The sequence below is a fragment of the Anaerococcus sp. Marseille-P3625 genome (genome assembly GCF_900232825.1).
Taxonomy (GTDB): domain Bacteria; phylum Bacillota; class Clostridia; order Tissierellales; family Peptoniphilaceae; genus Anaerococcus.
This window is the reverse complement of sequence record NZ_OCTP01000011.1, coordinates 339,786-397,456: the sequence shown is the minus strand read 5'-3', so window position 1 is coordinate 397,456 and position 57,671 is coordinate 339,786. Positions and strand designations below refer to the sequence as shown.

60 protein-coding genes and 1 tRNA gene (2 of these 61 cut by a window edge) are annotated in these 57,671 nt (G+C 31.5%); 52 read left to right on the top strand and 9 right to left on the bottom strand.

The features are described from left to right. The 13 genes from CS884_RS07240 to CS884_RS07185 all read left to right on the top strand — a co-directional run. On the top strand, positions 1-3,640 hold the 3' portion of the coding sequence (locus CS884_RS07240) for a MucBP domain-containing protein (protein WP_180753309.1). 3,380 nt of this gene lie to the left of the window's left edge; 3,640 of the gene's 7,020 nt are visible here — the last part of the coding sequence; the start codon falls outside the window, past its left edge; the stop codon is at positions 3,638-3,640. 184 nt (positions 3,641-3,824) lie between these two features. Continuing rightward, positions 3,825-3,980: an IS3 family transposase gene (locus CS884_RS10910; protein ID WP_143434421.1), complete on the top strand. Its 156-nt coding sequence runs from the start codon at positions 3,825-3,827 to the stop codon at positions 3,978-3,980. Between the two features lie 144 nt (positions 3,981-4,124). Then, positions 4,125-5,138, top strand: a complete 1,014-nt coding sequence (gene argF, locus CS884_RS07235) for an ornithine carbamoyltransferase (protein WP_099321215.1) — start codon at positions 4,125-4,127, stop codon at positions 5,136-5,138. A gap of 363 nt (positions 5,139-5,501) precedes the next feature. Further along, complete coding sequence (locus CS884_RS07230) at positions 5,502-6,476, top strand: ABC transporter substrate-binding protein (RefSeq protein ID WP_099321214.1); 975 nt, start codon at positions 5,502-5,504, stop codon at positions 6,474-6,476. Between the two features lie 10 nt (positions 6,477-6,486). Beyond that, positions 6,487-7,362, top strand: coding sequence for an ABC transporter permease (locus CS884_RS07225; protein ID WP_099321213.1), 876 nt, complete (start codon positions 6,487-6,489; stop codon positions 7,360-7,362). After that, positions 7,349-8,104 (top strand): ABC transporter ATP-binding protein, encoded by a 756-nt coding sequence (locus CS884_RS07220; protein ID WP_099321212.1) that lies wholly within the window; start codon positions 7,349-7,351, stop codon positions 8,102-8,104. Before CS884_RS07225 ends, CS884_RS07220 begins: the two co-directional genes overlap by 14 nt. Before the next feature lie 174 nt (positions 8,105-8,278). After that, positions 8,279-8,572, top strand: a complete 294-nt coding sequence (gene citD, locus CS884_RS07215) for a citrate lyase acyl carrier protein (RefSeq protein WP_099321211.1) — start codon at positions 8,279-8,281, stop codon at positions 8,570-8,572. Further along, a complete protein-coding gene (locus tag CS884_RS07210) occupies positions 8,569-9,462 on the top strand; it encodes an aldolase/citrate lyase family protein (RefSeq protein ID WP_099321210.1) in 894 nt (297 codons plus the stop codon). Before citD ends, CS884_RS07210 begins: the two co-directional genes overlap by 4 nt. Beyond that, on the top strand, positions 9,459-11,003 hold the full coding sequence (citF, locus tag CS884_RS07205; protein ID WP_099321209.1) for a citrate lyase subunit alpha: 1,545 nt from the start codon (positions 9,459-9,461) through the stop codon (positions 11,001-11,003). The genes CS884_RS07210 and citF overlap by 4 nt, the downstream gene beginning before the upstream one ends. A gap of 21 nt (positions 11,004-11,024) precedes the next feature. Further along, a complete protein-coding gene (locus CS884_RS07200) occupies positions 11,025-12,377 on the top strand; it encodes a CitMHS family transporter (RefSeq protein WP_099321208.1) in 1,353 nt (450 codons plus the stop codon). 51 nt (positions 12,378-12,428) lie between these two features. Continuing rightward, positions 12,429-13,136, top strand: coding sequence for a GntR family transcriptional regulator (locus CS884_RS07195; protein ID WP_099321207.1), 708 nt, complete (start codon positions 12,429-12,431; stop codon positions 13,134-13,136). Further along, a complete protein-coding gene (citX, locus tag CS884_RS07190) occupies positions 13,120-13,656 on the top strand; it encodes a citrate lyase holo-[acyl-carrier protein] synthase (RefSeq protein WP_099321206.1) in 537 nt (178 codons plus the stop codon). The genes CS884_RS07195 and citX overlap by 17 nt, the downstream gene beginning before the upstream one ends. Next, positions 13,656-14,660: a hypothetical protein gene (locus CS884_RS07185; RefSeq protein ID WP_099321205.1), complete on the top strand. Its 1,005-nt coding sequence runs from the start codon at positions 13,656-13,658 to the stop codon at positions 14,658-14,660. Before citX ends, CS884_RS07185 begins: the two co-directional genes overlap by 1 nt. 143 nt (positions 14,661-14,803) lie before the next feature. Here the strand turns inward: CS884_RS07185 and citC are convergent, their stop codons facing one another. From citC to CS884_RS07170, 3 genes are all read right to left on the bottom strand, one after another. Beyond that, a complete protein-coding gene (gene citC / locus CS884_RS07180; protein WP_099321204.1) occupies positions 14,804-15,802 on the bottom strand; it encodes a [citrate (pro-3S)-lyase] ligase in 999 nt (332 codons plus the stop codon). Continuing rightward, positions 15,795-16,559, bottom strand: coding sequence for a triphosphoribosyl-dephospho-CoA synthase (locus tag CS884_RS07175; RefSeq protein ID WP_099321203.1), 765 nt, complete (start codon positions 16,557-16,559; stop codon positions 15,795-15,797). The genes citC and CS884_RS07175 overlap by 8 nt, the downstream gene beginning before the upstream one ends. A 132-nt stretch (positions 16,560-16,691) precedes the next feature. Continuing rightward, positions 16,692-16,768: transfer RNA gene (locus tag CS884_RS07170), tRNA-Pro, on the bottom strand. A 200-nt stretch (positions 16,769-16,968) separates the two neighbouring features. Here CS884_RS07170 and CS884_RS07165 point away from each other — a divergent pair. From CS884_RS07165 to CS884_RS07150, 4 genes are all read left to right on the top strand, one after another. Next, complete coding sequence (locus tag CS884_RS07165) at positions 16,969-18,120, top strand: NADP-dependent malic enzyme (RefSeq protein ID WP_099321202.1); 1,152 nt, start codon at positions 16,969-16,971, stop codon at positions 18,118-18,120. Positions 18,121-18,240: 120 nt separating this feature from the next. Continuing rightward, positions 18,241-19,032 (top strand): MBL fold metallo-hydrolase, encoded by a 792-nt coding sequence (locus CS884_RS07160; protein ID WP_099321201.1) that lies wholly within the window; start codon positions 18,241-18,243, stop codon positions 19,030-19,032. Positions 19,033-19,041: 9 nt separating this feature from the next. Next, positions 19,042-19,854: an ATP-binding protein gene (locus CS884_RS07155; RefSeq protein WP_099321200.1), complete on the top strand. Its 813-nt coding sequence runs from the start codon at positions 19,042-19,044 to the stop codon at positions 19,852-19,854. After that, complete coding sequence (locus CS884_RS07150; protein ID WP_374220159.1) at positions 19,847-20,731, top strand: undecaprenyl-diphosphate phosphatase; 885 nt, start codon at positions 19,847-19,849, stop codon at positions 20,729-20,731. The genes CS884_RS07155 and CS884_RS07150 overlap by 8 nt, the downstream gene beginning before the upstream one ends. Positions 20,732-20,782: 51 nt before the next feature. On the opposite strand, the gene gltS is transcribed toward CS884_RS07150, so the two are convergent. Then, a complete protein-coding gene (gene gltS / locus CS884_RS07145; RefSeq protein WP_099321198.1) occupies positions 20,783-21,958 on the bottom strand; it encodes a sodium/glutamate symporter in 1,176 nt (391 codons plus the stop codon). A 117-nt stretch (positions 21,959-22,075) separates the two neighbouring features. Between gltS and CS884_RS07140 the strand changes: the two genes are divergently transcribed. The 14 genes from CS884_RS07140 to CS884_RS07075 all read left to right on the top strand — a co-directional run bounded on the left by CS884_RS07140 (position 22,076) and on the right by CS884_RS07075 (position 32,384). Continuing rightward, a complete protein-coding gene (locus CS884_RS07140) occupies positions 22,076-23,236 on the top strand; it encodes a glycosyltransferase (protein WP_099321197.1) in 1,161 nt (386 codons plus the stop codon). Further along, on the top strand, positions 23,226-24,011 hold the full coding sequence (locus tag CS884_RS07135; RefSeq protein ID WP_099321196.1) for a glycosyltransferase family A protein: 786 nt from the start codon (positions 23,226-23,228) through the stop codon (positions 24,009-24,011). Before CS884_RS07140 ends, CS884_RS07135 begins: the two co-directional genes overlap by 11 nt. Next, entirely contained in the window at positions 24,001-24,783 is a 783-nt protein-coding gene (locus CS884_RS07130; protein WP_099321195.1) for a chain-length determining protein, read from the top strand. The genes CS884_RS07135 and CS884_RS07130 overlap by 11 nt, the downstream gene beginning before the upstream one ends. Continuing rightward, entirely contained in the window at positions 24,776-25,441 is a 666-nt protein-coding gene (locus tag CS884_RS07125; RefSeq protein WP_099321194.1) for an AAA family ATPase, read from the top strand. The genes CS884_RS07130 and CS884_RS07125 overlap by 8 nt, the downstream gene beginning before the upstream one ends. Next, positions 25,434-25,868, top strand: a complete 435-nt coding sequence (locus tag CS884_RS07120) for an SH3 domain-containing protein (RefSeq protein WP_180753308.1) — start codon at positions 25,434-25,436, stop codon at positions 25,866-25,868. Before CS884_RS07125 ends, CS884_RS07120 begins: the two co-directional genes overlap by 8 nt. A gap of 21 nt (positions 25,869-25,889) precedes the next feature. Continuing rightward, the gene (locus CS884_RS07115) at positions 25,890-26,219 is read left to right on the top strand and encodes a hypothetical protein (protein WP_099321192.1); all 330 of its coding nucleotides are present in this window, start codon (positions 25,890-25,892) and stop codon (positions 26,217-26,219) included. A gap of 221 nt (positions 26,220-26,440) precedes the next feature. Then, positions 26,441-28,315 (top strand): PTS sugar transporter subunit IIA, encoded by a 1,875-nt coding sequence (locus CS884_RS07110; RefSeq protein ID WP_099321191.1) that lies wholly within the window; start codon positions 26,441-26,443, stop codon positions 28,313-28,315. Further along, positions 28,315-28,746: a PTS sugar transporter subunit IIA gene (locus tag CS884_RS07105; protein WP_099321190.1), complete on the top strand. Its 432-nt coding sequence runs from the start codon at positions 28,315-28,317 to the stop codon at positions 28,744-28,746. The genes CS884_RS07110 and CS884_RS07105 overlap by 1 nt, the downstream gene beginning before the upstream one ends. Before the next feature lie 7 nt (positions 28,747-28,753). Beyond that, positions 28,754-29,038, top strand: coding sequence for a PTS sugar transporter subunit IIB (locus tag CS884_RS07100; protein ID WP_099321189.1), 285 nt, complete (start codon positions 28,754-28,756; stop codon positions 29,036-29,038). Next, positions 29,035-30,270 (top strand): PTS ascorbate transporter subunit IIC, encoded by a 1,236-nt coding sequence (locus CS884_RS07095; RefSeq protein WP_099321188.1) that lies wholly within the window; start codon positions 29,035-29,037, stop codon positions 30,268-30,270. The genes CS884_RS07100 and CS884_RS07095 overlap by 4 nt, the downstream gene beginning before the upstream one ends. A 9-nt stretch (positions 30,271-30,279) precedes the next feature. Beyond that, positions 30,280-31,023, top strand: a complete 744-nt coding sequence (locus tag CS884_RS07090) for an SIS domain-containing protein (RefSeq protein ID WP_099321187.1) — start codon at positions 30,280-30,282, stop codon at positions 31,021-31,023. Positions 31,024-31,160: 137 nt separating this feature from the next. Continuing rightward, positions 31,161-31,625: a GyrI-like domain-containing protein gene (locus CS884_RS07085; RefSeq protein ID WP_099321186.1), complete on the top strand. Its 465-nt coding sequence runs from the start codon at positions 31,161-31,163 to the stop codon at positions 31,623-31,625. Positions 31,626-31,634: 9 nt separating this feature from the next. Then, the gene (locus CS884_RS07080; RefSeq protein WP_099321185.1) at positions 31,635-31,841 is read left to right on the top strand and encodes a hypothetical protein; all 207 of its coding nucleotides are present in this window, start codon (positions 31,635-31,637) and stop codon (positions 31,839-31,841) included. 45 nt (positions 31,842-31,886) lie between these two features. Next, positions 31,887-32,384 (top strand): hypothetical protein, encoded by a 498-nt coding sequence (locus tag CS884_RS07075; protein ID WP_099321184.1) that lies wholly within the window; start codon positions 31,887-31,889, stop codon positions 32,382-32,384. A 64-nt stretch (positions 32,385-32,448) separates the two neighbouring features. Here the strand turns inward: CS884_RS07075 and CS884_RS07070 are convergent, their stop codons facing one another. From CS884_RS07070 to CS884_RS07060, 3 genes are read right to left on the bottom strand one after another with little or no spacing between them, the layout of a single operon-like run. Then, positions 32,449-33,462 carry a low specificity L-threonine aldolase gene (locus CS884_RS07070; RefSeq protein WP_099321183.1) on the bottom strand — a complete coding sequence of 338 codons (1,014 nt, stop codon included), beginning with the start codon at positions 33,460-33,462 and terminating at the stop codon, positions 32,449-32,451. Continuing rightward, positions 33,463-35,280 carry an acyltransferase family protein gene (locus tag CS884_RS07065; RefSeq protein ID WP_099321182.1) on the bottom strand — a complete coding sequence of 606 codons (1,818 nt, stop codon included), beginning with the start codon at positions 35,278-35,280 and terminating at the stop codon, positions 33,463-33,465. It lies immediately after the preceding gene. Further along, positions 35,261-35,647 (bottom strand): hypothetical protein, encoded by a 387-nt coding sequence (locus tag CS884_RS07060; protein ID WP_099321181.1) that lies wholly within the window; start codon positions 35,645-35,647, stop codon positions 35,261-35,263. Before CS884_RS07060 ends, CS884_RS07065 begins: the two co-directional genes overlap by 20 nt. 380 nt (positions 35,648-36,027) lie before the next feature. On the opposite strand from CS884_RS07060, the gene CS884_RS07055 reads away from it, so the two are divergent. From CS884_RS07055 to CS884_RS07030, 6 genes are all read left to right on the top strand, one after another. Further along, entirely contained in the window at positions 36,028-36,249 is a 222-nt protein-coding gene (locus CS884_RS07055; protein ID WP_099321180.1) for a FeoA family protein, read from the top strand. Continuing rightward, positions 36,249-36,476, top strand: a complete 228-nt coding sequence (locus tag CS884_RS07050; protein WP_099321179.1) for a FeoA family protein — start codon at positions 36,249-36,251, stop codon at positions 36,474-36,476. The genes CS884_RS07055 and CS884_RS07050 overlap by 1 nt, the downstream gene beginning before the upstream one ends. After that, positions 36,473-38,623, top strand: a complete 2,151-nt coding sequence (gene feoB, locus CS884_RS07045) for a ferrous iron transport protein B (RefSeq protein WP_099321178.1) — start codon at positions 36,473-36,475, stop codon at positions 38,621-38,623. The genes CS884_RS07050 and feoB overlap by 4 nt, the downstream gene beginning before the upstream one ends. 14 nt (positions 38,624-38,637) lie before the next feature. Continuing rightward, on the top strand, positions 38,638-38,784 hold the full coding sequence (locus tag CS884_RS07040; RefSeq protein ID WP_099321177.1) for a FeoB-associated Cys-rich membrane protein: 147 nt from the start codon (positions 38,638-38,640) through the stop codon (positions 38,782-38,784). Positions 38,785-38,936: 152 nt separating this feature from the next. Next, positions 38,937-39,365, top strand: a complete 429-nt coding sequence (locus tag CS884_RS07035) for a flavodoxin (protein ID WP_099321176.1) — start codon at positions 38,937-38,939, stop codon at positions 39,363-39,365. Next, positions 39,366-39,914, top strand: coding sequence for a DUF3793 family protein (locus tag CS884_RS07030; protein WP_099321175.1), 549 nt, complete (start codon positions 39,366-39,368; stop codon positions 39,912-39,914). It abuts the gene before it with no gap. A gap of 154 nt (positions 39,915-40,068) precedes the next feature. Here CS884_RS07030 and tyrS read toward each other — a convergent pair whose 3' ends face one another. After that, positions 40,069-41,319, bottom strand: coding sequence for a tyrosine--tRNA ligase (gene tyrS / locus CS884_RS07025; RefSeq protein WP_099321174.1), 1,251 nt, complete (start codon positions 41,317-41,319; stop codon positions 40,069-40,071). A gap of 260 nt (positions 41,320-41,579) precedes the next feature. Between tyrS and metG the strand changes: the two genes are divergently transcribed. The 9 genes from metG to CS884_RS06980 all read left to right on the top strand — a co-directional run bounded on the left by metG (position 41,580) and on the right by CS884_RS06980 (position 51,133). Beyond that, positions 41,580-43,526 (top strand): methionine--tRNA ligase, encoded by a 1,947-nt coding sequence (gene metG, locus CS884_RS07020; protein ID WP_099321173.1) that lies wholly within the window; start codon positions 41,580-41,582, stop codon positions 43,524-43,526. Then, positions 43,526-44,287, top strand: coding sequence for a TatD family hydrolase (locus tag CS884_RS07015; protein ID WP_099321172.1), 762 nt, complete (start codon positions 43,526-43,528; stop codon positions 44,285-44,287). The genes metG and CS884_RS07015 overlap by 1 nt, the downstream gene beginning before the upstream one ends. Next, the gene (gene rnmV / locus CS884_RS07010) at positions 44,284-44,814 is read left to right on the top strand and encodes a ribonuclease M5 (protein WP_099321171.1); all 531 of its coding nucleotides are present in this window, start codon (positions 44,284-44,286) and stop codon (positions 44,812-44,814) included. The genes CS884_RS07015 and rnmV overlap by 4 nt, the downstream gene beginning before the upstream one ends. Continuing rightward, on the top strand, positions 44,811-45,644 hold the full coding sequence (gene rsmA / locus CS884_RS07005; RefSeq protein WP_099321170.1) for a 16S rRNA (adenine(1518)-N(6)/adenine(1519)-N(6))-dimethyltransferase RsmA: 834 nt from the start codon (positions 44,811-44,813) through the stop codon (positions 45,642-45,644). Before rnmV ends, rsmA begins: the two co-directional genes overlap by 4 nt. Before the next feature lie 45 nt (positions 45,645-45,689). Then, a complete protein-coding gene (locus tag CS884_RS07000) occupies positions 45,690-45,920 on the top strand; it encodes a glutaredoxin family protein (protein ID WP_099321169.1) in 231 nt (76 codons plus the stop codon). A 114-nt stretch (positions 45,921-46,034) separates the two neighbouring features. Then, positions 46,035-47,219 (top strand): threonine ammonia-lyase, encoded by a 1,185-nt coding sequence (ilvA, locus tag CS884_RS06995; RefSeq protein ID WP_099321168.1) that lies wholly within the window; start codon positions 46,035-46,037, stop codon positions 47,217-47,219. Beyond that, positions 47,216-48,643: a UDP-N-acetylmuramoyl-L-alanyl-D-glutamate--2,6-diaminopimelate ligase gene (locus CS884_RS06990; protein ID WP_099321167.1), complete on the top strand. Its 1,428-nt coding sequence runs from the start codon at positions 47,216-47,218 to the stop codon at positions 48,641-48,643. Before ilvA ends, CS884_RS06990 begins: the two co-directional genes overlap by 4 nt. Further along, positions 48,640-49,848: an aminoacetone oxidase family FAD-binding enzyme gene (locus tag CS884_RS06985; RefSeq protein WP_099321166.1), complete on the top strand. Its 1,209-nt coding sequence runs from the start codon at positions 48,640-48,642 to the stop codon at positions 49,846-49,848. The genes CS884_RS06990 and CS884_RS06985 overlap by 4 nt, the downstream gene beginning before the upstream one ends. After that, on the top strand, positions 49,841-51,133 hold the full coding sequence (locus CS884_RS06980) for an NAD(P)H-dependent oxidoreductase (protein WP_099321165.1): 1,293 nt from the start codon (positions 49,841-49,843) through the stop codon (positions 51,131-51,133). The genes CS884_RS06985 and CS884_RS06980 overlap by 8 nt, the downstream gene beginning before the upstream one ends. 53 nt (positions 51,134-51,186) lie before the next feature. Here the strand turns inward: CS884_RS06980 and CS884_RS06975 are convergent, their stop codons facing one another. Further along, the gene (locus CS884_RS06975; RefSeq protein WP_099321164.1) at positions 51,187-52,362 is read right to left on the bottom strand and encodes an NAD(P)/FAD-dependent oxidoreductase; all 1,176 of its coding nucleotides are present in this window, start codon (positions 52,360-52,362) and stop codon (positions 51,187-51,189) included. A gap of 94 nt (positions 52,363-52,456) precedes the next feature. Here CS884_RS06975 and CS884_RS06970 point away from each other — a divergent pair, with 94 nt between their 5' ends. The 6 genes from CS884_RS06970 to CS884_RS06945 form a co-directional block, all read left to right on the top strand. Then, on the top strand, positions 52,457-52,957 hold the full coding sequence (locus CS884_RS06970; protein ID WP_099321163.1) for a GNAT family N-acetyltransferase: 501 nt from the start codon (positions 52,457-52,459) through the stop codon (positions 52,955-52,957). Then, on the top strand, positions 52,954-55,524 hold the full coding sequence (locus CS884_RS06965; protein ID WP_099321162.1) for an ATP-dependent DNA helicase: 2,571 nt from the start codon (positions 52,954-52,956) through the stop codon (positions 55,522-55,524). The genes CS884_RS06970 and CS884_RS06965 overlap by 4 nt, the downstream gene beginning before the upstream one ends. Positions 55,525-55,564: 40 nt before the next feature. Then, positions 55,565-55,891 (top strand): PadR family transcriptional regulator, encoded by a 327-nt coding sequence (locus CS884_RS06960; protein WP_180753307.1) that lies wholly within the window; start codon positions 55,565-55,567, stop codon positions 55,889-55,891. Further along, positions 55,888-56,586 carry a 16S rRNA pseudouridine(516) synthase gene (locus CS884_RS06955; protein ID WP_099321161.1) on the top strand — a complete coding sequence of 233 codons (699 nt, stop codon included), beginning with the start codon at positions 55,888-55,890 and terminating at the stop codon, positions 56,584-56,586. The genes CS884_RS06960 and CS884_RS06955 overlap by 4 nt, the downstream gene beginning before the upstream one ends. 44 nt (positions 56,587-56,630) lie before the next feature. Next, complete coding sequence (locus CS884_RS06950; RefSeq protein WP_099321160.1) at positions 56,631-57,227, top strand: sugar transferase; 597 nt, start codon at positions 56,631-56,633, stop codon at positions 57,225-57,227. Positions 57,228-57,352: 125 nt separating this feature from the next. Then, a protein-coding gene (locus tag CS884_RS06945) for a glycerol-3-phosphate responsive antiterminator (protein WP_099321159.1) crosses the window boundary here: on the top strand, positions 57,353-57,671 show its 5' portion. Its footprint extends 251 nt past the window's final position; only the first 319 of its 570 coding nucleotides appear in the window; it begins with the start codon at positions 57,353-57,355; its stop codon lies beyond the right edge, outside the window.

Here is a 57,671-nt window from a genome sequence, read left to right as displayed (position 1 = left end):
ATTCGAAGGTTTCAAAGATCAAGATCCAGATACAAAAGAAGTAGACGCAAAAGTAAACGGAGCAGATGTAACATTCGAAGGAAAATGGAAATTCACACCAAACAAACACGAAGTAACATACGAATACGTAAGTGGAACAGAAGGTAAAGAACTACCAGAAGCATTAAAAGCAAAAGCTCCAGCAAAAGTAACAGCNGAAACTGATGATAAGGGAAATACAAAACATATCTACAAAAAGAAGACTACTCCTACACCAGCTGTAGTTACAGAATACGTTGACGAAGATGGTAAGACTATTGCTCCTAAGGAAGATGGTACAAAACCAAATAAAGAAATTGATGGATATGAATTTGTAAGAACCGAAACTGATGATAAGGGAAATACAAAACATATCTACAAAAAGAAGACTACTCCTACACCAGCTGTAGTTACAGAATACGTTGACGAAGATGGTAAGACTATTGCTCCTAAGGAAGATGGTACAAAACCAAATAAAGAAATTGATGGATATGAATTTGTAAGAACCGAAACTGATGATAAGGGAAATACAAAACATATCTACAAAAAGAAGACTACTCCTACACCAGCTGTAGTTACAGAATACGTTGACGAAGATGGTAAGACTATTGCTCCTAAGGAAGATGGTACAAAACCAAATAAAGAAATTGATGGATATGAATTTGTAAGAACCGAAACTGATGATAAGGGAAATACAAAACATATCTACAAAAAGAAGACTACTCCTACACCAGCTGTAGTTACAGAATACGTTGACGAAGATGGTAAGACTATTGCTCCTAAGGAAGATGGTACAAAACCAAATAAAGAAATTGATGGATATGAATTTGTAAGAACCGAAACTGATGATAAGGGAAATACAAAACATATCTACAAAAAGAAGACTACTCCTACACCAGCTGTAGTTACAGAATACGTTGACGAAGATGGTAAGACTATTGCTCCTAAGGAAGATGGTACAAAACCAAATAAAGAAATTGATGGATATGAATTTGTAAGAACCGAAACTGATGATAAGGGAAATACAAAACATATCTACAAAAAGAAGACTACTCCTACACCAGCTGTAGTTACAGAATACGTTGACGAAGATGGTAAGACTATTGCTCCTAAGGAAGATGGTACAAAACCAAATAAAGAAATTGATGGATATGAATTTGTAAGAACCGAAACTGATGATAAGGGAAATACAAAACATATCTACAAAAAGAAGACTACTCCTACACCAGCTGTAGTTACAGAATACGTTGACGAAGATGGTAAGACTATTGCTCCTAAGGAAGATGGTACAAAACCAAATAAAGAAATTGATGGATATGAATTTGTAAGAACCGAAACTGATGATAAGGGAAATACAAAACATATCTACAAAAAGAAGACTACTCCTACACCAGCTGTAGTTACAGAATACGTTGACGAAGATGGTAAGACTATTGCTCCTAAGGAAGATGGTACAAAACCAAATAAAGAAATTGATGGATATGAATTTGTAAGAACCGAAACTGATGATAAGGGAAATACAAAACATATCTACAAAAAGAAGACTACTCCTACACCAGCTGTAGTTACAGAATACGTTGACGAAGATGGTAAGACTATTGCTCCTAAGGAAGATGGTACAAAACCAAATAAAGAAATTGATGGATATGAATTTGTAAGAACCGAAACTGATGATAAGGGAAATACAAAACATATCTACAAAAAGAAGACTACTCCTACACCAGCTGTAGTTACAGAATACGTTGACGAAGATGGTAAGACTATTGCTCCTAAGGAAGATGGTACAAAACCAAATAAAGAAATTGATGGATATGAATTTGTAAGAACCGAAAAAGATGAACAAGGCAATACAAAACATATCTACAAGAAAAAAGTCACACCACCAGCAGAAGTAGTTACAGAATACGTTGACGAAGATGGCAAAACTATATCTGAAAAAGAAACTGGAACAAAAGACAAAAAAGATATCGACGGGTATGAATTTGTAAGAACCGAAAAAGATGAACAAGGCAATACAAAACATATCTACAAGAAGAAAACTACTACTCCTACTACAGATGTAGTAACTAAGTATGTTGATGAAGCTGGTAATCCTCTTGCTCAGGAAGAAAAAGGCAAGAAAGATAAAAAGGATATTCCTGCTTATGAGTTTGTAAAGACTTACACCGATAAAGATGGAAATACTGTTCATGTTTATAGACTAAAACAAAGTCCAACCCCATCAGTAGAAACTAGATATGTTGATGTAAATGGAAATCAACTACTTCCACCTAAGGATGGAACAAATGGTCCAGAAACTATTGAAGGTTACAACTTTATAAGTACAAGTAAAGATGGGAATGGTAATACAATTCACACTTACAGTAAAAATCCTACAGAAGGTGTACAAACAAGATATGTTGACACTGAAGGTAAGCAAATACTTGCTGATAAAGTTGGAACTTATGAACCAGCAACTATAAAAGGTTATGAATTTGTAAACACTACAACTGATGAGAATGGTAATACTACTCATATCTATAGAAAATTACCAACTCCTTCTAAAAAAGTAGTTACTAAATTCGTTGATGAAAACGGACTTGAACTTTCAGATCCTCTAACTGGTAAAAATCCAAGCAAAGCAATTCCAGGATATGAAATAGTAAGAACAGAAACAGATTCTAATGGCAACGTAATATATGTTTACAGAAAGAAAGCTAAAGAGTCTCAAAAAACAACAAAATACGTTGATGAAAATGGAAATGAAATTTCTGAGTCTACAAAGGGTAAGAACCCTAATAAGGATATAGATGGCTATGAATTTGTAAAAACTACAACTGATAAAGACGGTAATACAGTTCATATCTACAGAAGAAAAACATCAACTCCAAGTGTAAGCAAAACAACAAAATACGTTGATGAAAAAGGAAATGAAATTTCTGAGTCTACAAAGGGCAAGAACCCTAAGAAAGATATAGATGGCTATGAATTTGTAGAAACCACAACTGACAAAGACGGTAATACAGTTCATATCTACAAGAAGAAATCTTCAACATCTAAGACAAAAACTAATTTTGTTGATGAAAAAGGAAATGTTATTTCTCCAAGTGTAGATGGTAAAAATCCTAAGAAGGAAATCGAAGGCTATGAATTTGTAAAAACTGAAACAGATAAAGACGGTAATACTGTTCATATCTACAAAAAGAAATCATCAATAGATGGTAAATCTAATGTAAAATATAAATTTGAATCATCTACCCCAGGAAAAACACTGCCAAAAGAAGTTTTAGATCTTATTCCTACAGATGTAGATACAATAGAAAATGGTTCTGAATTCTCACCTACAAAACCTTCTAAATTAAAAGTCAAAGTAAAAGATGGTACTTGGATATTTGAAGGATTTGATAAAGAAAGTGCTACAACTGATAATGGCGAATTAACTTTAGTAGGAAAATGGAAATTTGTAGCAAATAAAAAATCTGATCAAAACACAAAAACTGGTCAAAGTGGTTCAAATGGAAGTAAAATAAAACAAGCTGGCAATAAAAATGTTAAGACAGGTATAGCAGATTCAACTAACCTTATACTTGTATTAATGGGTTCATCTTTTGCTTTATATAAAAGCAGAAAGAATAAATATTAAAATATTGCTAATAAGTTTTAACAAGAAACTAAAAGGAATCTTATAAATTCCCCAAAAAGAGGATATAAGATAACCTTAAAGTTGTATTTAATACCAGAGTAAGCTAAAATGCTAACTCTGGTATTTCTTTGCTCATATCTTAGCAGAATAGGTAAATTTATTCTTTATTTCATTGTAATCTATTATGAATTCTATTAATTTTATTTCGATTGCTCATACGAGTGAATTAGTTGATGAAATAGAAAAATATGTCAAATACTACAATGAAGATAGGATTAAAAAAATTAAAAGGAATCTCTCCTGTTATGAACAGACCACATTCCACAAAAAAATTATTTAGTTATTCTGTGTTTACGGGTTCAGCTTAGAAGGAGGACATTATTTTATTTTTTTCTTTAAAAATATAAAACAAGACTAGACTTTTAGTAAATATTTTATATAATAAGAGCCTTAATTATGGTATATTAATACAAAGGAGAAAGAGATGGAAATTGATTTACGAAATAGAAATTTTCTCGCTATGCAGGATTTTTCTGAAGAGGAGATTTTATATCTTATAGATTTGTCGGCAGAATTTAAGAAACTAAAAAAAGAAAAGAGACCTCACAAGTATTTGGAAGGGCAAAATTTAATCCTTCTTTTTGAAGAATCCTCCACAAGGACTAGGACCTCTTTTGAGGTAGCAGCCTTTGATCTTGGAATGGGAGTAAGCCTCATAAGTTCAAATTCAAGTAAACTTGGTGAGATAGAGACCATAGAAGATAGTATAAGCGTATTTGATCGTTACTTTGACGGAATAGTCTATAGGGGAAATAAACAAGCTATGCTTGAAAAGCTTGTTAATATGACAGAAGTTCCTATCTATAATGCTATGACTGATATAACTCATCCAAGCCAAATGATTTCAGATATGCTTACCATAAGAGAGAAGTTTGGCTATCTTAAGGGTCTTAATTTATTGTATTTGGGTTATCCAGGAGATATTATGCCTAATTCCTTATCTATCACTTGTGCTAAGCTTGGGATAAATTTCACAGCAGCAGGTCCTAGGGAATATTTTCCTAAGGAGGACTTTATTGAACTTTCCAAGCACTTTGCCGAAAAGCACGGTTCAAAGATTATCTATACAGAAGATTTAGAGGAAGCTATAAAAGATGCGGACGTTGTCTATACTGATATGTGGATCTCTTTGACAGAGATTAACCATATTCCAGTTCGTAGAATTTTGAAACTTTATCCTTATAGAGTTGATAAGAAAGTCATGGATAAGACAAAAGATAAGGCAATATTTATGCATTGTCTTCCTGCTTTTCACAATAAAAAATCAAAGCTTGCCAAGAAAGTCATTGCTAAACTTCCAAAAGATATGGATTTTGATGGGATGGAAGTCACTAATGAGGTGTTTAGGTCAAAAAAGTCTATGGTTTTTGATCAAACGGAAAATAGAATACCTGCTGTAAAGGCTATTTTGTATTCGACTTTAAGAAGCGAATGGTGAATAATATCTAAAAAAATAAATAAATTCGCATAAATATTTGACAAAAATACTAGAAGGCTGTATTATCTATTTAACGAAAAAATGTGATTACAGAAAGACAGTTTATAAGAATTATTTTAGAGAAAAGACGGTTGGTGCAAGTCTAATAAGGATTATTTACTTATTCCCTCTGTAGGCAGAATAGCTGAAAGAAGTAAGCTGTTACGGAAGCTACCGTTATCTGAAGCAAGGAGTTGATAGACTCTTGTGAGGTAATCTTTTAGATTATAAAATTAGGTGGTACCACGAATTTCACTCGTCCTAAATAGGGCGAGTTTTTTTATTGGAAAAACCTATCTATCAAAAAAATTTTGGGAGGATATTATGAAAAAAACAATCAAAAAAATGTTAGGACTAGGCCTTGTGGCTTTGTTATTAGCCTCATGTGGGAAGGCAGAAAATAAGGAGCAAGCCAAAGATGGAGCAAATAGTGGAGATAAATTAAAAATCGGCATAGTTCAAGTTGCTGATCATCCATCTCTTGATGCTGCAAGAGAAGGCTTCATAGAAAAGCTCGATAGCGAAAATATTTCCTATGAATTAATTGATCATAGGGCTAATGGAGATCTATCTCTAATAGCTCAATTTGCTACTGACCTTAATAATAAAAATGCTGATTTGATTTATACAATAGGAACTCCAGCTGCTCAAGGCGTTGCAAATACTATAAAGGATAAGCCAGTTATTTATTCAGCTGTAACTGATCCAGAAGGGGCAGGCCTTAAAGCAGATAATCTTACAGGAGTTTCTGATTATGTGGAGGCAGGAAAGCTCATCGATGACTTTTTAAAATTATATCCAGATACAAAAATTTTTGGAACCATGTATAACACTAACGAGCAAAATTCAGTAGTTCAAATCGAAGCCTTGGAAAAGGCTCTAAGCCAAAGAGGACTAAAACTTGAAAAGCTAGGAGTTTCATCAATAAACGACATTCCTCAAGCTATAGCAACTCTTAAGGGAAAAATCGATGCTATGGTTACAGTTACCGACAATGTTGTAGTAAATGCTATGCCAGTTATAAGCGAAGCCTTAATAAAGGAAAAGATTCCATCAATTGCCTATGATGAAGGAAGTGTTAAGAATGGAGCCTTAATTAGCGAGGGAGTTAATTACAAAGAACTTGGTAGCCAGGCAGGAGCTTTGGCAGCACAAATCATAAAAGAGAAAAAAAGTCCAAAAGACCTTCCTTACGAGAAGGCCACCAGCATAAAGACTCTAGTAAATAAGAAAACTGCTGAAGCTTTAGGTCTTGACCTCAATAATGAAATTTTAAAAAATGCTGAAAAAATAGAATAAGGAAGAAAAAATGACAGCTTTATTATCATCAATGGGAGCGAGCATTGAAATAGGATTGATTTTTGCAATCCTTGCCATGGGCTACATGCTTACTTACAAATTTTTAAAATACTACGACCTATCCTTGGAAGGAACCTATCCTCTGGGAGCTTTCCTTACGGCAGTTATAATCCAAAAGGGCCTTGGGCCTTATCTAGGAATCATTGGTTCAATCGTAGCTGGAGGCCTTGGAGGATGCCTTACCTACTTTTTCTACAAAAAAGTAAAGGTAGATCCTCTTCTTTCAGGAATTTTGACCCTCACCATACTCTATTCTATAAATCTTAGGGTTGGAGGAGTAAGTAATATTCCTATAGCAGGAAGCCCAAGCATCTTTGGTGATCTTCCAAAGTGGCCAATCCTTCTAGTTCTTACAATTCTAATCAAGCTTGTAATTGATTATTATCTAAGAAGTGAGGCAGGCTATCTATTAAAAATAACTGGAAATAATAGAAAACTCGTAAAGCAACTAGGGAAAAATCCCGATGGGATGATTATGATAGGCCTTATCCTATCTAATGCCCTAATAGGCCTTAGTGGAGGTCTTATGGCAAACTATCAAGGCTTTGCTGATATACAAATGGGAACTGCTATGATTGTAACAGGCCTAGCTTCAATAATCATAGGAGATACTATAATGAAATCTTCTGATAAGCTAAGAGATAGTTCAAGAGCTATAATGGGTGCAATAGTCTATAGGATAATATCAGGTCTTGCAATATACTTAGGACTAAATCCAAACGACCTAAAACTTATCACTGCTCTTATTGTTATAGTATTCATCTCCTACAACAACTACTTATCTAAAAGAAAATATAATAGGATGGTAAACAATGCTCGAGATTAAAAATATATACAAATCCTTTAACCTGGGAACAAGCGAAGAAAATTCTATCTTTAAGGATTTTTCTCTAAGTGTTGAAGAAGGAATAGCGACAACCATAATAGGACCTAATGGATGCGGTAAATCTACTCTAATGAATTTAATAACTGGGGCCCTTCCCCTTGATGGAGGACAAATTCTTGTAAATGGTGAAGATATATCAAAGCTTAGTGAAGAAAAAAGATCAAAATATATGGGAAAGGTCAACCAAGATCCCAAAGATGGGGTAGCAACCAATCTCGATATCTATGAAAATATGGCTCTTGCCCTAAAAAAGGGAGAAAGATTCGGCCTTAGATCACTGAGAAAATCTGCCGATAAAGACGAAATAATAAGAAGGCTTAAGAAGTTAAATCTAGGACTTGAAAATAAGCTTCACACTAAAACAGGTCTTTTATCAGGAGGTCAAAGACAATCCTTGGCCCTACTGATGGCGACAGCAAAAAAACCTGCTTTACTTCTTTTAGATGAGCATACAGCAGCTCTTGACCCAAAGACTAGTAGAAACATTATGGATATGACTAGAAGCTTGATAGATAAGGAAAACATAACAACCCTTCTTATATCCCACAACCTAAGAGATGTAGTGAGATATTCAGATAGGATAATTATGCTAAATAAGGGTGAAGTTGTCCTAGACCTAAGAGCAAAGGATATAACAGAAGAAGATTTAGTAAAAGCCTATAAGAAAAAATTAGGAGAATAAAGATAACCACTAGTGTGCATTGCAAGCTAGTGGTTTTTTAGTAAAACAAAATTAGATAAAATTTACATATTGCATTTATATTGTATTTAATCAATAAAGTACGTTTTTTATAGTAATTTGCTGTACAATAATAGTGACAGAGATGATGAAAACATTTTCTAGAAAGGAGAGTTTATGAAGATTCAAAACAAAGCAAATGCTGGAACCTTAGAATCTAGTGATGCAGAAGTTAGTGTTTATCCTTGTGATGAATTAAAAATTGAAGTAAAAAGTAGCGTATATGCTCAATTTGGCAGACAGATAGAAGAAACTGTAAAAGAAGTTTTGGATAAGCTTGATATTAAAGCAGGAGAAGTTGTTGTTGATGACAGGGGCGCCCTAGATTGCACAATTAGATCTAGAGTTCAAACAGCAATACTTCGCGCAAATGGTATAAAAGAGAACATTCCATGGGGGGATAAGATATGAAAAGAGAAATAAGACGATCCATGATGTTTCTAAATGCTCAAAGAGCATCTTTAGTAAAAGATCCTTACATATATGGCGCTGATTGCGTAATTTTAGACCTAGAAGATGCAGTAAGCATAAAAGAAAAAGATTCTGCTCGTGTACAATTATACAACACTTTGAAATATGTAGACTATGGTGATACCGAAATCTGGGTTAGAATCAATGCCACAGATAGTGAGTATTACAAAGAAGACATCAGAGCAGCTGTAGCTGGTGGGGCAGATGGAATAAGAATCCCAATGTGTGAAAGTCGCAAACAAGTTATTGAAGTTGAAAAATTAGTGGAAGAAGCTGAAAAAGAATTTGGAAGAGAAGTCGGCTCAACCATGCTAATGGCTGCACTTGAAACTCCACTATCTATAATCAATTGTTATGAAATTTGTAAATCTAGCAAAAGACTCATGGGAGTTGCTCTATCAGGTGGAGACTTTGCAAGAACTATGCATGCAAAAACTACAAAAACTGGCGAAGAGTATTTTCTAGCTCGTTCACAAATAGTATTATCAGCTCGTGCAGCTGGAGTAATGTGTTTTGATACAGTTTATACAGATCTTGACGATGAAGAAAATCTAAGACGTGAAACAGAAATGATAAAAAACATGGGATTTGATGGAAAATCAATCATATCTCCAAAACAAATAGACATAGTTCATGAAGTATTTACACCAAGCAAGGAAGAAATAAATAAGGCTGAAAGACTAGTTATAGGAGTAAAAGAGGCTGAAGAAGCTGGTGTAGGAGTTCTAACAGTTGACGGTAAAATGGTAGATATAGCTCATGTAGAAGGAGCAAAAAGAACACTAACAATGGCAAAAGCCGCAGGAATTTATGAAGGTGATTTAGTATGAAAAATGCAGTAAATAGAGAAATTCCAGACTATCTATTAGAAGATGGAAGCGAAATTTATAAAGGAGCTTATATAAACGATGGCAGTAAGCTTGTAAAAGTTACCCCTACAATAAAAACACAAATCAAACCAAGGGAAAGCAAGCTATTAGATAATTTAAAGGAATCTATCATAAAAACTGGCCTAAAAGATGGAGATACCATATCTTTCCACCATCACTTTAGAAATGGTGACTATGTAGCGGCTATGGTTATGGAAGCTATTCATGAACTTGGCATAAAAGATTTATTTATTTGTGCATCTTCTCTTGGAAAAGCCCATGCAAACTTTGTACCTATGATTGAAGATGGAACAATTACTGGTGTATCTACATCTGGAGTACGTGATGAGATTGGCGAGGCCATATCAGAAGGAAAACTAAAAAATCCTGCTTACATAAGAAGCCACGGCGGAAGAGTTGGGGCAATCGAATCTGGAAAAGTAAAAATAGATGTTGCTTTTATCGGTGCAAGCTCATCAGATGAATATGGCAACGCTAGTGGTATCAACGGTAAGGCAAATTGTGGTGTTTTATCCTATGCAGGAGTTGATGCAAAATTTGCTGACAAAGTTGTAGTAATCACAGATACTTTAGTTCCATTTCCAAACTATCCACATCCAATAAGTTCTGTAGATGTTGATTATGTAGTAGAAGTTGATAAGATAGGTGATCCACAAAAAATAGCATCAGGTGCCATAAGAATGACCAAAGACCCACGTGAGCTAAAAATGGCAAATTATTGTGCAAAAGTAATTGCAAACACAGAGTGGTTTAAAGATGGATTCTCATTTCAAACTGGAGCAGGCGGTGCTAGTCTTGCAGCAGCTGTAAAAATAAGACCATATCTAGAAGAAGCTGGCATTAAGATGGGCTGGGCAATGGGAGGAATCACTGGACCAATTGTAAATCTACTAAGAGATGGCTATGTAAGATATCTTGCTGACGATCAAGCCTTTGATATAGCAAGCGTAGAAAGTGTCTACACTGACCCTAATCACTTTGAAATCGACTCCGGTGAATACGCAAATCCACTAAACAAGGGTGCCTATGTAAATAAACTTGACTACGTAGTTCTTGGGGCATTAGAAGTTGACCGTGATTTTAACGTAAATGTCGTAGTAGGTTCAGATGGAACTATCCAGGGAGCACCAGGTGGACACCCTGACACAGCAGCAGGCGCTCACTGTTCAATAATTGTTGCACCACTAATCCGTGGTAGAATTGCAACAGTAAGAGAATCTTGCACATCTATTACAACTCCAGGGGAAACAGTAGATGTTATTGTAACTGATTATGGTATAGCTGTTAATCCAAGAAGAGAAGATATCTTAAAACAATTAGAAAAAACTGATCTACCACTTGTAGATATAGATTACTTGATAAAACGTGGCGAAGAAATTACCGGCAAATCTGATGAAATTCAATATGAAGATAAAGTTGTAGCAATAGTAGAATACAGAGATGGTTCTATCATTGATGTAATCAAAAAAGTTAAAAAATAATAAAAATATATAGGAGAATTAATGTTAGCAGCAGCAGGATTTATAATGATTGCACTAATCATTATATTATTACTAAAAGAAAAAATGAGCCCAGTTGCGGTTATGATCCTTATTCCAACAATTGCAGCTTTTGTCGTTGGAACTGGAATTGAGGATTTATCAACTTATGTCAAAGATGGTATGGATTCTATCAAATCTAATGCCTTTATGTTCATCTTCTCAATCTTATTTTTTGGGATTATGTCAGATGTTGGAGTATTTGATGCACTTGTTGATAAATTATCAGCTTGGGCAGCATCAAACCCTGTAAAAATCACTGTATCAACAGCAATCATTGCTATTATTGCCCACCTAGATGGTTCAGCAGCAGCAACTTTGCTAATAACAATACCAGCAATGTTACCAATCTATAAAAGACTTGGTATGAGAAGCCAAACTCTTCTTACAATAATCGCAGCTTCAATCGGTGTAATGAACTTATTACCTTGGGGAGGTCCAACAGTTCGTGCAGCCACAGTAATTGGAATGGATCCTACTGATTTGTGGAGGAGAATTATTCCAATCCAAATCCTTGGTGTAGTATTGGCACTTGGTATTGCAGTTATTCTTGGACTTCGTGAGAAAAAATATGCCATAGCAAATGTTAATTTGTCAAAGACAACAGAAGTTATCAATGTGGCAACACAATCAGCTGGATCAGTAAATGAAAAGACTGATGAAAAGAAAGAAATAGACGAAAGACTAAAAAAACTTTTACCAGTAAATATCATTTTAACTGTAGGTATTATTGCTCTACTTATGGCAAACAGCCTAATAAATCTTCCAAGTTATTATGTATTTATGCTAGGAACAGTACTCGGTATGATCATAAATTATCCAAATCTTAAGGATCAAAATGGAGTAATCAAAAAACACGCTGCAAGTGCTTTAACAATAGTTGCTACAATCATGGCAGCAGGTGTAATGGTTGGAATAATGGATGGAACTGGTATGCTTGATGCTATGGCACAAAGCATTATAAATATAATACCACATTCTATGGGTAAATTTATTCACGTAATATTTGGTATCTTGGGTGGTCCAATCGGCATGGTAGTTGGTACAGATGCTTACTTCTATGGAATACTACCTCCACTAGCTAGCGTTGGCGATGCTTTTGGCATAGCTCATGTTGATACAGCTATTGCAATGTTACTTGGTAAAAACTGTATATTATTGCTATCTCCGATGGTTCCAGCAACTTGGCTTGGTCTTGGACTATTTGATGATGAAATCACAATCAGAGGTCACATCAAAGCATCTATTGGTTGGTGCTATGGAATGAGTCTAATAATGTTAGCATTTGGATTAATGATTGGAGCAATTGCAATTTAGAAATTTTTAAAGCTCTTGCCTAAAGTGAGGGCTTGTTTTATAGGTGATATTATGAATGATAGTGAAAGCTTATATGATAATGTAAGAAGTAAAATAAAATATAATATAATAAATGGAAAATATCCAATGGGTATGAGGCTAAAAGCAAAAGAACTTGCTGATGAGCTTTATGTTTCACGAACCCCTGTGAATAAGGCTCTAAGTAGTCTCTATGAAGAGGGGCTTTTAAACTACAATAGAAATGTTGGCTATTCCGTAAGAATTATTACAATTGAAGATATTGAAGAAATTTTTAAAATAAGGCTTGCTTTGGATATAGTTGCTTTCAAAGAAGCAAGTTTAAACATGGATGAAGACGATTTTTCTTATATGAGAAGTCTTATTGACAGAGCGGATTTAGCTTCAAAAAATTGCCAGACAGATGATCTAAGGGAAGCTGCCAAAGTATTTAACCATACTATATATGAATATGCAGACATGCCAAGACTTACCATGATAATCGACAACTTAAATGATTATTTGGAAGTTCTTAGGAAATTTTCCTTTGATGGTAGAAGTGAAAACTCAAGATACCTCGTATCAGTAGAAGAACATAGTAAAATCCTTGACCTTATGCAAGCCCATAATTTCGATCAACTAGAAGATGTTATAATTAAACACTTGGAAGGATCTAGAAACTATATAATAGGTGAATCATATAAGTATCGGGACTTCATACTAATTGACGATAAGAGAAAACATAATGACAAAGAAGTATAAGTATTTTACAAAAGAAAATTCACCAAGCCTTGAAGAAGTACTTAATAATAGGGAAAAGAGAATCAGATTGATTAAGGATTTGCATAAAGAGTATCCATTTGCAAGTATTATCTGCTTTAAGTTAAATATCCCAGGCGAACAAAAGATAAACGATGCTGTATTAAAGATTTTTAATCAAGGTAAAGAGGAGATAGATTCGCTTTTAAATGATAAGATTTTAGTTAAGAAAATTAACAGAGATATAACAGGTCCTGAGTATTTCTTGGCAACGAGTGGTGATTATATAAAAATAAAAAAAGATATGGTAGATCTAGAGGAAAATTCATATTTCGGTAGACTTTATGATATTGACCTTTTCCACAATGGTGAAAATATCACAAGAGATATGCTTGGAATAGGACAAAGGAAATGTTTCTTGTGTGATAATGACGCCAAAGTTTGTGCAAGATCCAGAAAACACAGCGTTTATGAGATGATTACTTGGATTGAAACTTTGATAGATAGCTATGAGGGGGACTAATGAAAAATAGGAAAATAGAAATAGTAGATTCAACGCTAAGAGATGGTAATCACACAGTCGGAAATCAATTTAGCCTTGATGATATAGAAAAAATTGTAAAAGCTTTGGATGATACAGGAATTGACTATATAGAAGTGGGCTATGGATTTGGCATGGGTAGCTTTGCCAAAGAAGGTTTTGCTAGTGATGAAGAAATATTACAAAGAGCTATAAAATCATCTAAAAATAGCAAAATAGCTATCCTTGTCTTTCCAGATAAGGCTAAGCTTGAAACTTATGAAAAGCTATTAGACTTTGACATTGGTCTAGTAAGGCTTGCTGTTCAAGCTAGCAATGTAAAACCAGCAGAAGAATATATAAAGCTTGCCAGAAAAAAGAATATAAAAGTTGGCGGTTTTATGATGATGGCAAGTAGGTTAAATGCTAGTGAAATAGCAAATGAAGCAAAAAAACTTGCTTGCTATGGAGCTGATAATATAACAATTACTGATTCAGCAGGAGCTATGACTCCTAGCCAAGTAGTAGATGCCGTAAGAGAAGTTAAAGAAGCCACAAATCTAGAAATAGGATTTCATACTCACGATAACCTTGGACTTGCCGTTGGCAACACAATGCTTGCCATAGAAAATGGAGCAAATTTTCTAGATACAGCAATTGCAGGTCTTGGAGCAGGAGCTGGCAACACCAGAACGGAAACAATGCTAGCAGTTCTAAATAAAGAAGGATATGAGATAAAGGCCGATATGACCAAGGCTATTAATTGTGTAAAAATCTTAGCAGATATTGTAAAAGCTTACGGTCTAAATATTAAAAATATGGAAGATTTGATTTTGATAGGCTATTACGGCATATATTCAGCCTTTATGAAAAATGTAAAGGACCTTGCTGAAAAATATCAAATAAGCAAAAAAGATTTGATAGAAAATATTGCCAAAAATGCCTATGTACCAGGAGATGAAGAAAAGATAGAAATTCTTGCCAAATCATTAGCTGAAAATGTTTAAAGTATAGGAGTTTGACATTTGAAGGCGTAATTGCCAAAAATATTCTTTGTCAAAGCCTGTAAGCGTTTGATATTTGTATTTATTTACTGGGCATAAATTTAAAAACTAGAGGACTCATTTTTGCTAATGAGATCTCTAGTTTTTTATAATTTATGTTTTTTAATATAATCAAAAGTAGTCTGAGGAACCAAGTCCTTGATTTTATCAATCTTACCTTCATCTAGAAGCTTTCTGACACGAGATGCTGATATGACTTCTCCAGCGAATTTTTTTCTTGGTATTTCAACAAGCTCTGGAACATTTGGATTAGGATTTTCTTCAAAGATTACTCTCATAGTTTCATTGTAAATCCTAGTTGCTTCATCATTTGGTTCGGTGCCAACAAATCTTTTGTCAATTTCAAGAACTTTTCCTATATGGTATTTAAAAATTCTTGCATCAAGACTAGCATGGATTTTGGTGACTGATTTTTCTTCATCTATAAAATATGAAGGAAAAGTTGCTGCTGATACTAGATAAGAGTCTGTGGTGTGGATTATTATATTATCGTAGTTTTTAACACCTAGCTTTACCATTTCGTACCTATCTTTGGCAGAAAAATATGAAGCATCTTCGCTTACTACAAAAATATACAAGTAAGTAGAATGTTTTGATCCATAATCTACTAGATATTGGTGACCTAAAGTAAAAGGATTAGCATTTAAAACAATTGAGCCAATTACATCGCCATCGACTTTTCTTTGCCTTAATTTATTAAGATAAGATTTAAATCCATATCTTGATTTTTCCATGAATATTAATTCATTTCCAACTCTTTCAATTTCCTTAAAGCCTATTGAAGCAAAAGAAGTTTCATATATTGGTTTGGTGTAGACAAAAGCAGCATCATAGGAATTTTGATTAAGCTCACTTAGAAGAGTTGTCATCATTTCATTAAAAATCGCCCCTCCCTTGTAAGATGGATCTATTGCCACACATTTTATTATGTTTTTATAAATGGAGGCTGTTGCGATTAGCTTGGCATTTTCATATTTGCCAAAAGTTTTTTCGACATTTTCTTCAAAGCGTATGCCTTCTTGCTTAAGCAAAGTTTCTACATCGATTTTATCTTTTTCTAATAATTTTGGGTAAATTTTAATCATCAAAATCCTTCCTTAAATATTGCAAGGTCCTAATTGTAGTAAACAAATCGGCAACTCCACCTGATGAGATTTTATTTGCTAGATAATAATCACTTAAAATCTTTGCTTGTCTATAAAAATTTTTGTTATTATTTAATTTTAAGAGCTCACTAGCTTTTTCTTGGAGCATTTTTAATGTTTTAAGATCTGATCGTCCAAAAGTAGTTGTATCATCAGTATCTGCTATCAAATACAAAGTCAAATACAAATCACTTATATCTTTTGGGTAAATATCATCTACGATTTTGCTTAAAGATTCAAAACCACTTAGGGGATAAGATCTGATGTCATCAAGCTTATTTTTCTCCCATTTTCTAGCCTTATCCTTGGTCAAATAATCGCCAGATAGAGGCTTTGCCAAAATTTTTACATAAGAGTTTAAATCTTGCCAGTTTATCCTATCCATGTAGGCTTTAGCAAGAAACATATGTAGGAAAATTAATCCCTTGTGAGTATTTATACCACTTGTTGCTTCAAACATTTGATTTTCAACAACTTTTCCCATCTCACGAAGATGATCAAAATCACAAATTTTTGCCCAAGAAATCTCTTTCAAAGATTTTATTATTGAGTTTTTAGAAATTATAAATAAGTCATAGTCCATGTCATCGTGAGATCCCTTTGACCATAAATTGACACAGCCAAAAGAAAGTTCTCTATTTAATTCTTTGTCTATGGCTTTTGATAAAGCATCTGTGTAATTTTCAATATTTCTCATAGATATATTATAACATATGAAAATTTTATAGACTATTAAATCGATATAAAAAGCAAATAAAAAGCTAATTTATAAATTCATGAGTAAAAATTTGATGATAATTGTATTAATTAATCGTTTTTGTAAGGAATTTGGTCGGGGTGAAAGGATTTGAACCTTCGACCTCTTGTTCCCGAAACAAGTGCGCTACCAAACTGCGCTACACCCCGTCAATATTTATAATTATAGAGCTTTTTTTCTTATAAATCAAATCTATACGCTTTTTCACATAAAAATATAATTTGTTGTAATGAAATTAAGTTATTTGTGAAAAAGATTGTAATTTTTTAGCTTTAGTGTTAATATAAGCTTGTAATACTATTGGAAATTTAACAAGTAGAATATTTCTAGGAAAGTAAAGGAGTTTATTATGGACGTTTATGAAAAAGCACTAGAAAAACACAAACAATGGCAAGGAAAAATCGCCACAGAAATCAAAGCGGAAGTTAGAAATGCAGAAGATTTGACCTATGCTTATACACCAGGAGTTGCCCAACCTTGTAGAGAAATTGCAAAAGATGAAGAAAAAGCTTATGAATATACATCAAAAGCCAACACAATTGCAGTTATTTCTGATGGTTCAGCAGTTTTAGGTCTTGGTAATATTGGCGCAAAGGCAGCAATGCCAGTTATGGAAGGAAAAGCTGTCTTATTTAAAGCTTTTGGTAATGTAAATGCAGTTCCAATAGTTCTTGATACTCAAGATGCCGATGAAATAATTCAAACAGTTAAAAATATAGCACCAACTTTTGGTGGAATCAATCTTGAAGATATTTCTTCACCAAGATGTGTCTATATAGAAGATAAATTAAAAGAAATGCTTGATATTCCAGTATTTCACGATGACCAACACGGTACAGCTATTGTTACAGTTGCAGCTTTAATGAACGCATTAAAATTAGTAAATAAAAAACCAGAAGATATCAAACTTATTGTTTCTGGAGCAGGAGCAGCTGGATTTTCTTGTGCCAAATTAATAAGAGATATGGGAGTAAAAAATATCATAGTTTGCGATTCACATGGTGCAATAAGCGATACAATGTTAAGCTCTGGAAATCCTGTAAAAGCAAAAATTGCCGAAATGTTTAACCCAGAAAACTTCACAGGTTCATTAAAAGAAGCCCTAGTAGGAGCTGATGTTTTTGTTGGAGTTTCTGCTCCAAATCTATTAGATGAAGATGATATCAAAAAAATGAACAAAGATGCTATAGTTTTTGCAATGGCAAATCCAGTTCCTGAAATAGACTATGACCTAGCTAAAAAAGCTGGTGCAAGAGTAGTTGCAACAGGAAGATCAGATTATCCAAATCAAATCAATAACGTTCTCGCATTTCCTGGAATTTTCAAAGGCGCTTTAGAATCACGCGCTCCACAAATTACTGACCAAATGAAAATGGCAGCATCAAAAGCCCTAGCAGCCTTTGTAGAAGATGATGAACTAAACGAAGATTATGTAATACCATCTGCTTTTGAAGAAGGAATTGCTGATGCAGTTGCCAAAGCTGTAAAAGAACTAAAATAATTGATAAAATAATCTTTAAAAGTAAAATATAAATGAAATATAAGAGGCTCCTTACTAAGTAAGAGTCTCTTTTGTTTGTAAAATATAAAAGTTGTTTGAGAAAATTTTATTTGAGGAAAAATGGATAAATTTGCTATATTATCTTCTGGATCAAGTGGGAATTGTATTTTTTTGGAATATAAGAAAACAAAAATTCTAATTGATGCAGGATTTTCGGCTAAAAAAATTGAATATTTACTAGGTGAAATCGGTAAATCTCCAAAAGAATTAGATGCGATTTTTGTAACTCACGAGCATGCCGACCATTCAAAGGGTCTTGGAACTTTGAGCCGCAAGCATAATTTGCCGATTTTTGCCAACCAGGGGACTTGGAAAGGTCTTTTTAATAAATGTGGCAAGCTTAAAGAAGAAAATATTAGATTATTTGAATCTAACAAATTTTTAAGTTTTGGTTCAATGGATATTTATCCAATAAAAATCCACCACGACGCCAATGAGCCTGTGGGTTTTATCATTTACATAGGCAACAAAAAAATCACCATCCTAACTGACACGGGCATAGTCGATGATAAAATGGCTTACGAAATCAAAGGCTCTGACATTTATTATATGGAGGCTAATCACGATTTGGAAGCCCTAAAAAGAGGACCATATCCTTATCCGCTAAAGCTTAGAGTTATGGGAAATATGGGTCATCTATCAAATGACCAATCAGCAGAAGCCTTGGCTGATGCCCTTGAAGGGAAAAATGAAAAAGTTTTTTTGGGTCACTTATCAGAAACCAACAACACTCCCGAACTATCAAGACTAACCGTTGATAATTACCTAAGAAGTCTAGGTCTTGATACCGACAAAGATATTTTGCTAGATGTTGCAGATAGATACAAGCCTTCTGGAATAGTTGAATTATAAGGAAAATTAATGGAAATAAAAGAAATAGAAAGATCTATAATAAAAAAATATAGAAAAGAAATTTGGTCGCCTTTTATTAGAGCCATCAAGGAATTTAAGCTAATAAATGACAATGATAAAATTGCGGTTGCAATTTCTGGTGGCAAGGATTCACTTTTGCTTGCCAAAGTCATTGAAGAACTTCACAAGCACTCCAAGGTAAATTTTGATGTGGTCTATATATGCATGGATCCAGGTTATAACAAGGAAAATCGCGACAAATTAGAAGAAAATCTCAAATACTTACATATAGATGGTAAAATTTATCAGACAGATATTTTTGAAATTTCAGAGCATATCACAAAAGGCGCTTATCCTTGCTATATGTGCGCACGAATGAGAAGGGGATCCCTTTATGCCAAGGCCAAAGAATTGGGAGCAAACAAAATCGCTCTTGGTCATCATATGAATGACGTCATAGAAACCACCATGCTAAATGTCCTTTATGCAGGAAATTTCAAGACCATGAAACCAAAGCTAAGGGCGCAAAATTTTAGCGACATGGAGCTAATTCGTCCCTTTTATTATGTAAGAGAAGAGGATATAATAAAATGGCGTGATTATGTAGGACTAACTGCCCTAAATTGTGCTTGTTCAGTTACAAAATCGCAAGAAGCCTACACAAGAAAAATGATAAAAAATATGATAAGCCAAATGAAAGAATCAAATCCAGATGTTGAAAAATCAATATTAAGATCAGCAGAAAATGTAAATTGCGATATGGTCATTGGCTATCAATTAAAAGGAGTTAAACATTCATTTATGGAGGAATTTGATGATTGAATTTATAAAAGTATTGATTTTATCTATAGTTGAGGGCGTAACGGAATTTTTACCGATTTCTTCTACTGGCCATTTGATTTTGGTAAATCAATTTGTAAAATTAGAACCTCAGGAATTTTCCAATGCCTTTAATGTAATAATCCAATTGGGGGCAATTTTTTCTGTTGTGGCTTTGTATTTTAGAAGACTTAATCCTTGGGATTATGAAAAAAATTATAAGTATTTTCCAAGAAATTACAAAAATCTCAATGGCCAATCTAAAATTTATTTTAGACTTACTCATCCGGATAAAAGAACCATAGAACTTTGGAAAAGAGTTATAGTTGGAGTTTTGCCAGCAGGTATTTTGGGATTTTTATTTGACGATTTTATCGATGAGCATTTATTTAATCCTATGGTTGTAGCTTTAATGCTTCTTGTTTGGGGCTTGATTATTATTTTTGTAGAAAAAAGAAACAACAAAAGAAATGCCTTTGTCCACGATAATATAGCAAATGTCCCATACAAAACTGTTTTAATGATCGGATTTTTCCAAGCTCTTGCAATGATTCCAGGAACAAGTAGATCTGCAGCTACCATAATGGGCGCAATGATTTTGGGTCTATCAAGAGAAGCAGCAGCAGAATTTTCATTCTTCCTTGCAATTCCTACAATGCTTGGAGCAACCTTGCTAAAAGTTATTAAAAACGTCCATGGATTTACAGGATCTCAATGGTTACTAATTGCAATAGGAATGATTTTAAGCTTTGTAGTTGCCTACATTGTCATTAAGAAATTTATGGAATATATTAGCAAACACGACTTCATTCCTTTTGGAATCTATAGAATAATTCTTTCTATAATAGTATTTGGATATTTTGGAATTTTTGTAAAATAATTGAATTGACCCCCAATAGTTAGCTAAAAGCAACTATCGGAGGTCGATTTTTTATTTAAAAATATTTATAAAAAGTGTAATTACAATAGGATTTGTTAGATTAACTGCTATTGCCAAAACTATTGGAAATACAAACATAGCAACTTCGCTAGGACCTTTTTCTTCTATAATCGCATCCATATTTGCAATGGCATTTGGAGTTTGACCAAGGCCGACACCACAATGGCCTGCTACCATTACCGCTGCATCGTAGTTTTTTCCTGTTAGATTAAAGGTTACAAGGCTTGTATAAATTGCAATAAAAGCTGCTTGAGCAAGCATGATAACAATCATTGGTAGAGCAATGCCTACAATTGCACTTATATTTAGGCTTATCAAAGCAAGTGATAAAAATAGGGCAAGAGAAATATTTCCAAGTGTTTCTATATTTTCTATACCTATATCTTTTTTTCCTAAGTCATAAATATTTCTAACGATTAGTCCTGCAAATTGACAACCGACATAATATGGGAATTTTAGGCTAGTCAATGCCAAAACTTTATTTACAAAAGTTCCAAGAAAGGCACTTAGACCAATGATTACAACAGCTCTTAGCAAAGTTTTTTGATTTATCAATGAGCTTATTTTTTCGTTAAGGCTATTATTAGAAGTCAAACTTTTCAAATTATTTTTTCTAATTAATCTCTTAGCAACAGGACCTCCTACCAAAGATCCTGCCAAAAGTCCAAAAGTTGCAGCAGCTACTCCAATTTCTGTTGAATTGCTTGCTCCAAAACTTTCCATAATTTTGCCAAAACTTATGGCTGAACCAATGCCGCCGGTCATAGAAGTTGAACCCATGGCTATGCCATAAAGTGGATTAATCTTTAAGAAATATGAAAGTATAACCCCAATAAGATTTTGTAGTGGCAAAAGAATAATTATTGCAAGGGCAAGCTTTAATCCCAAAATTCCGCTTTTTTTCAAAAGTTTAAAGGAACAAGTAAGTCCTATACAAGTAAAAAATATGTTCATGAAAAAATCTTGCAAAATATCGTCAAATTTTATTTCATATGATCCGCTTTCCTTTAGGATAAAAACTATAAAACTTACTATTATCCCACCAATTACAGGCGCTGGGATAAAAAATTTCTGAAAAAATTCTATTTTATTTTTTATTAAATTGCCCAAGGAAAAAGCTATTATGGCAATTCCCAAGGTTTGTAAAATATCTAATTCTATTTGCATATAAACCTCATTATTTTTATATTTAACTATTATATAACAAAATTAAAAAAAATAACAGATAAAAATAATTGGAAAAAAGCCTTTTTTATTATATAATTATTAAGAATTGAGGGATATATGAAAATAATTTTTTATATTAGCATATTTGCATTATTTTACGCCATGATTGGCTATCCTATAACCTTATTTATCATGGATAAGCTTATAAAAAGAGAAAACGAAAGAGATTATAGCTATAAACCCTTTGTTTCAATTATTATTTCAGCTTACAATGAAGAAAAAGTTATTGAAAGAAAGCTTGAAAATATTATAGAAACAACCTATCCATATTATGAGGTAATTATTGCAAATGATGCTTCGAATGATAGAACTGTTGAAATTTGCGAGAAATTTATTAAAAATCATCCAGAATACGATATTAAAGTAAATACTGTGAAAAATCACCTAGGCAAGACCAACGCCCAAGATGAGGCGGTAGAAATTGCCAAAGGTGAAGTTTTGGTATTTTCCGATGCCAATTCTATGTTTAAGAAAGATGCCATAGATGAATTGGTAAGTTTTTTTACTGCTGATGATATAGAATATGTCTGCGGTTCGCTAATTTATGCAAAAGATGATGGAAAATCCTCTGTTGTGGCAGAAAATTCTTATTGGAATATGGAACTAAGATTAAGAAAGATAGAATCCCAAATTTCAACTATTGCTGCGGGCAATGGCGCAATCTATGCAGTAAAAAAGAAAGATTATAGACATTATGATTTGGTAAGTAGCCACGATTATGAAATGCCACTTCATGCTGGATTAAACCATAAAAGAGCCTTATACAATCCAAAAGCTGTTGCAGTTGAATATGCAGGAGCCAATAGCAAAGACGAGTATAAGAGAAAAGTTAGGATGCAAAGAAGGATTTTAACTAATTTATTTACAAATCTAAGAAGACTTAATATTTTTGAATATGGATATTTTTCTTTCTTTCATTTTAACCACAAAACACTGAGATTTTTGCAAAGCTTTTTCCATATACTTTTAATTATAAGCAATTTGTTTTTGCTTAATGATGGAGTATTTTATAGGATATTTTTCCTCTTGCAGGTGGCATTTTTCATCCTTGCTACAATTGGAAAGCTAACTGAAAGTAAAAGCAAGATTTTTTATTTTCCAATGTATTATTGTCTAATGATGTTAGCTCAAATTCATGGAGCATTTAATCAAATTACTGGCAAAAGTAAGGCAACTTGGGAAAAGGCTGAATCGACAAGGGATATTGATGAAAATTGAAGTTCTAATTTCAACTATGAATGAAAAGTCTATAGCTTGCTACAAGAGATTTAATTTAGAAACTGACGCTCTTATTATAAATCAAACTGACCATAACTCTTATGAAGAAATAAATGTGAATGATAAGAAAATCAGGATGATTTCAACTGATACAAGAGGACTTGGCCTTAGCAGGAATTTAGCAATTCTTAATAGCAAAGCTGATATACTAGTTTTTGCAGATGATGATGAAGTTTTTGAAGAAGGCTACAATAATAAGATTTTAAGCGAATTTAAAGCTTATCCTGATGTAGATTTTTTCATATTTAAAACTATTATCTACCAAAATGACGAGAAAATTATAAAAGTAAAAGAAGATTCAAATCTTAAATTTTATAAGTCTTTAAAATATGGATCAGTGCATTTTGCCTTCAAAAAAGAAGCTATAAGGCGAAATAACATTTCCATTTCAACATATTTTGGGGCAGGAACTGATAATGGTTCTGGAGAAGATAGTCTTTTTATAAGAGATTGTTTCAAAAAAGGTCTAAGACTTAGGACTAGTACAAAATTAATAGCTAAAATCTATAATGACAATTCCACTTGGTTTACTGGCTACAATGACAAATTTTTCTTTGACAAGGGAAAACTCTCCAAGGCCTTATTTCCAAGAGCTTATAGACTTTACATAGAATATTTTTTAAGAAATCATAGAGAAAAAATAAATGATATAAAAATTGCCCGAAAATTGATGATTAATGGGGCAAAAGAATTTGGAGGAGAAAATGAGAAATAAAAAATCTTTATTTCTAGCAATCCCATCTGCAATTATTGCAGGGATTATTGTTGGAATGATAACTTACTTTGCTCTAAACTTTGGAGGTTACAAAGAATACAAGGCTCAGGCAAAAGTTATAACTACAAACGTCGAAAATATTGACGATGCCAAAGATACTGCAAAAACTTATGCAGCAACTATTAATAGCTCAAAGATCAAACAAAAAACTTTGGAAACTTTGGCTATCGATTGGAATGTCGGGAAATTTGATTCCAAGCTTGAAATCAAACCAACAAAAGATTCTTCAATAATCGACATCGTGGTTGTTGATACAAATAAGCTTAGAGCAGAGGACTTGGCAGATCAATATGCCGAATATTCAGTTAGAGTTTTAAATAATATTTATAATTCTGGAGCAAGTGTTATGGAATATTCTTATGGCTCTGCTGGTATTTTAGATAATAGCATGAGATATTCTATAATTGCAGGCTCAATTGCCCTTGTTTTGTGGGGACTAATTCAAATTATTAGGATAAATTCTTACAATAGAAAAGTTGAAAAGGAAAATTTGTCGGCATCAAAAGCTAATCAAGTAAAAGAACTTAGGGAAGTATCTGATAAGTCAAAGAAAAAAGACTTGAAATTAGATAATGAAGATCCAAACAAAGAAAATGCAAACACTCAGGTAATTGATGCCAAAGAAATTAAAGAAATGAGTCGAGAAAAATCTAGCAAATATGAAGTCCTAGGAAGAATTCCAAGCTATAAAAAAGGAGAGATAGATGTTTAGAAAAAAAACAGACGAGAATAGAGAAATTCTTCTCCAATCTTTTTATAATTTAGAAGACAAAATCACAGAAAAAATTGGCAAATCAAACGTAAGCATAGCCTTTACTGCATCAAGCAAGGATACTCAAAAAGAAGAAAATATTATAAATATTGCAAGGCATCTTGCAGAAGATGGCAACAATATACTTATCATAGATGCAAATCTTAGAGATTCAGACTTTGACTTACTAATCAAAAAGCCAAACGATAGAGGTTTTATAGACGTAATACTTGGAGGTTATGATATCGATAGCCTAGTAGAAATTGACGATAAATTCGATAACTTAGCCTATCTTAATGTTGGAAAAGTTATCGATTATGCAGATAAGTTTCTAGAGCCAAAGATTATAAAAAATTTCTTTAAGGATATTTCCAATATATATGATTTTGTATTTATAAATATATCTGAAAATACTGACATAGCTGAAGCAAATATGTTTGCTGCAAATGCAGATTACTGCATAGTATTTGCAACAGATGAGCAAAGTTTTGCAAAAACAACTCAAAAATCAATTGAGCAACTAGAAAAAGTCAACGCCAATATTTTAGGAATAGTAATCACAGGCTATGAATACGGTGAAGACGAATTAGATGACTTGTTTGGAGGTAATGATGAATAAAATAAAAATTCTCTTAATTTTTTTACTAGCAATTTCAATAACAGGATGCACACAAGATAGATATGTTTCAGTTAGACATCCAGAAGATACAGAAACTAGTCAAGAAAATGAAAATAATTTAAATGATAAAAAAGATGATAAAGAAAAAACTGATGAAAATACTGATGAGAAAGCCAGTGAGAAAACTGATGAAAAAGAAACTACAGGCGAAGATACTAAAGAAAATGAAGAATCTTCCGACGGAGTAATCTACACAGTAGATGGCTTGGTAAATGTAAGAGTGGCTCCAAGTGAAACATCACAAATACTTACTACAGTAAATGCTGGAGATGAGATAATAAAACTTGGAGAATCAGACGATTGGACAAGAGTAAGCATAAACGGCCAAACAGGATACATTAGATCTGATTTATTAAAAGAAAAATAAATCTAGTAAAATGGAGGGAAAATGGGATTATTGTTAGTAAAAAACATGATATGGCCGGCAATACTTACTATTGGGGTTATAAGTTTTCTAGAATATATACTAGATAGAAAAAAATCAAGCAAATATTTAGGAATAATATCAACAATATTGGGCTTTGTTGCCATGTTTTTTATCATAAAAAATGATGGAGAATATATTTTTTTACAAATCTATTTATTTATGTTCCTCCTATCCATATCACTAGTAATACTAGCCCTTAAAAAAAGAATAGACGCTTTTACAATTATAGGAATCTTATTGATGCTTGTAATGCTTATCTTGCTATTAAGATTTAACTTGATTGAAAATTAAAATAAGAAGACTGTGGAATACTTTATACAGTCTTTTTTTGTTCCATAAGTGAATAGTATTAATCTAGAAAATTAATAAAAAAACGTTTACAATATAAATAAGGAGGTATAGACATAAATAAGAGAGATTTAGATTTAATAAAATTTATTGTAAATTCAGAAAAAAAACTAACTATTGATTTAATAGCTAACAAATTTCATGTAACTAAAAGATATATCAGAATGATTATTGCAAATATTAACGATGAAGTAAATAAGATTGGTCTAAATATAAGAATAAATGAGAATGTTGTCTCAATAAATAATAAACAATTTCTAGATATTTTATTAAACGAATTAGAAATTAAAGATTATAAATTAACAAAATGTGAAAGATTTGATTTAATTACTACTCTATTAATTATAAACAATGAAGGTCTCAATTATGAAAAGATAATTGAAATTCTAGAAATTTCAAAATCAACATTTTATTTGGAGTTAGATGAATTTAGAAATTTTTTATTAAATTATAAATTTGATTTATTAAATATTCATAGCATAGGATTAACTATTCAATCAAATGAATATTATATAAATAGATTTATTCTAAATATATTAAATGAAAAAATATATCTGCTTCAGATACTATTTAATAGTAATAATTATACAATATCTGTATCTAATAACTATATTAATTTAAAAACTAGAGTATCTAAATTAGTAAATGTTTTTGAGAATTCTAAAGATATAAATTTGTTTGATCAGTCTAATTTAGTTTTAACTTATTATTTAATGATTTTCTATTATAGATCAAATAAAAATCAATTAGATAATTCCGCAAGCAATATAAAATTATCATATGATATGAAAATATTACTGCCCTTGATTAAGAAGTATTTGGGAATAGATTTGCCTAAAGAAAAAATCGATTTTTTCGAGGAATTAATTAGTAACATGAAATATAAATCAAATGTTGTAAAATCATCTAAATCTCCATCAATTCAAATAATTACTAGAAAATTTATTGACAAAATTTCTCTTGAATTACAAGTGCCATTTCACAAGGATTACCAATTATTTGAAAATCTTTCGAATCATATTCTTAGAATATATTCATATCATACAGATGTAGAAGATGAAGCACCGGATTTAAGCTTATTTACAATAGAAAATATTCATATTGATTCGTCAGTTAGAAAAAACTTGTATTTGCTCAATAATTTTTTTTCTAGAGAACTAACTAATAATGAAATTTCATATATATTGATTTATTTTTATGGATCATATGAAAAAATAAAACAAAGTGTAATAAATAATATTAAAATAGCTATTATATGCAATTCAGGTATAGGTACTAGTCAGCTTTTAAAGTTGAAGCTAAAACAGAAATTCAACTTTCAAATTCTAGGCGTTTTTAATAAGAGAGAAATAATGGACTTAGATTTGAACCAGTGTGATTTGATAATATCGACTGTTGTATTAGACCATATACATTTCCCATCTTTGTATGTAAATTCTGTTTTGTCTTCAAATGATATTAATTTAATAGAAGCAAAAATAAATAAAATTTCATATAAAAAAATTAATTATTATTTTAATCAACCCATTTTAAAGGAAGATATTTTATTGAGAAATAATAAAAGCAAATCATTAAAAGAATACTTAACTGTCGATTATATTAAAGTAACCGATGATGTTAAAAGTTGGGAAGAAGCCATTAAAATTGCAGGAGATTTATTGATAAAAAATAATGTTGTCGATAAGGGTTATGTAATTAACTGCATTAAGAATATAAAAGAAAAAGGACCGTACATAATAATAGCTGATAGGACTGCTTTACCTCATGCAGATATCTCAAATGAAATTATGGCAATTGGATTTTCTCTTTTAATAATCCGAAATCCGATATTTTTTGATAATAATACAAAAGAAAAAATAAATTTTATTATAATGTTCGCGACTTTAGATTATAAAAGTCATTTGAGTGCATTATTTGATATAACCATTTTGTTTTCAGATGATAATTTCAAAAATGAATTGCTGAAAGCAAATAATTCAGTAGAAGCATATGAAATCATTAGGAAAAATTTGAATTATAAATTAAAAAAGGAGAATTAATGTTAAGTGAAGTTCTTACAAGAAAACGAATGATGAGAATGAAATCTGCACACAATTGGAAAGAGGCGATTAATTTTGCTTCAACCCCATTAATAGATGATTCCTCTATTAAAGCTCAATATGTAAATGAAATGATTGATAGTATAGAAAAATTCGGGCCTTATGTTGTTGTTGATGATTATATAGCAATACCTCATGCAATTTCAAAGAATAATGTCATAAAAGAATCAATGAGTTTATTATTTTTAGAGGAAGCAGTAGATTTCAAAGGAAAAGATGTAAAACTTATAATTGTTTTAGCTCCAGTTGACAGGACAAAGCATCTAATGGATTTATCAGAATTATCGGAATTATTAATGGATGAAAAAAACAAAAAAATATTTCTAAGTGGTAATCTTGATGCAATCAATTTATTAATAAAGGAGGGTTAGTTATAGGATGAAAATTTTAGCAGTATGTGGTTTTGGAGTGGGTTCAAGTATGATATTAAAAATGAGTGCGGAAAAAGCTTTAAAAAATTTAGGAATAAAAGGAGAAGTTGAGAATACTGATTTATCCGGAGCTAGAGGAGCAGAATCAGATTTAATACTTACTAGTAATGAATTAGCTCGAGAATTAGAGTCATCAGTAAAAGTTCCAGTTATACCGATTTATAAGTATATGGACGTTAATGAAGTTGAGTTGAAATTAAAAAAATATTTTAATAATAAGGAGGAATTATGAATTTTTTAACTACTAATATTTTAAGAAATCCACCAGTGTTACTTGGCTTAATCGCAATGATTGGTCTATTATTACAAGGAAAATCATTGTCAGAAGTTATAAAAGGGACTCTTATGGCGGCTTTTGGAATGATAATTCTTGACACAGGTGTAGGGATTTTAGTTGGAAGTATAGCACCGATTAATGGTGCATTTTCAAAAGTAATTAATGGTAGCGTAGGAGAAGGATTAAATGATGCGACATTTACAGCAAGCTTTGGAGGAGAAGTAGGTTTGTCAATGTTTATAGGCTTAATACTACATTTAATCATAGCAAAATTTACTCCAATTAAAACTATATTTTTAACTGGTCATATGATTTGGTGGTTTCCTTTTATTTTTGTTGCAGCTGGTGTTGAAGCAGGATTGAGTGGTCCTATTTTAATAGGATCATCAGCAATTTTTTCAGCCTTATATTGGTCAATAATGCCTTGGATACTTAGAAAATATGTGTTTGATGTTATTGGCGATCAATCATTCACTTTAGGCCATCCGACAGGAGTATTGTCTATAATAGCTGGTACTGTGGCAAAATTTGTAGGAAATAAAGATAGAACTACTGAAGACATTAAATTTCCAGAGAGTATGTCATTTTTTAGAGAAGTACCAATTACTGGTGGTTTAATTATAATGATTATATGGGTAGTTGTTGGAATAATAGTACCAAGCTTAACCGAAAATAATTTAGCATTTGAATCTATAAATCAAGGTCTAAAATTTGGAGCTGGGTTATTAATCATGCTACAAGGAGTTAGAATGTTAATTAACCAAATCGTTCCGGCTTTTCATGGTATTTCTGAAAAGATTGTTCCAGATGCACTTCCAGCTTTTGATTGTCCAGTTATTTTTAACTACAGACCAAATGCTGTACTAATTGGATTTGTTGTAGCGATGATAGTTTCAACTATAACGCTTATCATTGTTAATCAATTAGGATTATTCCATACATTTTTACTTCCTTTAGTAATAACATGCTTTTTTGAATGTGGAGCAGCTGCTGTAATTGCAGATGGTCAGGGAGGTCTAAGAGGATGTATTATTGGAACAGCTGTTGCTTCCATAGTAATGATATTGGTTCTAGGGATATCCGCAGACATCTATTCAAATACAATTTCAAACTGGATGCTTATTTTTGGAGGAAATGATTTTTCTATTTTCGGTTCTCTGGTTAAATTAATCATGTCAATATTTTAGGAGTAAAGAATGAACTTCTTATATATTAATAGGATTAAACAAATATTAGAAGAAATTACAAAATATGAAACATATGCTATGGATGCTGCTGTTTGTGAAATTAAGAAAGCTATTTTGAATAAAAATAATATTTACGTTTTTGGGTCTTCACATGCAGGAATTTTATCTCAGGAATTGTATTATAGAGCTGGAGGGTTGATGGTCATTAACCCAATATTTCCTAGAGAAACTATGCTTGATACATCTCCAATAACAAGAACATCAAAAATGGAAAGATTAGAAGGATATGGGAAAATTATAGCAGAAGAAATTGGATTTCTTAAAGATGATATTCTTATTGTTCATTCAGTATCTGGTCGCAACCCACAAACAATAGATATGGCCATTGAAGCAAAATCCAAAGGAGCAAAAGTAATTTGTATCACAAACATTAATTATAGTAAGTCTGTTAATTCAAGACATAGTTCAGGTAAAAAATTATTTGAAGTGTCAGATATTATTTTGGATAATCATGGAGACGTTGGAGATGCTAGCGTATTCATAGAAAAATTGGATATGAAAGTTACTGCGACAAGTAGTATAACATCAATTTATATTGCACAAGAGATTTTAACACAGGCAATATATGAGCTGGCCAATGAAAATTTTTTAGATATACCTATATTCTATAGTGCAAATATTGATGGTGGAGATGATAAAAACAAAGAATTATTTTCAAAGTATAAAAACAATATTAGATATAAATTATACTGATAAAAAACTTTGAGTAAGATTGTGTATATGCCTTTATTATTAAATGTGATTTTGGCTTGTACACAATTTTTATTTTAAGTTTTTAATATTTCGTTTATTTTTGGGTATATATAAGAGCAAAGAAAGTTGGTGGTTTGATGGATACTAATATTGATAAAAAATCTGCTATCAAATTGAAGGGCAAATCTTTTAAGATTAAAAACAGGGATGAGGCCTTAGCTATTAGAAATGATTTTGTTAAATCTTATATAGATAGTAAGCTTGTTGACCTAGAGTCTTTTTGCGGACTTATGCAATATGATGCAATGGATGATTCCTACACTTATTTTCTTGGCTTTGAAATTGCCGATAATGAAATTTTAGATGATCTTGATTTTATAGATAGACAAATCGATCAGAGTCTTTATTTAGAAATTTTCCTAAATGAAGAAGAAAGTTTGGAAGATGCTTATAGATATGCTTATGAAGAATTTTTTCCTAACAAAAAATATTTTCACAATTTATCAAGTGATGTAGAGTTTTACCAATACGATATGGAAAATAAAAGAATTGGAAACTCAGAGCTTTACATAAGTTTAATGAAAAATCCGCACATTGTTTAAGGTTTAGAGATGAAAAAAATATTTATAATGTTATTTGTCCTTTTATTAAGTTCCTGCTCAATGCAAGCTGATAAAAAAAGTGATCAGGAAATTTTTTATGGAGATAAATTAATTGAAATAAGAGAAATACCCAAGGCAAAGAAGATAAATTCAAGTTTTATTTATAATTATGAAGATGAACATAAAAATTTAGATGATTGTAGCGATTGTAGATGAAAGATTTGAAATAAATTGGGTATAAAATTATAAGAGGTGAATAAGATGGGAAAATTAAGATTAGCCATGAATTTATTAAAGTTAAATAATAGGCTTGGTTTGTTGGATGCAGGAGATTTAGTATCTCTAGCAAGTACCGCTTATAAGATTAAGCGTTTTGACCCAACAGATTATATTCCAGACTTTGATTTTTTTGATGACTATGAATATGAAAAAGAACAAAGGCGTAGAAATTTGATGATAGGAGTAGCGGCAGCTACAGCTACTTATTTAATTTACAGCAATAGCAAGGCATTAAAGAAAAAAGGTAAAAAAGCCAAAGAAGGAGGCAAAGAAATGTTTGATGATGTATTAAAAAAAGGTGAAGAGTTAATTAAAAAAGGCGAAGAAGAAGGCAAAAAAGCTTTAGAAGAGGGCAAAGATTTAGCAAATGATGCCAAAAATGAAGCAGAAAAAGCTCTCAATGACGCTAAGAAAAAAGGCGAAGAATTTGTAGAAGATGTAAAGAAAAAAGGCGAAGATATAGCTAAAGATATAAAATAATTTTTTTCATATATTTATCCTAAAATAATAGTAAAAGCTCGATTTATAAATCGAGCTTTTACTATTATATCTTAGCTAAAAATCCTTCAACATCTTCTTTTTTAGTTCTATAACTTGTAACTAGTCTAACGATATTTACTCCATTTTCTTTTTCCATAATTTCAAAGGCTGCAAATTCCTGCCATTTCTCTAAGTCCTCATTCTTTATTTTTACAAAAATTTGGTTTGATTCAAAAGGATAGGCAAGGCCAAAGCCTTTTTTAACAATTCCATTTGCAAGAATTTCTGCCATTTTATAAGCATTTTCTGCCCCTTCTAAATAGCCATTTTCTTTAGCAAATACAGTTTCATACATAATCCCGGCTACAAAAGTTTTTGCCATTAGAGATCCTTTTTGCTTTTGCAAATTTATAAAATTTTTCTTTAGCTTATCATTTACAATTACCAAAGCTTCTGTGTACAAAAAGCCATTTTTCGTGCCGCCAAGATAGAAAATATCGCAAAGATTTGGGATATCTTCTAATTTGTAATCGCACTTTTGGCTGGCAAGGGCGTGGGCAAGGCGAGCACCATCCATAAATAAATATAGGCCATTTTCCTTGCAAAAATTATAAATTTCCTCTAATTCTTTTTTTCTATAAACTTCTCCAAGTTCTGTGGTATTTGAAATATAAACTTTTTTTGGAACTGTTAGATATTCACTGCCAAAATGAGCAAGTTTTTCTTGTAATAATTTAAGGCTTAATTTTCCGTTAGGGGAAATTATTGTTTCAATTTTTATTCCCGTTGCTTCTATGGATCCTGCTTCGTGGCCTTGTATATGACCAGTTTTTACTGCAAGTACGGAATTTTCTTGTTGCATCCCACAAGCAAGGCCTAAGACATTTGCTCCTGTTCCACCTGGTATAAAATGTATATCGATATTTTCGTTTGCAAGTGCTTTTTTTATTAATTTTCTAGCGTTTTCGCTATGCATATCAAAACCATAGCCATAATTATTTTCACTACTTGCTTTTACTAAAGCTTCCAAGATATCATCTCTTGCTAAATCGTTGTAGTCATTTACGAAAAAATACATTTATTCTCCTTTTGCTTTGCTTTTTAGAGATTTGTCTATTGTTTCTTTTAACATTTTTAAGTAAGCATCGTAAGCTTTTTGGACTCCATAAAAATGTACTCCATCGGTTCCCTTGTAATATTCTGGATGAGCCATTCCTTCTTTTTCCCATTCCATGAGAGTAATAAAATCATATTTTTTGGCAACTTCTTGCATGGCAGTAGAAACTCTGTGAGGTTGGTCATATCTGTTGTCATAGCAGGTTACAAAGATCAATCTGTCCCCATTTGGCAAAGTTTTTACTATATTTTCCAAGCTTTCCTTTGGTTCTGCTATGGCATTTGTACCAAGAGCAATTACTACTATAGATCCTAAGTTGCCTTCTTTTTGCAACTGTCTTATTATTTCTGCTCCATTTTCAAGAGGCCTTGAACCTTCAGCATTGACGTGTAAATTTTTGATATTTTCTTCTAGCATATTTCTATTGCCTAGCAAAACGCTATCTGCCAAAACTGTTATGCCTTGATTAGATTCCTTGGCTTTTTTGTATCTTTCATCTTCGTCTTTTTTTATAAGCTCATCAACTTTTTCTTTATCAAGCTTTATTTTATCAATATCTTGATTGATTGATTCGACTAAAATTGTTTTTTCAAGACTTACCATATCGGAAGAATTTTCGCTAACAGCGTAGGCAAAACTCATAGATGCAATAAAGATAAAAATCATCAAAGATTGAATTAAAATTTTGTATTTTTCATGGTTAATTTTAATATTTTTTATAAAATTAAGGTCGACATCTTTGCCGACAAAAAGTGGCTCGAAGATGTGATAGTTAAATAAAACTAATAATCCTGTTACAATTACAGTAACTAATAAGGCTAGCAAGTAATTGTCGATAAAACTTGAAATTATTACTAAAACTGGCCAATGGAAAACATATATTCCATAAGAATAGTTGGAAAGTTTTGTAACAAGCTTATTTTCTTTAAGATCTTTATTTGAATAAGCGACAAAGATTAATAAAACTGTAATTATATCAGCAAGCAAAAATCCAAGTCCGTAAGTTAGCCTGTTGTTATAGGAAAAGGCAAAGGAAAATGCCAATAAGATTAGGCTAAAGATGAGAGTAAGTTTGTAATAAGATAACTTCTTAAAAGAAAATCTTTTTACAAAAGATCCCAAAAGCGAGCCAATTACAAAAGATCCCATGCGTGTAAAATCAAAAAAATAGGCAAAGGAAATATTATCCTTATTTACAAGCACCGAAGCCAAAGTAAGTATGTAAGAAAATAAGTATAAGCCTAGGCACAAATTCATAAATTTAGAAGAAAATCTTCTTTTTATGTGGCCCTTATTTTTAATCTTTGCAAAGATTAAAGAAATTAAAAGTGGCCAAAGTATATAAAAATGAACTTCTATAGCCAAAGACCAGGTGTGCATGAAAAGCTGTTTAATAAATTGAGCTTCGTAAGAACCGCCTCTTATAATTTCAAAGATGTTGTAATTAAAAGAAATCGCTGCTATAAATTGGTCAAAAAATCTTACGGTGTAATCTTTGTTAATAAAAAAGGAAAAGATTGTTGTAAGAAAGACCATAAGCAAAACTGGAGGAAAAATCCTTATAAATCTCTTGTTATAAAAATTTTTTAAATCAATATTGCCATTTTCATACAATTCATCTAAGAGATGATAGGTAATTAAAAATCCTGACAAAATAAATAAAACATTAACGCCAAGAAAACCACCTCTTACAACTTGTGGAAACAAATGGTAAGAAATAACAAGAAAAATCCCCAAGACGCGTATATAATCAAGTCCATTAATCTTTGTTCTTTTCATCTATCTTCCTCCAAGTATCATCAACTTTTTTGTAAACAGATCCATCTTTTAAGGTAATTTTCATATCTTTGTTGCCCTTATCCTTATCAAAATTAGCTTCATAGGTAAAATCTTCGTTTACAAATTTTCCAGATCCCTTAAATCTACCATCTTCAAAATTTCCAATATATTTTCCGTAAGGGCTTTTTAGCTCTCCATCGCCAGAAAATTTATTCTCGACAATTTTCCCACTATAAGAAATATCTTCGCTTAGTTTATAATCACTAACTTCCCTAGATTTTTTCAGAGAAAAAATATAAATAAGGGAAATAATTATAAAAATACCAATAAATAATCCAAAATAAGATGTAAATTTTTTATTCTCCATAATATCCTCTCATAAAAATTTATACTATCATTATATCAAAAAATCGGAAAAATCATAAAAATTTAGAAAAATAAAAAAGGGTCTTATAATATTATTGTTCACTAAAAAAATTTTATTTAGATATTTAAAATTTTTAATTATTCTCATATATTTTTAATTGTTTATTCATCTCAAAAAGGCTGGTTTCTTTCGATTTATTTTTAGGCTTTAATATAATTAAAAATAAATTTTTCTTTACACAAGCTTGAAATATTAAGGTTGTTGGTATATACTCATAAAGTGATTTTTTTAAAATATGATATGGTATACTTATTACATAAGAAAACACTATTTTTTAAAATAAAATTTAAAGATATATAAAATTTCTTAAAGGAGGATATATGCCGATAACTTTATGTAATGAAGGCGATACGGTTATAGTTGTCGACTTAAAAGGAAAAGATGAAGTGAAAAGACATTTATCAGATCTGGGAATTGTAAAGGGCAAAGAAATAACTCTGCAAAGATTTGATGGAGTAAATTACATATTTGCAATTGACGGAAACAGACTTGCTTTATCAAAAGAGATAGCAAAAAGAATTTATGTTAGGGAGGTTATTTAGTGAAATCTTTAAGAGATGCTAAAGTAGGCGAAAATCTAAGGGTCGCAAAGATTGAAGGAGATGGTCCTACTAAAAGAAGAATAATGGATATGGGAATTACAAAGAAAACTGAACTTTTTGTAAGAAAAGTCGCACCTTTGGGCGATCCCGTACAAATTAATTTAAGAGGTTATGAACTTACTATTAGAAAACATGATGCAGAAAATATTCTTGTGGAGAAAATATGACATTTAAAGTAGCACTAGCTGGAAACCCAAATTCAGGCAAGACTACTCTTTTTAATGCCTTAACAGGCTCAAATCAAAGAGTAGGAAACTGGCCAGGGGTTACAGTTGATAAAAAAGAAGGAAATCTAAAAGGACATAAAGAAATAATTATCCAAGATTTGCCTGGAATTTATTCTCTATCACCTTATACTTTGGAAGAAAAAGTTGCTAGAGAATATTTAGTAAATGAAAGGCCAGATTTAATTGTAGATTTAGTCGATGGATCAAATTTAATTAGAAATTTATATTTAACTAGCCAATTTTTGGAATTGGGAATACCGACAATAATCGCCTTAAATATGACCGATATTGTAAAGCAAAGAGGGGATTACATAGATATAGATGCTCTTAGCAAAGCTATAGGATGTCCTGTAATTGAGATTGTTGCCAGCAGAAAAGTTGGAATTAAAAATTTAATAGCAGAGATAAATAAAGAAATCGATAAGAAAACCGAACCTAATTATTTCGTCTATGAAAACAATTTGGAAAATTCGCTTTTGGATATCAAAAATATTGTAGATCCATATGTGGATAATAATTTATCACGTTTCTATACAATTAAAGCTTTTGAAAATGATGAAGAAATGTTAGATAAAATTTCTTTATCAGAAGTAGATAAGAAAAAAATCTTAGATATGAGAGAAAAAATAGAAGAAGATTTAGATGATGATGCTGAATCTATAATTACTAGCGAAAGATACGATGCGCTTGAAACTTTAAGCGAAAAAATATTGAAAAAAGCAGCTCCAAAGTTAAGTACAACTGATAAGATAGATAAGATTGTAACATCAAGAATTTTGGGTCTTCCAATTTTTGCCCTTGTAATGTTTGTGGTTTATTCACTAGCCGTTAATAAGTATTCACCAGGAACAATGGCAACTGAAGCTGTAAATGGATTTTTTGATGATACTTTAATTCCAGCTGTTGGATCACTTTTAGAATCTATGCAAATAAATGAAGTTCTTAGTGGACTTATAACTGATGGTATATTTGCCGGCGTTGGTGCTGTTCTTGGATTTTTGCCACAAATGATGGTATTATTTGCTCTTTTATCAATACTTGAAGATATAGGTTATATGTCAAGAGTTGCATTTATTATGGATAGAATTTTTAGAAGATTTGGTCTTTCAGGAAAATCTTTTATTCCAGCAATGGTATCAACAGGCTGTGCAGTTCCTGGAATCCAAGCATCTAGAACTATAGAAAATGATAGAGATAGAAGATTAACAGTAATGACTACCTCATTTATGCCATGTGGAGCAAAACTTCCTGTAATTGCTCTTATAGCAGGTGCATTTTTCCCTACAAATAGATCACTAATTACATTTTCTTTCTACTTTGTTGGAATTTTAGCAATAGTTATTAGTGGAATTATTTTAAAGAAATTTAAAATATTACAATCAGATCCAGCTCCTTTCATAATGGAATTACCTCCATACCATGCTCCAAGAGCAACCTCAGTATTACAAGATGTCTTTAATAAATCAAAATCTTACGCAAAACGTGCTGGAACGATAATCTTACTTTCAGCTATAGTAATTTGGTTTTTAACTAACTTTGACTTTAGCTTAAATTTAGTTGAAGAAGATGGTGCAAATTCAATTATAGGAGTTATTGGATCAAAAATTGGTTTTATATTTAAACCTGTTGGTTTTGGAACTTGGCAAGGCGTAGTTGCAACAGTTTCAGGCTTTGTAGCAAAAGAAAATGTTGTAAATACCATGGGAATTGTTTTAGGGCTTGGAGCTGATGTAACAGAAGAAAGTCCAGAACTATTAGCTGCTTTCAACGCTGCAATAGGAACTCCAATAGCTGGCTATTCATTCTTACTATTTAATATGCTTTGTATGCCATGCTTTGCTGCAGTTGGTGCAATAAAAACTGAAATGGGAGATAACAAGTGGACTTTAATAACAGTGACTTATCAAATGTGCTTTGCTTATGTAATAAGCTTTATATTCTACCAATTTGCCAACCTATTTGCTAATGGAATTTTCACAATTACAACAGCTATAGCTCTAGCATTATTGATTGTAATGTTATACTTATTATTTAGACCGGCAAAAGCTAGAAAAGAAAGTGAAACATTTAAGGCAGAACTTGCCTAAGATTTGGAGGATTTATGAATTTACAATCATGGATTTTACTAATATTAATAGTTTGTCTTTGTGCATATATAGTCTATAAAAGATTTATAGTAAATGACAACAAAACAGGCTGTAAGGACTGCTCTTGCCATAATAATAATAAATTATTTAACAACAAATAATGAATTTAAAAACTAATCCTTGTTTTCTTGGATTAGTTTTTTTATATTTTTTTCAAAAAAGTTTAAAAAAATCAAAAATTTCACATTATGGTATTGATAATCAATATCATAATATGATATAATAATATCAAATAAAATTTAAGGAGAAAATTATGGCAAAAATAGCAATAATTTACTGGTCAGGAACCGGTAATACAGAAGCAATGGCAAATGCTATTGCAAATAGAATAAATGAGAAGAACGAAGCTTTATTTGTAACTTGCGGCGAATTTTCAAAAGATAGAATTAAAGAATTTGATGGATTTGCTTTTGGTTGCCCAGCGATGGGAAATGAAGAGCTAGAAGATAGCGAATTTGAACCAATGTTTGCAAGCGTTGAAAATGATTTAGCAGGAAAACCTGTTGTGATATTTGGTTCTTATGAGTGGAATGATGGAGAATGGATGAGAACTTGGCAAGAAAGATGTGAAAATGACAATATCAACCTTGCTTCTGATGGACTCGCAGCTTATGACTATCCTGATGATGAGGCAATTGATGCTTGTAAAGATTTAGCAGATGATCTCCTTGCAAAATTGTAGATGGCGGATGAAATTTTAGCTTTATACTGTAGCCAAGTTTTAGGCAAAATTAAGCCTGCTAATTTATTTACTATTTCCAATGAAGCCTATGATGTGGATTATTTGATAAAAGTTTGGAATAAGGATTTTAACAAGATTGATATTTACTTTATCCTTATCTCAAAGAGAAAAAATACATCCTCAATACTTTGTTTTAGAAAGGCTAATCTACTTGAATCAATAAATTCCAAACAAACAAAAATTTATTTGACTTCTTGTGGTTATCAGACAAATAACCTTGATACTTGCATAAAATGTTTGCAAAAAAAACTTTTGGCCAATAATTTTCCCCATGAAATTGGACTATTTTTGGGATATCCTTACGAAGATGTCATGGGATTTATAGAAAATAATGGCAAAAATTATTTATGCAGTGGTTATTTCAAAGTTTATAAAAATAAGGAAGCAAAACTAAAGCTTTTTGAAATGTATAATAAAATTAGGACTGAGTATAAGGCGATGGTGGATAAAAACATAGAATTAAAAAACGTATTAGTTAAGAAAAATTAATATAGTAATTGTTGAAAAATTAATAGCTATCGGTAAAGGTCTCCAATATAAAATAACCGATAGAATAGTACATGCGTAAACACAAACAGTAAAAAAGCAATCATTTAGCTATTTAGCCCAGTGATTGCTTTTTTATTTAAATCTTTTTTAAAAATTATCCTATCAATACTCTGTGGAAAACTTTTTTACCTTTTCTTATTATTATTTTTCCATCTTTAAACAAATCTTCTGTAATCTCAAAGCCAGTATCTGTGATTTTTTCATCATCGATAGAAACGCCGCCTTGGCTTACAAGTCTTCTTGCTTCTCCATTAGATTTTGTAAGTCCAAGGTCTGTCATCATTTGCAAAAGTCCCTTTGGCAAATCATTTTTGCTGATATTTGTAGTTGGCATAGCATCTTCATTGCCAGCTCCGGCAAATAAAGCTTTTGCAGCATCAAGGGCCTTCTTTGCTTCTTCTTCGCCATGGACTAATTTTGTAATCTCAAAGGCTAAGATTTCTTTAGCGCGGTTTATTTCTCCTGCATCTTTGGCTTGCCCTAATTTCCTACATTCTTCAGTTGGTAAAAATGTCAATTGCAATAGGAATTTTTCAACATCTCTATCATCTACATTTCTCATATATTGGAAAAGTTCATAAGGACTTGTCTTTTCGCTATCTAGCCATACAGCTCCTTTTTGACTTTTGCCCATTTTTACTCCATCAGCTGTTGTAAGAAGTGAAAAAGTCATTCCGTAAGCTTCGCCATTTTCGTGTTTTTTGATTAGATCAACTCCACCTATGATGTTTGACCATTGGTCAGAGCCGCCTATTTCAAGAGTAACTCCATCATCTCTATACATTTTAAGAAAATCGTAGGATTGCAAAAGCATATAAGAAAATTCAAAAAATGTAAGGCCGCCAGCTGCCATACGATTTTTGTAGGCATCTTTTTTAAGCATTTCATTTACCAAAAATTCGCTACCGACATCTCTTAAAAATTCTAAGAATTTTAACTCAAGTAGCCAATCTTTGTTATTTAACAAAGTTGCTTTTCCATCAGAAAAATCCAAAAATCTTTGGAATTGTTTGTAAAAACAGTCTGCATTGTGGTTTATTTTTTCTACTGTCATAACTTGTCGCATATCGCTTCTTCCTGATGGGTCACCGATTAGGGTTGTTCCGCCACCTAGTAGGGCAACAGGTCTATGACCATAATTTTGCATGCGCATCATAACCATAATTTGAATTAAATGGCCAACAGTTAGAGAATCTGCAGTAGCGTCAAAGCCACAATAAAATTTAACGGATTCATTTTTAAGTTTTTTCTTTAGTTCTTCTTCATTTGTAGATTGTTCATAATATCCACGATCAACTAGCTCGTCAAAAATATTATCGTATTCTTTTTTGTAAGTGTGTAACATAATTCCTCCTAAAAATAAGCACAAAAAAAGAGCATAAGAGGGCGAAAATCGCGGTACCACCTCTTTTTATACTCTATGCCTTGACAGACCCAAGGCTGGCGTAAAACAAAAAAAAGTTGTAATTCGGAATAATCCTACTGGTCTTTCTTATAAGTTTATATTTATTTTTAGTATACACTTTTATTAGCAATTAACAAGGAAAATGAAATAAAGCTTAAAAGAAGTAAAATATAATTATATTTCAATCGAAAGGATTAGTAATGACAGAGAAAAAACCATATTATATAACCACTCCAATATATTATCCTAATAGCAACTTACATATTGGAAATACTTATACTTCAATTATCGCAGATGTTTTAAAAAGATATAAAAATTTACAAGGCTATGATGCTTATCTTACAACAGGAACTGATGAGCATGGTCAAAAAATCATGAGAAGCGCAATAAATGCTGGCAAATCTCCTAAAGAATTTGTAGATAAAATTGCAGAAGAAACCATAGAACTTTGGAAAAAACTTGAAATTGATTATGATTGTTTTATCCGCTCAACAGAAGCCCAACATGAAGATGATGTAAAAAATATTTTTACCAAACTTTATGAAAAAGGCGATATTTACAAGGGTGAATACAAAGGATATTATTGCACACCTTGCGAAGCTTTTTGGACTGAAGCTCAATTAGTAGATGGCAAATGCCCTGATTGCGGAAGAGATGTGGAATATCAAGAAGAAGAAACTTACTTTTTTAGACTTTCAAAATACGAAGATAAATTAAAGGAACTATTTAAAAATCATCCAGAATTTCTAGAACCTCAATTTAGACAAAAAGAAATGCTTAACAATTTTATCGAGAAAGGCCTTACAGATTTATCTGTAACCCGTAATTCTTTTGATTGGGGAGTTGATGTTCCTTTTGATAATAAGCATGTAGTTTATGTTTGGATTGACGCCTTATCTTGTTATTTATCAGCCATTGGTTATGGAGATGATAAGGAGAAATTTAATAAATATTGGCCAGCAAGCGTTCATTTAATAGGCAAAGATATAGTAAGATTTCACACTATTATTTGGCCAGCACTTTTGATGGCTCTTGATTTGCCACTTCCAGAAAAAGTTTTTGCCCATGGTTGGATTTTGTTTGATAACGATAAGATGAGCAAATCTAAGGGAAATATCATGTATCCAGAACCACTTTGTGAGCTTTATGGAGTGGACGCCCTAAAATATTTTGTTCTTCGTGAATTTAATTTTGGTTCTGATGGAAATTTCTCAAGCAGAAAATTTATGGAAAGATATAATTCCGACTTAGTAAATGACTTGGGTAATCTTCTTTCAAGAACTACATCAATGATTGATAAATATAACGGTGGCATAATCGCTAAAGGAAGTGTTTCTGAGGATGTTGATGATCAGTTAAAAGCTTTAGCAAATGAAACTTACCATAATTTTGTAAGTCAAATGGATGCCTTTAAATTTAACGATGCCCTACAAAGCCTTTGGACTTTCATCAGACGTGCCAACAAATATGTAGATGAAACTGAGCCTTGGATTTTGGGAAGAGATGAAGCTAACAAAGAAAGATTAAACACTGTTTTATATAATTTGGCAGAATCTTTAAGAATTGTAGCTCAATTAATAGAGCCAGTGATGAAAAATACCAGCAAGGAAATTTTGAAAAAACTTGCTTGCGAAAATAAAGGCTTTGTTTCTGCGGGAGAATTTGGACTTCTAGAAGAAGGATTAAAGGTAAATAAGGGTGCTAATTTATTTGATAGATTGGATATAGACAAAGAATTAGAAAAATTACACGATAAAAACAATGCCCTAATCGAAAAAAGACTTGGCAAGAATAAATCAAGCGAAAAAGAAGAAGAAAAAAATGAAATCTCTTATGACGATTTTGCCAAAGTTGATTTTGTCGTTGGCAAAGTTTTGGAATGCAAAAATCATCCAGATGCTGACAAATTATTAGTATTTAGCGTTGATATTGGCGAAGATAAGCCAAGAACAATCATTTCTGGCATCAAAAAATGGTATGAGCCAAGCGATTTAGTTGGCAAAAATGTTATAGTGGTTAAAAACCTTGCTCCTCGAAAAATGCGTGGCATTGAAAGCCAGGGAATGATTTTATCAGCAGAATTTGATGAAGACTTATCAATTTTAACCACCCTAAGCGATATGAAGCCAGGAAGTAAGGTTTCATAATGAAATTAATTGATTCACACTGCCATATTTGCGATGGCAAGTTTGACAATGACAGGTCATTTATAATTAGTGACCTGTCTAATTTTTCTGTAAATGCCCTCATCTTGCCAGCCACAAACCTAGAAGATTCACTAGAAAATATTAAACTTTCAAAAGCTTACGATAACATCTACCCCATGGTAGGCCTTCATCCAGAAGAAGTCGACCATATAGGCGATTGCGATTTGGAAAAAATTGAAGATTTAGCAAAAAATGAAAAAATCGTAGCAATAGGTGAAATCGGTCTTGATTATTATTGGAGAGATGACAATAAGGAAAAACAAAAAGAAATTTTTATAAAACAGCTTGATTTGGCAAGAAAATTAAATTTGCCAGCAGTTATCCATCAAAGATCTTCAAAAGAAGATACTATTGAGATTTTAAAAAATTTCACAGACTTAAAAATTCAAATTCATTGCTTTTCTGATGATTTGGAAACTTTAGAAACTTATATGAATATGGGTTTTTACATCTCTATTGGCGGAGTTGTAACGTTTTCCAATGGCAAAAATGAACAAATTGCCGCAAGAAATGTAAATTTGGATAGATTAATGCTTGAAACAGATAGTCCTTACCTTAGCCCAGAGCCTTACAGAGGACTTAGAAATGATCCAAGAAAAATCATCGAAGTAGCAAGAAAAATCGCCGAACTTAGGGATATGAAATTAGAAAAGCTTTGTAAAAAAACTTACAACAATACCAAGGAGTTTTTTAATTTATGATTAAAGAAACAATAGTTGTCGAAGGCAAAGATGACATAGCAAATGTAAAAAGAGCAGTAGATTGCGAGATGATTTGCACAAATGGTCTAAGCTTTGGCAAGGATTTGATAGAAAAACTTAAAAAAATAAATGACCTTACGGGGATAATAATTTTGACAGATCCAGATTATGCTGGAAAAAAAATCAGAGCCAGGATAAAAAGAGAGATTCCAACAGCCAAAGACGCCTATATCGACAGAAAAAATGCTATCAAAAAAAATGACTTGGGAGTAGAAAATGCAGATCCTCAAGTTATAATAGAAGCATTAAATAGAGCTAAAGCGGAAGTTGTTGAAAAAAGAAATGAATTTACCATGGCTGATTTGTTAGAAAATGACCTAACCATAGGCAAAAACTCCAAGATTAGACGCGAAAAGCTTGGAGATTTATTGGGTATAGGCTATTACAATTCCAAACAACTCTTATCCAAACTAAATTCATTTGGAATCAAAAGAGAAGACTTTAACCAGGCGGTAGAAAAATTATGAAAAAACTTTATTCACCAAAAATTGTAAAAGAGATAATAGATCTCTACGATTTTAAATTCAAAAAATCTCTTGGACAAAATTTCCTAATCGATAAGAATTTTGTAGATAAAATAATTGATATAGCAGATATAGAAAATGAAAATGTCCTTGAAATTGGGCCTGGAATTGGAACTATCACTTATGAAATGGCAAAAACAGCCAAAAAAGTCCTAGCAGTAGAGATAGATGAAAATTTAATTCCAATATTAAAGCAAAATCTTGAAGAATTTTCAAATGTCAAAGTTATCAACCAAGATATCTTAAAAGTCGACCTAAAAAAACTTATAGAAGAAGAATTTAACAATCAAAGTTTTAAGGTTGTTTCAAATCTTCCCTACTACATCACAACGCCAATAATCGAACTACTAATCACATCTAATTTCCCTTGCAAGGATATGACCATTATGGTTCAAAAAGAAGTTGCTCAAAGGATGGTGGCAAGTGCTAATGACAAAGATTATTCGTCACTGTCAGTCTTTGTTAAATTTTATAGCGATGCCAAAATTTTGGTGAATTTGCCAAAAACAGTCTTTATGCCTCAGCCAAAAATTGATTCAAGCATTTTGAATCTAAAACTTAGAATTTATGATGAAAAAGTTGATCAAAAGAAATTATTTAATCTTGTTAGAGCAGGCTTTAACAAAAGAAGAAAGACGATTTTAAATTCATTATCGGATGTGGCAAATAAAGATGATCTTAAAATAGCCTTTGAAAAAACAGGCCTTAAGGAAAATTTACGAGCTGAAAATTTATCTTTAGATGATTTTATCAAATTAGCTGATATTTTATAAAAAATCGGGTATAAATCTTTAAGTAGAATATAAAAGGAGTTAATAATGGCAGAAATAAAAATTTATACATCAAATACTTGTGTTTTTTGCAAGGCTGCAAAACAATATTTTAATGAAAATAATATCGAATTTAAAGAAATGAACATCGATGAGAATCCAGATGCTGTGGAATACCTTGTTTCCAAAGGATACAGAGGAGTTCCAGTAATAAATATCGATGGTGAGGACATCGTAGGATTTGATAAGGCAGCTATTGAAAAAAAATTAGGCCTATAAAATTAAAAACTGTTGCTAAATGAACTTTAGATAAAAGTTTTGCAAGCAACAGTTTTTTTCTGTTTTTATATATTAGTTTTAAAAAAATGCTATAATATGACTAGGAGGAATACAATGTTTGATTTTATAAGTGCTAAAGAAAGAGTTGACCAAGTAATAAACAAAACTCATTTGTTTTATTCAGATTATTTTTCAGATTTGTCAAATAACAATGTGTACATAAAACCGGAGAATTTGCAAAAAACTGGATCTTTTAAGATAAGAGGTGCCTACAATAAGTTATCAAAACTTGATGATAGTCAAAAAGAAAAGGGAATTATTACAGCATCAGCTGGAAATCACGCCCAAGGGGTAGCTTTTTCTGCCAATAAATTAGGAATTGATGCTACAATTTGTATGCCGGAGCAAACTCCGATGATAAAAGTCGAGGGAACTTTAAAATATGGGGCAAATGTCGTTTTATATGGAGAAAATTTTGACGAATGTAAAGAGCATGCCATAAAATTAGCCGAAGAAAAAGGCTTTACCTTTATTCCGCCATTTGATGATTTGGACGTTATAGAAGGTCAAGGAACCATAGCCTTAGAAATTGTCGATGAACTTGAATATGTGGATTATGTGATAGTTCCAGTTGGCGGTGGCGGCCTTATAGCAGGTCTTGCCAAATGTATCAAACAAATTAGTCCTTTAATAAAAGTAATTGGCGTAGAGCCAGTAAGTGCAGCTTCCATGCAAGAGGCAATCAAAAAAGGTAAAATAGTAAAATTAGACGGAGTTGATACCATAGCAGATGGAACTGCTGTTGCTGAAGTTGGCAAATACACTTATGAAATAGCTAAAGATTATGTAGATGATTGGGTAAGTGTTAGTGATGAAGAAATTTTAATGGCACTAATTAGCCTAATGGAGCGTCACAAATTAATAGCAGAACCATCAGGGGCCTTGTCCTTAGCAGCCTTGAGCAAATTAAATTTTTATAACAAAAACGTAGTTTCACTTGTAAGTGGTGGTAATATCGATATGAGCTTTATTTCTCAACTTATAAATAGAGGTCTATATGAAACAGGAAGAATTACAAGAATTACTGTAGAAATACCAAATATTCCAGGAAAACTTCAGGCACTTTTATCTGATATTGCTTATACCAAGGCCAATGTTATTTCAATAAACCATGATAGCCTAAAAGCTTCAAGCAGATATAAAAATATAAATGTAGAAATTACCCTAGAAACAAATGGTATGGATCATGTAAATAAAATTAGAGATGTAATTATTAAGAAAGGATATATAATACATTGAAATTTGAACAATTGATTAAGAAAATTTCTTATATATCAGCAAAAAAACAAAATGATTTTGAAATAAAAGAAATTAGCAATAATTCCAAGGATTGTAGCCATGCTGATACTTTTGCTGCAATCAAGGGCAATGTCTTAGATGGTCATAAATACATAGAAGATGCAATAAAATATGGAGCAAAAACTATAATCCACACTGAAGATATTGATTATTTGGATAATATCAATTACATAAAAGTTTCTGATAGCAGAAAAATAACCTCAGAAATTTCAAATATTTTGGCAGATTTTCCAGCAAAAAAAATGACCCTTGTTGGAGTAACTGGCACCAACGGCAAAACCACAACTGCTTCTTTGATTTATTTTTTGATTAAGGAAATTTTTGGATCTGCCACAAACATTGGCACAGACGGAGCCTTTGTAAATGGTCAAAGGATTGAAACTCCAAACACAACACCTAATATATTTTTCATAAACAAAGTTTTAAATGAAAGTCTTGAAAAAAATATTAATAGGGCTGTAATTGAAGCAAGCTCCCACGGCCTTGACCAAAACAGACTTTTGGGAATAAATTTCGATTACGGAGTTTTTACAAATCTTTCAGCAGAGCATTTAGATTATCATAAGACAATGGATAATTATTTTTCTGCAAAAATGAAACTTTTTGAGGTTAGCAAGGTAAAAATTGCAAATTTTGACGATCCTTATGGGAGAAAATCTAAAGAACTTTTTGATGATGTAATTACTTTTGGGCTAAATGAAGGCTCTGATTATAGAGCTTATGAGGTCAAAAAAATAGAAAAAACTACACATTTTAAAGTAAAAGATCAAGATTTTACTATTAATTCCATAGCAGATTATGAAGTTTATAACTCACTTGCTGCCATAACTTGTCTAAATCAGATGGGCGTTGATCTTAAAGAAATCTCAGAAAATCTCATCAAATTTAAAGGAATTCCATCAAGATTTCAATTTATAGAAAATGATTTGGGCAAAAATATAGTAATAGATTTTGCTCACACCCCAGTAGCTTTTGATTCGCTTTTTAAGACAATTCCAAAAGATGTAAAAACTTACGCAGTTTTTGGAGTAAATGGGGATAGAAATTATGAATTTAGAAAATCTACTGGAAATGTTTGTGCCAAAAACAAGGTATTTGCAGTTCTTACAACAGATGATAATAAATTTGATACTTATGAAAATATAACAAGTGATGTAATTTCTGGAATTGAAGAATTTCATGGAGAATATATAAAGATCGAAAATCGCAAAGAAGCCATCAAATGGGCTATAAAAAACGCCAACAAAGGCGATTATATAGTAACTCTTGGCAAGGGCGAAGAAAGATTTCTAAAACATCACGGCAACGAAAAAACATATTATAATGAATATGAAACCATACTCGAAGCTTTAAGGGAAATATGAAAATCTTAGTAATTGGAGCAGGAGTTGCAGGCTTATTTTTTGCAAATTTTATGGACTGTGGTGAACTTACAATTTTAGAAAAAAACGAATTTTCTGGCAGAAAATTACTTGCAAGTGGAAATGGTCGCTGTAACTTTACAAATCTAAATTTTTCATACGATTTTTATAAATCAGAAAATGAAGACTTTTTCAAATATGCCTTAGATAATTTTACAAATTACGATTTGATAAAATATCTAAATGATATTGGAATTGCAACGACAAATCTTCCTTCTGGCAGATGTTATCCAAAAACCATGTCAAGTAAAACAATTAGAGATGCTTTGTATAATTCTTCAAAAGAAAATGCTAAATTTATCTTTAATCAAGAAGTAGAAGCTATAGATTTTTCAAAAAAAGAAGTTGTAACTAATGAAAAATCATATGCCTATGACAAATTAGTTTTTGCAACAGGTGGCAAAAGCTTGGCAAATTCTGGATCTGATGGCAAAATTTTTGCTTTAATAAGAAATGAAATTCCTCTTACAAAAATGACCTATGGGATTACAAATTTTGAAAGTAAAGAAAAATTTAGCAAAAAAACCAAGGGAACGAGAATTACCGGCAAGGCTAGCTTGTTTGTGGAAGGAAAATTTATAAAATCATCAATAGATGATATAATTTTTCAAGATTATGGACTTACTGGCACTGCAATTTTGGATATTTCAAATGACCTATCTCTTGCTTTAAGAGATAAGAAAAAAGCATCTGTTGAAGTTGACTTTTATCCAGAGAAAACTTACGATGAATTTTATGATTTTTTAGAAAAAATAAGAAATAATTTTCCAAATAAATCTTTATACGATTTATTAATCGGTATAATAAATGAGAAGCTTATAGGAGATGTAATTAAATTGCTAGAGCTAAGTCCTAAGAAAAAATTATGTGAATTAAAAACTTACGACTTGAAAAAATTAGTTAAAACTTTAAAAAATCTAAGCTTTGAAATTACAAAAATTCACGATTGTGAAAATGCCCAGCTGACAATTGGTGGAGTTGACACTAAATTTGTAAATCCTAAAACTATGGAGTCAAAAATTTTCCCGAATGTGTTCTTTATCGGAGAAATTTTGGATGTTAATGGAGCTTGTGGAGGCTATAATATCCAATGGGCAGCATCTTCTGCAAAAGTTTTAGCTGATTATTTAAGGAGCTTAAATGTTTAAAATTAGTAGAAATTTAAATGAAATGAAATATAACGGCGAGTCGATAAAACTTGCTATAATTGGCTGTGGGAAAATGGGAACTTCTCTTATTTCACAGCTTGCAAATATCGATGCCATGGAGGTTAAGCTTGTAGTCGATAAAACTCCGCAAAAAGCTATCAAAGCCTTGGTAAAATCTGGAGTTAATGAAGATAAGATAATTTATACAGATGATTATAACGAAGGCTATGAAATTTTGGAAAAGGGTTATGTTTGTGTTTCAACAAATTACAGACTTTCTTACAAACTTTTGCAAATAAATGCAGTTATCGATTGTACGGGAAATCCTCCTTTTGGGGCAGTTATTGCAAGAAAAACTATCCAATATCATAAACACATGATTTCTTTTAATGTGGAATGTGAAGCGACAGTTGGACCTGTTTTGGCAGATATGGCAAGAAAAGCTGGAGTTGTTTATACTGGAATTTTGGGAGATGAGCCGGGAGCTATAATTGATCTTTGCGAATATGCTTTTGGTATGGGACTTGAAGTTTTGGTAGCCGCTAAGGGCAAAAATAACAGACTTGATAATTACCAAACTCCAGAAAATCTTATGGAAGAAGCTAAAGAAAAAGATCTTAATCCAAAAATGCTAACTAGTTTTGTAGATGGAACTAACACTATGATAGAGCTAAATAGTGTTTGCAATGCTCTTGGATTTTTGCCAGATACCTTTGGTTGCCATGGAATAAAAACAAGTCCAGAAACAGCTGTCGAAGATTTTAAATTAAAAAAAGATGGGGGAATTTTAAATAATTATAAGGTCGTAGAATTTTCCCAAGGAATGGCACCTGGAGTTTTCATCATCGTTACAAGTGATAAGGAAGATGTAAGAGATTTGATGAAATTTTTAGGCTTTGGTGATGGACCAAATTATTTGATGTATAGGCCATACCATCTAACAAGCCTTGAAGCGCCAATTACAATTTATAAGGCAGTTGTGGAAAATGAAGCCACTATAGTTCCAATTCAAGGCCAAGTTGCAGATACAGTCACAGTTGCAAAAAGAGATATCAAAAAAGGTGAAACTTTGGATGGAATTGGTTCAGAAAAAGTTTTTGGCAAACTAACAAGCCATGTTCGCTCAATTGATGAAGATTTGTTGCCAATAGGTATGATAACACCAAAAACCAAGGCAATTTGTGATATCAAAAAAGATAGTCTTATAGATATGTCCATGGTAGAAATTGACGAAAAAGCTACCATAACAAGATTAAGACGTAGACAAAATTCAATGAAACTATAAAAAGAAAAACAGCTGCTTAGAAAAAATCTAAGTCAGCTGTTTTTTTGAAAGAATTATTTGAAAATTTCTGCTAATTTTGTATCTTCTAAATTTTTGCCGTTAAAGACAAGGTCTTTTACATCATTTTGCATTTTTATATCATTCCAAAGGATGCCACCTACAAATTTGCCGTCTTTTTTGAAAAGTTTGTAGATATTGCCATCTTTTTCGGCTTTCATTTCTTCAATGCCTTCTCCAGAAGTCATTCCTGCTGAAAATACTTTGATATTTCCAATCATCAAAGTTGAAAATGGTTTTGGTTTTTCGTAAGTTTCCTTTGCCCCAGTCATATTGCGACCGACAATTTTGCCCATTTCTTGACTTGCCGTCCATAGACCAATGGTAAAGTTTCCAATTTGTGCACAGTCGCCTGCAGCATATACATTTTCTTTTTTGCTTTGTAAATTGTCATTAACAATTATTCCACGGTCAACTTCAAGATTAGAATTTTTTGCTAGATCGATAATTGATCTAACTCCTGCTTGAACCATTATCACATCTGCTTTTATTTCTTCACCGTTAGAAAGTTTGATGCCAGAAACTTTGCCATCATTTGCCAAAATTTCTTCTGTTGCTTTGCCAGTATAAGTTTTGATGCCCATTTCATTTAATGATTCTTCAAGTTTTTTAGAAAGCGCATGATCTAATTGACGATTTAGAATATAATCAGCTGCCTCGATAACAGAAACTTCTTTGCCTAATTCCTTTACAGAAAAAGCAGCTTCAAGACCTAGGATTCCTCCACCAATTATTACAACTTCTTTCTTATCAGCAGCATATTCTTTAAAACTTATCAAATCATCAAGACTTCTTATAGCAAATACGCCCTTGCTTTCAACATTTTTGATTGGAGGAACGAAAGCTCTTGCTCCAGTTGCCAAAAGAACTTTCCCATATTCTATTTCTTCTCCATTTGCCAAAATAGCCTTATTATTTTCTAAATCTAGTTTTTCAACTTCAGTATCTAACTTTTCTTCGATATTTTTTTCTTGGTACCAAGCATCTTTTTTGACATATATATCATCTTTGTCAAAATCTTTAGCTATCAAAGCTGAAAGTCTTGTTCTCCAGTATGTTGGTATTTCTTCTTTTGAAACTATTAAAATTTTACCATTTTCATCGTTTTTTCTTATTTCTTCTGCAGCGGCAAGACCTGCTATGCCGTTACCTATAATTAAATAATCGTACATTTACACCTCTTTTTTAATTCTATAATTTACTCTATACATAAATTTTACCCTAAATTTAACAAATTACATTAAAGTCAAATGGTATAATAATCTTATGAGAAAAGCAAATACAAATGATTTAGAAAAAATTAAAGAAATTATAAAAAAAGCAAAAATTTCACTAAAAAATGACTGTGTAGACCAATGGCAAAGAGGAAATCCAGATGAAAAACTTTTGATCCGTCAAATATCAAGTGGCAAATCCTATGTTCTTGAAAAAAACGGAGAAATATTAGCCTACGCTTTTTTATCCGATGAAGAAGAAAAGACCTACGAGCCTATTAAAAATAAAATGAAGGGAGAAAATTATTTCGTAATCCATACTTTTTGTGTGGACACAGATCACAGAGGAGAAGGCCTTGCAAGTATTTTTTTTGATGAAATTATAAAAAAAGCCAAAAAAAGAGGCAAAGATTGTCTAAGAATCGATACTCACGAGGATAATTTTAGGATGAGATCTTTGATTAGCAAAATGAATTTTTCTTATGTAGGAGAAATTTTTATTGATGATAGCGGCGTTTTTATAAAAAGATTCGCCTATGAGTTGGTCTTATGATTAATGACAAACAAAAAGAAGTAATATATGATGCAAAAACTCCAGCAGCAATCATTGCAGGGCCAGGAACTGGCAAGACTTTTACTATTGTAAAAAAAGTTATTGAACTTATAAAAGTCGAGGGAATTGCCGCCAATAAAATTCTAATTACAACTTTTACAAAAAAAGCCAGTAAGGAATTAAATACTAGAATCATCAGCGAATTTAAGAAAGAGGGAATAAATTCCAACTTAATTGACCTAAAAATCGGTAATTTTCACTCTCTGGCAAATATTTATATAGATAAATACAAAAAACTTGACGATGATTTTTTCAAAGAAAAAGTTATAGATTCATACTTTGAGCAATATTTGTTAGAAAAAAACCTATCCTTATTTGAAAAAATAGATGGTTTTGACAAATATTTGGGAGCAAATAAAGTTTTGGAAATCCAAGGGATTTTTGCAGAAATTACCAACAATCTTATTGATCTTGGAGCCCTTAAAAATTCAAAAGATCCAAAAGATAGATTTGCCTATGAAATTTACCAAAGCCACGTAAAACTTCTAAAAGATAATCATTTGTTGAATTTTCAAATGATTTTGAAAAATTTTTACGACCTACTTGCTGATAAGGAAACTGGAGATCAGATCAGAAATTCCATCGATTTTGTAATAATCGACGAGTACCAAGATACAAATTTTATCCAACAAGAAATTGCCTTTAAATTATTAAAGGGCAAAAATATCATGGTTTTTGGAGATGACGACCAGGCTCTTTACAGATTTAGAGGAGCAGATCCTAAAAATATCACAAATTTTGATGAGATTTGTCAGGAAAAATTGGGTGTTTCTGCGAATTTTTACAAATTGGATATTAATTATAGGTCAAATCAAGCTATAATTGATAAGGCACAGAAATTTTTAAATACAAGTGGAATTGTTAATAAAAAAGAAATTGTGGCCTTTGATGAAAATGAAAATGCCAACTGCCTAGTAAGGGCTAGGGCTGATAATTTTGAAAATTTATACAAGATTATCAAAATTTTAAATGAGAAAATCGCCCTTAACCAGATTGGATTTTTATTTCCAACTTTAAATTCTAATTATCCAAAAAATTTACAAAACTATTTGGAAAAAAGAGGACTTAAAGTTCTAAATTTGGGCAGAAGTCAGTTCTTTGAAAGGGATGAGATTAGGATTTTAATCTACATTTTAGTAAAAATTTTTAGCTCTTATCCGTCAAATCTTTCCTATCAAAAAGATTTATCCTACGAAGAAATGAAAAAATTATATTTTAGGAGATATTTAGCAGAGCTTTTTAACGATCAAAGCTTTAAGAATAAAGAACTAGATAGTTTTATAGAAAAAATTAGAAATATTGGTCCAAAAACCATTAGCGAGATAATCTATAAGTCTTTTGAGCTTAAAAAATTAAAGGAAATCTTAGGAAAAAAGCTTGGAGATTTGGAAAATGATAGAGCCTTAAATAATATAGGAACTTTCACAAAGCTAGTTAGCGAATATGAGGAAATTTTTGCAAGTGATAGGGAAAATTATTTTCTAGAATTTATTTTTGGTTATATTTTCTATTTTTTCAAGAACAATTCCATAAAGGAATTTGATGAAATCGATAAAACTTACGATGCTATAAATTTTATGACCATACACAATTCCAAGGGTCTTGAATTTGATGTAGTTTTTGTATCAGGATTAAATGATTTTCCAAGAGCAAATAGTGATGGTATATTAGAAAAGTATAAAATTTCATCTAAGGAAAAAAATTTGGAAGAAATTGATTTTTACAGAAAATATTACACTGCCTTTACCAGAGCAAAAAATCTCTTGGTAATTTTGGATAATTCAACAGATCCTAGGATAATTGATTTTGCCAACAATCTTGATGATAGCTCAAAACTTTCTACTATTAATTTCATACGCTATGAAGAAAAGATTGAAAAAGAAATTCTTGCCTTTACAACAGATATTGAAATTTACGAGTCTTGCCCATTAAAATATAAATTTCTTAGAAAATTAAGATTTACCCTGCCAAAAAATCCAAGTCTAATTTTTGGAAGTAGAGTTCACCAAATTTGCCAATATATAGGGGAAAATAGGGAAAATCCAAAGCTAGATTATAATCTTAATATTTTCTTGGAAAAAAATCCAGCTTACAAAAATTCTATAAGAAATTTTAGGGAAAAAGATTTTCCTATACTTGCTAGTGAGGTGAATTACAAGGCTGATAGGGATTTTTATATACTTCAAGGAAATATCGACGCCATTTTTTCTGATGGATCAATTATCGATTTTAAAACAGGATCCTACACAGAGGAAAGCCTAAAAGCCTATCAAAAACAATTAATCACCTACAAATATTTAAGGGAAATTAATGATGCTCCTACAAAAGATTTGCTACTTTATTTTATCGAAAAAGATGAGCTTATAAAAGTTGATGAAAAAACATTCGACATAGAAAGTATTGATAGGATAGCAAAAAATATTTTAAGCGAAAATATTTATGAAAAAACCGATGATTTAAAGCTTTGCAAATATTGTCCAATGAAATTTTATTGTAATCGTCCTTGATAAAATTCTACTGTGTAATACAATATAGTAGGGTGATAATATGATAGAATCTCAAATGTTAAAGGGAGTAATAGAAGGAGTTATCCTTCATATAATAAAAAATAACCAAACCTATGGTTACGAGCTTGTAGAAGAGCTAAAAAGAAATGGATTTTACACGATGACAGAAGGAACTGTCTATCCAATTTTAAAAAGATTAAACCAAAAAGGCCTTATTTTGGGAGCTTTTAAAAAATCTGAAATAGGACCTAGAAGAAAATATTATTATATAACCCACGCTGGAAAAGTCTATTTATCAAGCTTTTATAAAAGCTATGAAGAACTTTCAGTTTGTGTTAATAATGTAATAGATGGGAATAAAAAATGAGAGTAGATAAAATGATTGGCAATTCTAATCTTGATACGAGAAAAAATATCAAGAAAAACGCCAAAAAAGGTGGCTTAGTAATAAATGGGGAAATAGTAAAAGATTCTTCAACTCAAGTAGATCCAAAGGTCGACCAAGTTTTCTATATGGGAGAATTCGTAGATTATTTTGAAAATATTTATATAATGATGAATAAACCAGCAGGAGTTTTATCTGCTACTGACGATAAAGAAAGAACAGTAATAGATTTGCTTGATGAATTTTATCAAGGACTTAATTTATCAATAGCTGGAAGATTAGACAAGGACACAAGAGGATTGATTCTACTATCCACCGATGGTAAATTTATCCACAAAGTTACAAGCCCAAATTCTAATATTGAGAAAACTTATCTGGTAGAAACAAGAGATAAAATAGATAAGTCGCTTATAGAGGAATTTAAAAAAGGCGTCTATATTAAGGAAGATAATTATACAGCAAGACCTGCAAAATTAGAAATTTTAGAAGATAAAAAAGCCTTGGTAAAAGTTACCGAAGGGAAATTTCACCTGGTGAAAAGATTATTTTCAAATCTTTCTAATGAAGTAGTAGGCTTAAAAAGAATTGCAATTGGCAATTTAGAACTTGATCCTGTGTTAAAAGAAGGAGAATATATAGAATTATCTAAAGAAGATTTATCTTTGTTTTTGGATTAATTTGTAATATAATAAAAAAATACTATGGATGAGGGGTTAAAGAAATGTACAAAAAATATATAAAAAACATATTAGATTTTATATTTTCATTAATATTTCTAATAATTCTAAGTCCATTGATTTTGATAGTTGGAATTATTTCGAAAATATATGAGCCTAAGGCAACTATATTATTTAAACAAAAAAGAGCTGGAGTTGATAATAAAGCTTTTACTTGCTATAAATTTAGATCTATGAAAATTACGGCACCTAAAAATGCTTCTACCTATGAAATTGAAAATCCAGATGAATTTATAACTCCTTGGGGGAAATTCTTAAGAAAAACCTCAATTGATGAAATTCCTCAATTATTTAATATCTTAAAAGGCGACATGAGTTTTATAGGGCCAAGACCTGTAATACTAAAAGAAAAAGAGTTGTTAGATCTAAGATATGAAAATGGAGCGGCAAGTGTAAAGCCAGGAATCACTGGTCTTTCGCAAATTTCTGGAAGAGATAATCTCCCACCAGCAATAAAAGCCAAAACTGATGGAATCTATGCAAATGATATCAGTTTTGTAAATGATTTGAAAATTTTGCTAAAAACCATACCAAAAGTATTGAAAGCTGAAGGGGTTAGCGAGGGCAAAAAAGAATTTTAAAAAAACTTAGGAAAAGATTTGCAAAAATAAAAATATATGATAAAATATATATATAATAAGATGAATGATGAGAACGAGCCAATGTAATTTTTAGGGGCTCGTTTTGTTCTTTTATTGGAGGTATGATGTCTAGCATTAGTGTATTAGAAGAACTTTATGATAATCCAGTAATTATGGCAATTAAAAATAATAAGGATTTGCATAAGTGTTTGGAAAGTGAAAATAGAGTGGTCTTTGTTTTATACGGAAATATAGAAACGATTCCACACATAGTAAAAAAACTTAAGGATGCTAATAAAGTTGTGATGGTACACGAGGATTTGATTGAAGGCTTATCAAGTTCTAATTATGCTGCTAGCTTTATAAAAAATTATACCCAAGCCGATGGAGTGATTTCGACAAGACCTTCAAATGTTACCTATGCAAGAAAACTTGGTTTATTTA

Bases quoted from the DNA above. Each gene is read 5' to 3' on its own strand.
- CS884_RS06960 (WP_180753307.1), top strand. From the start codon at position 55,565: ATGATAGAATCTCAAATGTTAAAGGGAGTAATAGAAGGAGTTATCCTT.
- CS884_RS07060 (WP_099321181.1), bottom strand. From the start codon at position 35,647: ATGGAGAATAAAAAATTTACATCTTATTTTGGATTATTTATTGGTATT.
- CS884_RS07200 (WP_099321208.1), top strand. From the start codon at position 11,025: ATGTTAGCAGCAGCAGGATTTATAATGATTGCACTAATCATTATATTA.
- CS884_RS07070 (WP_099321183.1), bottom strand. From the start codon at position 33,462: ATGTATTTTTTCGTAAATGACTACAACGATTTAGCAAGAGATGATATC.
- CS884_RS07110 (WP_099321191.1), top strand. From the start codon at position 26,441: ATGATTATTGCAAATATTAACGATGAAGTAAATAAGATTGGTCTAAAT.
- CS884_RS06950 (WP_099321160.1), top strand. From the start codon at position 56,631: ATGTACAAAAAATATATAAAAAACATATTAGATTTTATATTTTCATTA.
- CS884_RS07080 (WP_099321185.1), top strand. From the start codon at position 31,635: ATGAAAAAAATATTTATAATGTTATTTGTCCTTTTATTAAGTTCCTGC.
- CS884_RS07225 (WP_099321213.1), top strand. From the start codon at position 6,487: ATGACAGCTTTATTATCATCAATGGGAGCGAGCATTGAAATAGGATTG.
- CS884_RS07090 (WP_099321187.1), top strand. From the start codon at position 30,280: ATGAACTTCTTATATATTAATAGGATTAAACAAATATTAGAAGAAATT.
- CS884_RS07105 (WP_099321190.1), top strand. From the start codon at position 28,315: ATGTTAAGTGAAGTTCTTACAAGAAAACGAATGATGAGAATGAAATCT.
- CS884_RS07055 (WP_099321180.1), top strand. From the start codon at position 36,028: ATGCCGATAACTTTATGTAATGAAGGCGATACGGTTATAGTTGTCGAC.
- CS884_RS07065 (WP_099321182.1), bottom strand. From the start codon at position 35,280: ATGAAAAGAACAAAGATTAATGGACTTGATTATATACGCGTCTTGGGG.
- CS884_RS07015 (WP_099321172.1), top strand. From the start codon at position 43,526: ATGAAATTAATTGATTCACACTGCCATATTTGCGATGGCAAGTTTGAC.
- CS884_RS07185 (WP_099321205.1), top strand. From the start codon at position 13,656: ATGAAAAATAGGAAAATAGAAATAGTAGATTCAACGCTAAGAGATGGT.
- CS884_RS07040 (WP_099321177.1), top strand. From the start codon at position 38,638: ATGAATTTACAATCATGGATTTTACTAATATTAATAGTTTGTCTTTGT.
- CS884_RS07030 (WP_099321175.1), top strand. From the start codon at position 39,366: ATGGCGGATGAAATTTTAGCTTTATACTGTAGCCAAGTTTTAGGCAAA.
- CS884_RS07125 (WP_099321194.1), top strand. From the start codon at position 24,776: ATGTTTAGAAAAAAAACAGACGAGAATAGAGAAATTCTTCTCCAATCT.
- CS884_RS07155 (WP_099321200.1), top strand. From the start codon at position 19,042: ATGGAAATAAAAGAAATAGAAAGATCTATAATAAAAAAATATAGAAAA.
- citC (WP_099321204.1), bottom strand. From the start codon at position 15,802: ATGATTAAAATTTACCCAAAATTATTAGAAAAAGATAAAATCGATGTA.
- CS884_RS07085 (WP_099321186.1), top strand. From the start codon at position 31,161: ATGGATACTAATATTGATAAAAAATCTGCTATCAAATTGAAGGGCAAA.
- rsmA (WP_099321170.1), top strand. From the start codon at position 44,811: ATGAAAAAACTTTATTCACCAAAAATTGTAAAAGAGATAATAGATCTC.
- CS884_RS07150 (WP_374220159.1), top strand. From the start codon at position 19,847: ATGATTGAATTTATAAAAGTATTGATTTTATCTATAGTTGAGGGCGTA.
- citF (WP_099321209.1), top strand. From the start codon at position 9,459: ATGAAAAATGCAGTAAATAGAGAAATTCCAGACTATCTATTAGAAGAT.
- CS884_RS07210 (WP_099321210.1), top strand. From the start codon at position 8,569: ATGAAAAGAGAAATAAGACGATCCATGATGTTTCTAAATGCTCAAAGA.
- rnmV (WP_099321171.1), top strand. From the start codon at position 44,284: ATGATTAAAGAAACAATAGTTGTCGAAGGCAAAGATGACATAGCAAAT.
- CS884_RS07175 (WP_099321203.1), bottom strand. From the start codon at position 16,559: ATGAGAAATATTGAAAATTACACAGATGCTTTATCAAAAGCCATAGAC.
- CS884_RS07160 (WP_099321201.1), top strand. From the start codon at position 18,241: ATGGATAAATTTGCTATATTATCTTCTGGATCAAGTGGGAATTGTATT.
- CS884_RS07120 (WP_180753308.1), top strand. From the start codon at position 25,434: ATGAATAAAATAAAAATTCTCTTAATTTTTTTACTAGCAATTTCAATA.
- CS884_RS06955 (WP_099321161.1), top strand. From the start codon at position 55,888: ATGAGAGTAGATAAAATGATTGGCAATTCTAATCTTGATACGAGAAAA.
- CS884_RS06980 (WP_099321165.1), top strand. From the start codon at position 49,841: ATGTTTAAAATTAGTAGAAATTTAAATGAAATGAAATATAACGGCGAG.
- metG (WP_099321173.1), top strand. From the start codon at position 41,580: ATGACAGAGAAAAAACCATATTATATAACCACTCCAATATATTATCCT.
- CS884_RS07195 (WP_099321207.1), top strand. From the start codon at position 12,429: ATGAATGATAGTGAAAGCTTATATGATAATGTAAGAAGTAAAATAAAA.
- argF (WP_099321215.1), top strand. From the start codon at position 4,125: ATGGAAATTGATTTACGAAATAGAAATTTTCTCGCTATGCAGGATTTT.
- CS884_RS07130 (WP_099321195.1), top strand. From the start codon at position 24,001: ATGAGAAATAAAAAATCTTTATTTCTAGCAATCCCATCTGCAATTATT.
- CS884_RS07135 (WP_099321196.1), top strand. From the start codon at position 23,226: ATGAAAATTGAAGTTCTAATTTCAACTATGAATGAAAAGTCTATAGCT.
- CS884_RS07035 (WP_099321176.1), top strand. From the start codon at position 38,937: ATGGCAAAAATAGCAATAATTTACTGGTCAGGAACCGGTAATACAGAA.
- feoB (WP_099321178.1), top strand. From the start codon at position 36,473: ATGACATTTAAAGTAGCACTAGCTGGAAACCCAAATTCAGGCAAGACT.
- CS884_RS06985 (WP_099321166.1), top strand. From the start codon at position 48,640: ATGAAAATCTTAGTAATTGGAGCAGGAGTTGCAGGCTTATTTTTTGCA.
- ilvA (WP_099321168.1), top strand. From the start codon at position 46,035: ATGTTTGATTTTATAAGTGCTAAAGAAAGAGTTGACCAAGTAATAAAC.
- CS884_RS07115 (WP_099321192.1), top strand. From the start codon at position 25,890: ATGGGATTATTGTTAGTAAAAAACATGATATGGCCGGCAATACTTACT.
- citD (WP_099321211.1), top strand. From the start codon at position 8,279: ATGAAGATTCAAAACAAAGCAAATGCTGGAACCTTAGAATCTAGTGAT.
- CS884_RS07095 (WP_099321188.1), top strand. From the start codon at position 29,035: ATGAATTTTTTAACTACTAATATTTTAAGAAATCCACCAGTGTTACTT.
- CS884_RS06965 (WP_099321162.1), top strand. From the start codon at position 52,954: ATGATTAATGACAAACAAAAAGAAGTAATATATGATGCAAAAACTCCA.
- tyrS (WP_099321174.1), bottom strand. From the start codon at position 41,319: ATGTTACACACTTACAAAAAAGAATACGATAATATTTTTGACGAGCTA.
- citX (WP_099321206.1), top strand. From the start codon at position 13,120: ATGACAAAGAAGTATAAGTATTTTACAAAAGAAAATTCACCAAGCCTT.
- CS884_RS06970 (WP_099321163.1), top strand. From the start codon at position 52,457: ATGAGAAAAGCAAATACAAATGATTTAGAAAAAATTAAAGAAATTATA.
- CS884_RS07075 (WP_099321184.1), top strand. From the start codon at position 31,887: ATGGGAAAATTAAGATTAGCCATGAATTTATTAAAGTTAAATAATAGG.
- CS884_RS06975 (WP_099321164.1), bottom strand. From the start codon at position 52,362: ATGTACGATTATTTAATTATAGGTAACGGCATAGCAGGTCTTGCCGCT.
- CS884_RS07140 (WP_099321197.1), top strand. From the start codon at position 22,076: ATGAAAATAATTTTTTATATTAGCATATTTGCATTATTTTACGCCATG.
- CS884_RS07165 (WP_099321202.1), top strand. From the start codon at position 16,969: ATGGACGTTTATGAAAAAGCACTAGAAAAACACAAACAATGGCAAGGA.
- gltS (WP_099321198.1), bottom strand. From the start codon at position 21,958: ATGCAAATAGAATTAGATATTTTACAAACCTTGGGAATTGCCATAATA.
- CS884_RS07000 (WP_099321169.1), top strand. From the start codon at position 45,690: ATGGCAGAAATAAAAATTTATACATCAAATACTTGTGTTTTTTGCAAG.
- CS884_RS07100 (WP_099321189.1), top strand. From the start codon at position 28,754: ATGAAAATTTTAGCAGTATGTGGTTTTGGAGTGGGTTCAAGTATGATA.
- CS884_RS10910 (WP_143434421.1), top strand. From the start codon at position 3,825: ATGAATTCTATTAATTTTATTTCGATTGCTCATACGAGTGAATTAGTT.
- CS884_RS07220 (WP_099321212.1), top strand. From the start codon at position 7,349: ATGCTCGAGATTAAAAATATATACAAATCCTTTAACCTGGGAACAAGC.
- CS884_RS07230 (WP_099321214.1), top strand. From the start codon at position 5,502: ATGAAAAAAACAATCAAAAAAATGTTAGGACTAGGCCTTGTGGCTTTG.